This window comes from Paracoccus sp. (in: a-proteobacteria), from assembly GCF_032007265.1.
Lineage (GTDB): Bacteria > Pseudomonadota > Alphaproteobacteria > Rhodobacterales > Rhodobacteraceae > Paracoccus.
On the sequence record NZ_DALZMB010000001.1, the window covers coordinates 55781 to 111128 of the forward strand.

General features: G+C 60.6%; 55 protein-coding genes (1 of these 55 only partly in view). 30 read left to right on the forward strand and 25 right to left on the reverse strand.

Annotated features, from left to right (window positions below; genetic code table 11):
- Positions 1-20 precede the first annotated feature (20 nt).
- The 7 genes from RTS12_RS00290 to RTS12_RS00320 all read left to right on the forward strand — a co-directional run bounded on the left by RTS12_RS00290 (position 21) and on the right by RTS12_RS00320 (position 5428).
- Entirely contained in the window at positions 21-1238 is a 1218-nt protein-coding gene (locus tag RTS12_RS00290) for an NAD-dependent epimerase/dehydratase family protein (protein WP_312524608.1), read from the forward strand.
- Complete coding sequence (locus RTS12_RS00295; protein WP_409455647.1) at positions 1235-2083, forward strand: glycosyltransferase; 849 nt, start codon at positions 1235-1237, stop codon at positions 2081-2083. The genes RTS12_RS00290 and RTS12_RS00295 overlap by 4 nt, the downstream gene beginning before the upstream one ends.
- The gene (locus tag RTS12_RS00300) at positions 2080-2919 is read left to right on the forward strand and encodes an NAD(P)-dependent oxidoreductase (protein WP_312524609.1); all 840 of its coding nucleotides are present in this window, start codon (positions 2080-2082) and stop codon (positions 2917-2919) included. The genes RTS12_RS00295 and RTS12_RS00300 overlap by 4 nt, the downstream gene beginning before the upstream one ends.
- 114 nt (positions 2920-3033) lie before the next feature.
- A complete protein-coding gene (locus RTS12_RS00305) occupies positions 3034-3513 on the forward strand; it encodes an anthrone oxygenase family protein (RefSeq protein WP_312524610.1) in 480 nt (159 codons plus the stop codon).
- A gap of 32 nt (positions 3514-3545) precedes the next feature.
- Positions 3546-4001, forward strand: a complete 456-nt coding sequence (locus RTS12_RS00310; RefSeq protein ID WP_312524684.1) for a GAF domain-containing protein — start codon at positions 3546-3548, stop codon at positions 3999-4001.
- A 150-nt stretch (positions 4002-4151) separates the two neighbouring features.
- Positions 4152-4778 carry a LysE family translocator gene (locus tag RTS12_RS00315; RefSeq protein WP_312524611.1) on the forward strand — a complete coding sequence of 209 codons (627 nt, stop codon included), beginning with the start codon at positions 4152-4154 and terminating at the stop codon, positions 4776-4778.
- A complete protein-coding gene (locus RTS12_RS00320) occupies positions 4775-5428 on the forward strand; it encodes a pseudouridine synthase (protein ID WP_312524612.1) in 654 nt (217 codons plus the stop codon). Before RTS12_RS00315 ends, RTS12_RS00320 begins: the two co-directional genes overlap by 4 nt.
- An 18-nt stretch (positions 5429-5446) precedes the next feature.
- Here RTS12_RS00320 and truB read toward each other — a convergent pair whose 3' ends face one another.
- From truB to rbfA, 3 genes are read right to left on the reverse strand one after another with little or no spacing between them, the layout of a single operon-like run.
- Positions 5447-6340 carry a tRNA pseudouridine(55) synthase TruB gene (truB, locus tag RTS12_RS00325; protein ID WP_312524613.1) on the reverse strand — a complete coding sequence of 298 codons (894 nt, stop codon included), beginning with the start codon at positions 6338-6340 and terminating at the stop codon, positions 5447-5449.
- Positions 6340-7107 carry a phosphodiester glycosidase family protein gene (locus tag RTS12_RS00330; protein ID WP_409455648.1) on the reverse strand — a complete coding sequence of 256 codons (768 nt, stop codon included), beginning with the start codon at positions 7105-7107 and terminating at the stop codon, positions 6340-6342. The genes truB and RTS12_RS00330 overlap by 1 nt, the downstream gene beginning before the upstream one ends.
- Positions 7097-7570: a 30S ribosome-binding factor RbfA gene (gene rbfA, locus RTS12_RS00335; protein ID WP_312524614.1), complete on the reverse strand. Its 474-nt coding sequence runs from the start codon at positions 7568-7570 to the stop codon at positions 7097-7099. Before rbfA ends, RTS12_RS00330 begins: the two co-directional genes overlap by 11 nt.
- A gap of 69 nt (positions 7571-7639) precedes the next feature.
- Here rbfA and dapB point away from each other — a divergent pair, with 69 nt between their 5' ends.
- Positions 7640-8446 (forward strand): 4-hydroxy-tetrahydrodipicolinate reductase, encoded by an 807-nt coding sequence (dapB, locus tag RTS12_RS00340; RefSeq protein ID WP_312524615.1) that lies wholly within the window; start codon positions 7640-7642, stop codon positions 8444-8446.
- A gap of 105 nt (positions 8447-8551) precedes the next feature.
- Here dapB and RTS12_RS00345 read toward each other — a convergent pair whose 3' ends face one another.
- A complete protein-coding gene (locus tag RTS12_RS00345; protein ID WP_312524616.1) occupies positions 8552-9799 on the reverse strand; it encodes a urate hydroxylase PuuD in 1248 nt (415 codons plus the stop codon).
- 167 nt (positions 9800-9966) lie between these two features.
- Positions 9967-11268 carry an NCS2 family permease gene (locus tag RTS12_RS00350; protein WP_312524617.1) on the reverse strand — a complete coding sequence of 434 codons (1302 nt, stop codon included), beginning with the start codon at positions 11266-11268 and terminating at the stop codon, positions 9967-9969.
- A gap of 121 nt (positions 11269-11389) precedes the next feature.
- Here RTS12_RS00350 and tsaE point away from each other — a divergent pair, with 121 nt between their 5' ends.
- Genes tsaE through trxA (RTS12_RS00375) form a run of 5 tightly spaced genes read left to right on the forward strand, consistent with a single transcriptional unit; the run spans position 11390 to position 20232 of the window.
- Positions 11390-12841, forward strand: a complete 1452-nt coding sequence (tsaE, locus tag RTS12_RS00355; protein ID WP_312524618.1) for a tRNA (adenosine(37)-N6)-threonylcarbamoyltransferase complex ATPase subunit type 1 TsaE — start codon at positions 11390-11392, stop codon at positions 12839-12841.
- Positions 12817-13518, forward strand: a complete 702-nt coding sequence (locus tag RTS12_RS00360) for a nucleotidyltransferase family protein (protein ID WP_312524619.1) — start codon at positions 12817-12819, stop codon at positions 13516-13518. Before tsaE ends, RTS12_RS00360 begins: the two co-directional genes overlap by 25 nt.
- The gene (addB, locus tag RTS12_RS00365; RefSeq protein ID WP_312524620.1) at positions 13511-16450 is read left to right on the forward strand and encodes a double-strand break repair protein AddB; all 2940 of its coding nucleotides are present in this window, start codon (positions 13511-13513) and stop codon (positions 16448-16450) included. The genes RTS12_RS00360 and addB overlap by 8 nt, the downstream gene beginning before the upstream one ends.
- On the forward strand, positions 16437-19862 hold the full coding sequence (gene addA, locus RTS12_RS00370) for a double-strand break repair helicase AddA (protein ID WP_312524621.1): 3426 nt from the start codon (positions 16437-16439) through the stop codon (positions 19860-19862). Before addB ends, addA begins: the two co-directional genes overlap by 14 nt.
- A 49-nt stretch (positions 19863-19911) precedes the next feature.
- Entirely contained in the window at positions 19912-20232 is a 321-nt protein-coding gene (trxA, locus tag RTS12_RS00375) for a thioredoxin (protein WP_312524622.1), read from the forward strand.
- 36 nt (positions 20233-20268) lie between these two features.
- On the opposite strand, the gene RTS12_RS00380 is transcribed toward trxA (RTS12_RS00375), so the two are convergent.
- Complete coding sequence (locus RTS12_RS00380; RefSeq protein ID WP_312524623.1) at positions 20269-21171, reverse strand: hypothetical protein; 903 nt, start codon at positions 21169-21171, stop codon at positions 20269-20271.
- An 81-nt stretch (positions 21172-21252) separates the two neighbouring features.
- Between RTS12_RS00380 and hslV the strand changes: the two genes are divergently transcribed.
- The 5 genes from hslV (at position 21253) to RTS12_RS00405 (ending at position 25743) form a co-directional block, all read left to right on the forward strand.
- Positions 21253-21810: an ATP-dependent protease subunit HslV gene (hslV, locus tag RTS12_RS00385; RefSeq protein ID WP_312524624.1), complete on the forward strand. Its 558-nt coding sequence runs from the start codon at positions 21253-21255 to the stop codon at positions 21808-21810.
- A 45-nt stretch (positions 21811-21855) separates the two neighbouring features.
- Complete coding sequence (locus tag RTS12_RS00390; protein ID WP_312524625.1) at positions 21856-22941, forward strand: hypothetical protein; 1086 nt, start codon at positions 21856-21858, stop codon at positions 22939-22941.
- A complete protein-coding gene (hslU, locus tag RTS12_RS00395) occupies positions 22938-24245 on the forward strand; it encodes an ATP-dependent protease ATPase subunit HslU (RefSeq protein ID WP_312524626.1) in 1308 nt (435 codons plus the stop codon). The genes RTS12_RS00390 and hslU overlap by 4 nt, the downstream gene beginning before the upstream one ends.
- Before the next feature lie 114 nt (positions 24246-24359).
- Positions 24360-24545, forward strand: coding sequence for a PLDc N-terminal domain-containing protein (locus RTS12_RS00400; RefSeq protein WP_312524627.1), 186 nt, complete (start codon positions 24360-24362; stop codon positions 24543-24545).
- Between the two features lie 169 nt (positions 24546-24714).
- The gene (locus RTS12_RS00405; protein WP_312524628.1) at positions 24715-25743 is read left to right on the forward strand and encodes an alpha/beta fold hydrolase; all 1029 of its coding nucleotides are present in this window, start codon (positions 24715-24717) and stop codon (positions 25741-25743) included.
- On the opposite strand, the gene RTS12_RS00410 is transcribed toward RTS12_RS00405, so the two are convergent.
- Together RTS12_RS00410 and RTS12_RS00415 are read right to left on the reverse strand one after the other, a co-directional pair.
- Complete coding sequence (locus RTS12_RS00410; RefSeq protein ID WP_312524629.1) at positions 25728-26360, reverse strand: Smr/MutS family protein; 633 nt, start codon at positions 26358-26360, stop codon at positions 25728-25730. The genes RTS12_RS00405 and RTS12_RS00410 overlap by 16 nt on opposite strands.
- 4 nt (positions 26361-26364) lie before the next feature.
- Positions 26365-27018 (reverse strand): Tim44/TimA family putative adaptor protein, encoded by a 654-nt coding sequence (locus tag RTS12_RS00415; RefSeq protein ID WP_312524630.1) that lies wholly within the window; start codon positions 27016-27018, stop codon positions 26365-26367.
- 121 nt (positions 27019-27139) lie between these two features.
- Between RTS12_RS00415 and RTS12_RS00420 the strand changes: the two genes are divergently transcribed.
- From RTS12_RS00420 to RTS12_RS00430, 3 genes are all read left to right on the forward strand, one after another.
- Positions 27140-27658, forward strand: coding sequence for an FxsA family protein (locus tag RTS12_RS00420; RefSeq protein WP_312524631.1), 519 nt, complete (start codon positions 27140-27142; stop codon positions 27656-27658).
- A gap of 49 nt (positions 27659-27707) precedes the next feature.
- Entirely contained in the window at positions 27708-28229 is a 522-nt protein-coding gene (gene secB, locus RTS12_RS00425; RefSeq protein ID WP_312524632.1) for a protein-export chaperone SecB, read from the forward strand.
- Positions 28230-28347: 118 nt separating this feature from the next.
- Positions 28348-28950, forward strand: coding sequence for an HD family hydrolase (locus RTS12_RS00430; RefSeq protein ID WP_312524633.1), 603 nt, complete (start codon positions 28348-28350; stop codon positions 28948-28950).
- Between the two features lie 60 nt (positions 28951-29010).
- Here RTS12_RS00430 and RTS12_RS00435 read toward each other — a convergent pair whose 3' ends face one another.
- From RTS12_RS00435 to RTS12_RS00445, 3 genes are all read right to left on the reverse strand, one after another.
- A complete protein-coding gene (locus RTS12_RS00435; protein ID WP_312524634.1) occupies positions 29011-29319 on the reverse strand; it encodes an H-NS histone family protein in 309 nt (102 codons plus the stop codon).
- 71 nt (positions 29320-29390) lie between these two features.
- On the reverse strand, positions 29391-29936 hold the full coding sequence (locus RTS12_RS00440; RefSeq protein WP_312524635.1) for an ActR/PrrA/RegA family redox response regulator transcription factor: 546 nt from the start codon (positions 29934-29936) through the stop codon (positions 29391-29393).
- Between the two features lie 81 nt (positions 29937-30017).
- Positions 30018-30650 (reverse strand): SCO family protein, encoded by a 633-nt coding sequence (locus tag RTS12_RS00445; RefSeq protein WP_312524636.1) that lies wholly within the window; start codon positions 30648-30650, stop codon positions 30018-30020.
- 92 nt (positions 30651-30742) lie between these two features.
- Here RTS12_RS00445 and RTS12_RS00450 point away from each other — a divergent pair, with 92 nt between their 5' ends.
- Both RTS12_RS00450 and RTS12_RS00455 read left to right on the forward strand, forming a co-directional pair.
- On the forward strand, positions 30743-32083 hold the full coding sequence (locus tag RTS12_RS00450; RefSeq protein WP_312524637.1) for an ActS/PrrB/RegB family redox-sensitive histidine kinase: 1341 nt from the start codon (positions 30743-30745) through the stop codon (positions 32081-32083).
- Positions 32084-32167: 84 nt separating this feature from the next.
- Complete coding sequence (locus tag RTS12_RS00455; RefSeq protein WP_312524638.1) at positions 32168-33817, forward strand: PAS-domain containing protein; 1650 nt, start codon at positions 32168-32170, stop codon at positions 33815-33817.
- Positions 33818-33822: 5 nt separating this feature from the next.
- Here RTS12_RS00455 and RTS12_RS00460 read toward each other — a convergent pair whose 3' ends face one another.
- The 7 genes from RTS12_RS00460 to RTS12_RS00490 all read right to left on the reverse strand — a co-directional run bounded on the left by RTS12_RS00460 (position 33823) and on the right by RTS12_RS00490 (position 41926).
- Positions 33823-35478 carry a DUF4139 domain-containing protein gene (locus tag RTS12_RS00460; RefSeq protein WP_312524639.1) on the reverse strand — a complete coding sequence of 552 codons (1656 nt, stop codon included), beginning with the start codon at positions 35476-35478 and terminating at the stop codon, positions 33823-33825.
- 138 nt (positions 35479-35616) lie between these two features.
- On the reverse strand, positions 35617-36639 hold the full coding sequence (locus RTS12_RS00465; protein ID WP_312524686.1) for an aspartate-semialdehyde dehydrogenase: 1023 nt from the start codon (positions 36637-36639) through the stop codon (positions 35617-35619).
- A gap of 133 nt (positions 36640-36772) precedes the next feature.
- Positions 36773-37387, reverse strand: coding sequence for a glycosyltransferase family 29 protein (locus RTS12_RS00470; RefSeq protein ID WP_312524640.1), 615 nt, complete (start codon positions 37385-37387; stop codon positions 36773-36775).
- A complete protein-coding gene (locus RTS12_RS00475; protein WP_312524641.1) occupies positions 37384-38415 on the reverse strand; it encodes a glycosyltransferase family 4 protein in 1032 nt (343 codons plus the stop codon). The genes RTS12_RS00470 and RTS12_RS00475 overlap by 4 nt, the downstream gene beginning before the upstream one ends.
- Complete coding sequence (locus tag RTS12_RS00480) at positions 38408-39601, reverse strand: MFS transporter (RefSeq protein WP_312524642.1); 1194 nt, start codon at positions 39599-39601, stop codon at positions 38408-38410. Before RTS12_RS00480 ends, RTS12_RS00475 begins: the two co-directional genes overlap by 8 nt.
- 58 nt (positions 39602-39659) lie before the next feature.
- Positions 39660-40592 carry a glycosyltransferase family 2 protein gene (locus tag RTS12_RS00485; protein WP_312524643.1) on the reverse strand — a complete coding sequence of 311 codons (933 nt, stop codon included), beginning with the start codon at positions 40590-40592 and terminating at the stop codon, positions 39660-39662.
- A gap of 74 nt (positions 40593-40666) precedes the next feature.
- Positions 40667-41926 carry an MFS transporter gene (locus RTS12_RS00490; RefSeq protein ID WP_312524644.1) on the reverse strand — a complete coding sequence of 420 codons (1260 nt, stop codon included), beginning with the start codon at positions 41924-41926 and terminating at the stop codon, positions 40667-40669.
- Between the two features lie 170 nt (positions 41927-42096).
- Between RTS12_RS00490 and RTS12_RS00495 the strand changes: the two genes are divergently transcribed.
- A complete protein-coding gene (locus tag RTS12_RS00495; RefSeq protein ID WP_312524645.1) occupies positions 42097-42684 on the forward strand; it encodes a glutathione S-transferase family protein in 588 nt (195 codons plus the stop codon).
- Here RTS12_RS00495 and RTS12_RS00500 read toward each other — a convergent pair.
- The 5 genes from RTS12_RS00500 to RTS12_RS00520 all read right to left on the reverse strand — a co-directional run bounded on the left by RTS12_RS00500 (position 42663) and on the right by RTS12_RS00520 (position 48598).
- Positions 42663-43922 (reverse strand): TIGR03862 family flavoprotein, encoded by a 1260-nt coding sequence (locus tag RTS12_RS00500; protein ID WP_312524687.1) that lies wholly within the window; start codon positions 43920-43922, stop codon positions 42663-42665. The genes RTS12_RS00495 and RTS12_RS00500 overlap by 22 nt on opposite strands.
- Before the next feature lie 2 nt (positions 43923-43924).
- Complete coding sequence (holA, locus tag RTS12_RS00505; protein ID WP_312524646.1) at positions 43925-44953, reverse strand: DNA polymerase III subunit delta; 1029 nt, start codon at positions 44951-44953, stop codon at positions 43925-43927.
- On the reverse strand, positions 44950-45441 hold the full coding sequence (lptE, locus tag RTS12_RS00510; protein ID WP_312524647.1) for an LPS assembly lipoprotein LptE: 492 nt from the start codon (positions 45439-45441) through the stop codon (positions 44950-44952). The genes holA and lptE overlap by 4 nt, the downstream gene beginning before the upstream one ends.
- Positions 45428-47965, reverse strand: coding sequence for a leucine--tRNA ligase (gene leuS, locus RTS12_RS00515; protein ID WP_312524648.1), 2538 nt, complete (start codon positions 47963-47965; stop codon positions 45428-45430). Before leuS ends, lptE begins: the two co-directional genes overlap by 14 nt.
- A gap of 111 nt (positions 47966-48076) precedes the next feature.
- Entirely contained in the window at positions 48077-48598 is a 522-nt protein-coding gene (locus tag RTS12_RS00520) for a DUF3576 domain-containing protein (protein ID WP_312524688.1), read from the reverse strand.
- Positions 48599-48888: 290 nt separating this feature from the next.
- On the opposite strand from RTS12_RS00520, the gene RTS12_RS00525 reads away from it, so the two are divergent.
- Together RTS12_RS00525 and RTS12_RS00530 are read left to right on the forward strand one after the other, a co-directional pair.
- A complete protein-coding gene (locus tag RTS12_RS00525) occupies positions 48889-49905 on the forward strand; it encodes a porin (protein WP_312524649.1) in 1017 nt (338 codons plus the stop codon).
- A 67-nt stretch (positions 49906-49972) separates the two neighbouring features.
- The gene (locus RTS12_RS00530; protein WP_312524689.1) at positions 49973-50626 is read left to right on the forward strand and encodes a YggS family pyridoxal phosphate-dependent enzyme; all 654 of its coding nucleotides are present in this window, start codon (positions 49973-49975) and stop codon (positions 50624-50626) included.
- Here RTS12_RS00530 and RTS12_RS00535 read toward each other — a convergent pair.
- Both RTS12_RS00535 and ribA read right to left on the reverse strand, forming a co-directional pair.
- Positions 50617-51162, reverse strand: a complete 546-nt coding sequence (locus tag RTS12_RS00535) for a L,D-transpeptidase family protein (protein ID WP_312524650.1) — start codon at positions 51160-51162, stop codon at positions 50617-50619. The genes RTS12_RS00530 and RTS12_RS00535 overlap by 10 nt on opposite strands.
- Positions 51159-52220 carry a GTP cyclohydrolase II gene (gene ribA / locus RTS12_RS00540; RefSeq protein ID WP_312524651.1) on the reverse strand — a complete coding sequence of 354 codons (1062 nt, stop codon included), beginning with the start codon at positions 52218-52220 and terminating at the stop codon, positions 51159-51161. Before ribA ends, RTS12_RS00535 begins: the two co-directional genes overlap by 4 nt.
- A 133-nt stretch (positions 52221-52353) precedes the next feature.
- Between ribA and RTS12_RS00545 the strand changes: the two genes are divergently transcribed.
- From RTS12_RS00545 to RTS12_RS00560, 4 genes are all read left to right on the forward strand, one after another.
- Positions 52354-53040 (forward strand): response regulator transcription factor, encoded by a 687-nt coding sequence (locus tag RTS12_RS00545; protein ID WP_312524652.1) that lies wholly within the window; start codon positions 52354-52356, stop codon positions 53038-53040.
- A 291-nt stretch (positions 53041-53331) separates the two neighbouring features.
- Entirely contained in the window at positions 53332-54117 is a 786-nt protein-coding gene (locus tag RTS12_RS00550) for an exodeoxyribonuclease III (protein ID WP_312524653.1), read from the forward strand.
- Positions 54118-54274: 157 nt separating this feature from the next.
- Positions 54275-55183: a thioredoxin gene (gene trxA / locus RTS12_RS00555; protein WP_312524654.1), complete on the forward strand. Its 909-nt coding sequence runs from the start codon at positions 54275-54277 to the stop codon at positions 55181-55183.
- Positions 55183-55348, forward strand: the 5' end (the start) of a protein-coding gene (locus RTS12_RS00560; RefSeq protein WP_312524655.1) for an LON peptidase substrate-binding domain-containing protein. 473 nt of this gene lie beyond the right edge of the window; the window shows 166 of its 639 coding nt (coding positions 1-166); its start codon is at positions 55183-55185; its stop codon lies off the right edge, out of view. The genes trxA (RTS12_RS00555) and RTS12_RS00560 overlap by 1 nt, the downstream gene beginning before the upstream one ends.

A 55348-nucleotide genomic window follows, 5' to 3' on the forward strand; every position in this document is an offset into this window, starting at 1 on the left:
CGTGACAACAGGAGCAGGCGATGAAAATAGCGGTTCTGGGCGGAGATGGATTTGTTGGCTGGCCCACAGCCCTGCATTTGTCGGATCTTGGCCACGAGATCCACATTATCGACAATCTTTCACGGCGCTGGATCGACACCGAATTGGGCGTTCAATCACTGACGCCGATGGATTCCATCCAAGAGCGCTGCCGGATCTGGCATCAGGAAACCGGGCGGCGCATCCATTTTCATCTGCTTAATCTGGCGACGGAATATGAGCGCGTTAAGGCGTGGCTGGGCGAGCATCGCCCCGATGTCGTGATCCATTTCGCCGAACAGCGCGCCGCCCCCTATTCGATGAAAACCGACCGCCACAAGGTCTATACGGTCAGCAACAACGTCAACGCGACCCATAACCTGTTGGCAGCATTGGTAGAAACCGCGATTGATGCGCATTTGATCCACCTTGGCACGATGGGGGTCTATGGCTATTCCAGCGTGGGCGCCCCAATCCCCGAGGGCTATTTGGATGTCGAAATCGACACGCCCTTGGGCAAAAAGCCGCAACAGATCCTGTATCCGACGCGACCGGGATCGGTCTATCACATGACCAAATCACTGGATCAGATCCTGTTTCAATATTACGCGCAAAACGATGGGCTGCGGATCACGGATCTGCATCAGGGCATTGTCTGGGGCACCCATACCGACCAGACGCGTCGCCACGAGCAATTGATCAACCGCTTTGACTATGATGGCGATTACGGCACCGTCTTGAATCGCTTTCTGATCCAAGCGGCGATCGGTTATCCGTTGACTGTGCACGGCTCGGGCGGACAAACGCGCGCCTTCATTCACATTCAGGATTCCGTGCGCTGTTTGGCTTTGGCCATAACAGATCCTCCGCAAGCGGGGGAAAGGGTCAAGATCTTCAACCAGATGACCGAGACCCATCGCGTCCGGGATCTGGCTGAACTGGTCGCCAAGCAAACCGGGGCCGCGCTGGCCTTTTTGCCGAACCCGCGGAAAGAGGCGGATGAGAATGAGCTGATCGTCAAGAACGAGCAGTTCCTTGCGCTTGGGTTGCAGCCCATCACCCTTGCCGAGGGATTGATGAGCGAGGTGGTCGAAGTCGCCAGAAAATACGCCCATCGCATTGACCGCAGCCGCGTTCCCGCAGTCAGCGCATGGACCAAGGATCTGGCCAGCCGGGTTGAACACGACCCCGAGGGCAAGCGACTGCGATCGGTATCGTGAGCCAGGGGATTTTCCCCCAAGGGCCGGCGCAGTCGGATCGCGCTTACGTCACGCTGGCCACCAATGGTGAATATGCCATCGGGGCCGCGGCATTGCTGCGCTCGCTCCGGCGCAGTGGCACCTTGGCCGATCTGGTGGTAATGTATACCGACATTGCCCCATCGGCCTTGCAGGGCTTGCGTGATCTGGGGGCACGGCTGGTCAGGGTGGCGCTTTTGCCAACCTCTGACGCCTTCAACGCGGCGCATGCCCGTGACGCGCTTCACGCGCGCGCGGCCTTTACCAAAGGGGACAAGCCGCCCTTTCATACGCCGCTGGATAATTTTGCCAAATTGCGGCTTTGGCAGCTGGATTATGACCGCGTGGTCTTTATCGATGCCGATGCGATCGTGCTGCAAAACGTTGATCGGCTGTTTGAATATCCCGAATTCAGCGCCGCGCCCAATGTCTATGAAAGCCTTGCCGATTTTCACAGGCTGAACTCGGGTGTGTTCACGGCGCGCCCCTCGATGGCGACATTTCGCGATATGCTGGCGCAGCTTGATCGCCCCGGCGCCTTTTGGCGGCGCACCGATCAAACCTTTCTGGAGCATTATTTCCCGAACTGGCACGGCCTGCCGGTTTTTGACAATATGCTGCAATATGTCTGGCTGAACTTGCCGGAATTATGGCGCTGGCAGGATATTCGCATCCTGCATTTCCAATACGAAAAGCCGTGGCACGACCATGCCAAGTCAGCTGCGCTGCGGGTGCTGATTGATTTGTGGCGCGCACATGCTGGCGATGGTCCGGTCCCAAATCCGGCCAAGCTTGCGCCGCCAATGGCTGGAAAAGCACCGACATGAGGATTGCGATCACAGGCGGGCGTGGCCTTGTCGGGCGCTGGATCGTGGCTGCGGCGCAGGAGGCGGGCCACCAGATCATCCGCCTTGACCGGCCCGATTTTGAACTTGGACAGCGGCCCGATCTAAGGGGCTGTGATGCATTGATCCACGCCGCATTTCAGCATGAGGCGGGGCGCTATCGCGGTGGCGAAGGGGGCGATCCCGAAGGCTTCAGGCGCGCCAATCTGGATGGCTCTTTGGCGCTTTTCCGGGCGGCACGTGACAGCGGGGTTGGGCGGGTGCTGTTTCTGTCCAGCCGCGCGGTGCATGATGGTCATTCTTCTGCAAGTCTGCTTGCTGATGACCTGCCCCCGCGACCAACCACCCTTTATGGCGAGGTGAAAGCCCAGGCCGAGGCGGCTTTGTCTGACATGGCCAGCCAGGATTTTCGCACGGCCAGCCTGCGGCCCACCGGGGTCTTTGGCCCGGGACAGCCGCAAAAATGGGCGGGGCTGATCCGCGATTTTCTGGCCGGGCAGCCGGTCTTGCCGCGCGTCGCGACCGAGGTCCACGGCGCGGATCTGGCGCAGGCCGCCTTGCTGGTGCTGGGCGATCAGGCGATGGGGGGCAGTTATAATGTCAGCGATCTGGTGCTGGACCGCCACGAGCTGCTGGCGGGGGTTGCGGCCTTGATGGGCAGCCCGCATCGCCCCCCCATGCGCGCAGATGCTCGCGACCTTAGCATCGCCGATTGCGCGCGCTTGGCGGCCTTGGGCTGGCGCCCTCAAGGGCTGGTCCTGCTGCATCAGGATCTGGCGCAAATCATCGCAGAAAGTACCGATCCGGCCCGCAGCTGACGCGCGCCCCTTGCGCGGTTTCCGGCATGATCTTGCCGAAGCCGAGGTCATAGATTGTCCTGAGGCGCCCCACACGGCAAAGTTCCGGCACATCCGAAAGCGGGCAGATCATATATGCGGTTCTTTTTCCTTCTCAGCGCGCTTTGGTTTGCGCTTATGGCGGGGTTTTTCTTTGCCTTCAGTGCCGTCGTCATGCCGGGGCTGGCCATCATGCCCAAGGAAACGGGCATGTTGGCGATGCAGTCGATCAATGGCGCTGTCAGCAATGTCTATTTCGCACTGGGTTTTTGGGTCGCGGCGGCGTTTGCGGCTTTGGGGCTGGTCATCAGCCTGTTCATGCGGCCAGCCGGCTGGTTCTGGACGCTTTCTGCCTGCGCGATTTATTTGGTGGGCGCGTTTCTAACCACGGTTTGGGGCGCGGTCCCGGCAAACCGCGGCCTAAGCGATCTGTCGGCCAGCTCGCCCGCAGGCTTTGCGGCTTGGGCCAGTTATCAGCCCCATTGGGTGCTGTTGAATGATATCCGCACTGCAGCGGCGTTTCTGGCGGCTTTCGTGATGCTGCTGCCCGTGGTGTGGGGACGACAGCGCCGCTAGACGGCCCGCCTGTGGCAGCTTATGTCATTGCCATGAGCCTTGATTACACCGACCTTGCCGCCCGCATTCGCAGCCTGACGCATGACGAGACCGATGAGGTCGCGCTGATGGCCACATTGGCCTGCGAGATCCACCATGCCGATGATCGCTTCAACTGGACAGGATTTTACCGGGTTACTGGCCCGGAATTGCTGAAAATTGGCCCCTATCAAGGCGGCCATGGCTGTCTTGTCATTCCGTTTTCACGCGGGGTTTGTGGGGCGGCTGCACGCACGGGTCAGGTCCAGCTTGTGCCTGATGTCGATGCTTTTCCCGGCCATATCGCCTGCGCCTCTAGCACGCGATCCGAGCTGGTCTTGCCGGTTTTCGGCGCGAATGGCCGCCTGATTGGCGTCTTTGACATCGACAGCGACCTGCCGGACGCCTTCACCACCGAGGATGCCAAAGAGCTGGCGGCGATCCTGAACGCAACATTCGGCGCGCTTTAAGCAGCCTTGCCCCCTGCGCGCCGCAGGCGAGGGGCGCGTGGCGGGACGGTGCAGCCAATGTCACGGCTGGCGATCCTGCTCTGGTCTCGATCCAAGGATCGCGCTAATGGCGACAGATGGGACTAAGCGCAAAGCCATAAGGAACGCATGATGATCTGGGATACGATCGCCAATATCCCCCTGCTGGATATCCTCGGCTTCATGGCCGGAGCGCTGGTCCTTAATCTGGTACCGGGGCCGGATGTTCTTTTTGCCAGCGCCTGTGGCATTCAAAGTGGCCCAAAGGCGGGTGCCCTTGCCGGGATCGGGGTTGGCATCGGGGTGCTGTTCCATCTGTTCCTGGCCACGATCGGGCTGGGTGCAGTGGTTGCGGCCCATCCTAATGCATTGAATGCAATCAAATATATTGGCGCGGCCTATCTGCTGTATCTGGCTTGGAAAAGCTGGAACGAGGGTGAGATTTCGACCTCGGCCCGTGCCGCCTCGCGCCCGTGGAACATCGTTCGGCGCGGCATGCTCTCGAACCTGCTTAACCCCAAGCCCGTGTTGTTCTTGGTGGCGTTCTTGCCGCAATTCACCAATGTCAGCTATGGCCCGATCTGGCAGCAGATCCTTGGGCTGGGGCTGATGTTCGTCGTCAGCGGCACCCTTGTCACCATTGGCTATGGGGTTATCGCGGGCTGTTTTGGCGAGGTTATCGGCAAGCGGTCGAGCATCGTCAACAAGGTCGCGGCAGTGATGTTTGCCGGTCTGGCCGTCCGTCTGGTGGCAAAATGACCGCACCATATCTCTATGCCCCGCCGATGGATGCGCCCAAGATCATCCATGCCGATCACGAGATCCTGGTCGTTGACAAACAGGCCGGACTGCTTTCGGTGCCGGGCAAGGATGCGGATCGGCAGGATTGCCTGATCAACCGTCTGCGCGGCATCTATCCCGAGGTTTTATTGGTCCATCGGCTTGATCAGGACACTTCTGGTGTCATGATTTTCGCTTTGACCGCCCATGCGCAGCGCCATTTGGGCCTGCAATTCGAGAAGCGATATACCAAGAAAACCTATATCGCCCGTGTCTATGGGCGCTTGCAGCCCGCGACGGGCCGGGTGGATCTGCCGTTGATCGTGGACTGGCCAAACCGCCCCCGCCAGATGGTCGATCACGAAAACGGCCGCCCGGCACAGACCGATTGGCGGGTGATCAAGGCCGGGGATGATGAAACGCGGGTGCGCCTGTCGCCAATCACCGGGCGCAGCCACCAGCTGCGTGTTCACATGCTGTCGCTTGGCCATCCGATCCTTGGCGACCCGCTCTATGCCGAAGGGGCCGCGCAGGACTTTCCCCGGCTGATGCTGCATGCCGAAAGCTTGCGCATTCGGCACCCAGATGGCGGCGTGTCCCAAAGCTTTAACGCGCCAGTGCCGTTTTAAGCGGCGGCGGGCGCGCGCCTAGAGGTTAAAGACGCGCGTGGGTTGGACTTCGCCGCCCATATAATTGCCGATGCAAAGCGGGCGCCCCTCGCGGCTGACCCACACTTCGCTGCCATATTCGGCATGGCCCAGAACCTGTCCGGGATTGCCGTTCAGAATGCGAACCTGACCGATTTCGGTGGCTTGCAGCTGCGGCAGGTCCACAAGTGCCGCGGAAAGCGGCAAAAGCATGGCCTCGATCTCGGCTTGATTGGCGCGGTCGATGCGGTCAAAGGCAATGCCCTCGGCGGCGTCAAACGGGCCAGACCAGATGCGGCGAAGGCACAAAACATGGCCCAGACAGCCCAAAGCGCGGCCAAGATCACGCGCAATGGCGCGCACATAGCCGCCCTTGCCACAGGTCATGCGCAGATCGGCCTGCCCCTCGCGGACGTCAAGCAGCTCCAGCTCTTCGACCCAAAGCGGGCGGGCGGCCAGATCGACCTCTTCTCCTTCGCGGGCCAGATCATAGGCGCGCGCGCCATCGACCTTGACCGCCGAAACCCGCGGCGGGACCTGCATGATATCGCCGATAAAGGCAGGCAAAGCCGCACTGATCTGATCGCGGCTCGGGCGGTTCTCCGAGGTTTTCACGATGTCACCCGAGGCGTCATCAGAGGTGGTCTCGGCCCCCCAGATCACGGTGAATTCGTAGCATTTCAAGGCCTCGGTCAGGTAAGGCACGGTCTTGGTGGCCTCGCCCAAAGCCACGGCCAGAACGCCGGTCGCATCGGGATCCAATGTTCCGGCATGGCCTGCTTTTTTGGCATCCAGCGCCCAACGCACCTTGCTGACCACATCGGTCGACCCGACGCCGGCGGGCTTGTCGATGATCAACCAGCCCGAAATATCGCGACCCTTTTTGCGTGCCATTAGTCTTTTTGTCCTGTCAGACCGATGATCGGTCCCATTCTGCGTCCGAAATCGGCCCGGTTCAGCGATGGGGCATAAAGCCTGCTGATCGAGCCATCAAAATAAAGCGCGTCGCGCGCGCCCAGCTCATCACGAAAAAGCCGTCCGAATTCGTGAAATGTCACAGCGCGATCCGAAATCGCAAACCATGCCGTTTGCCCGTCCGGAGACACGCCCACCCCGTTGCGGATATAGCGGCTGTCGCTATCGGCCAGAAAGCGCGGGTGCAAGGCACCGTCAATGACCAGCATCGGTCCCGATTGCGTTGCCAGACGGCATTGCGGGCGGGCTTTGGCAAAGGCGCGGCTTTCGATTACCTGAAAGGGGCGATCGCCCCCCGAGCAAAAGACACCATTGGGCAGCATGCCGAAATTGCCACGGCTGGCAGCCGTCACCAGCGGCGCGGCCTCGGCTCCTTCGGCGACGAAAAGGCCGACGGGGGTATAATCGGGGTGATACATCCCCGCATTCATCGCAAAGGCCAGGGCCTTGCCCGCAGGCAGGGTTTTGCGCACGGCGTTGAAATCGCCCAAAAGCGTGCCGTCGGGCCCGTTCAGCCACAGGTTCAGGGCGGGCTCTTGCTGTGCGTCCAGCGTGCAGATGACATAGCCTTGGCCGTCAAACTGGCGCTTTTCGCACATCTCGGCCGCCCCTGAGATCGTGGGCAGGGTCATTGCGATCAGCGCGCCCAGGGCCAGGCCAAGGCGACGCTTCAGCTCAAGCCTCATGATCTTCCGCATCGCCGTCCAGCGTATCGTCGCCCCGATCCTCATCAAGATCATCGTCCTGATTTTCGGGGGCTTCGATGTCGCGGCGTACACGTTCATCCGCAAACAGGCGGCGTGTGTCATCCATGCGGTCGAAGGTCTCGTCCAGAATAAAGCGCAGTTCGGGCGCGTATTTCAGGGTCATCGCCTTGGCAATGTGATGACGCAATTCGCGCTGATTGCGGCGCAAGGCCTTGAGCGCATCCTCGGCGTTATGGCCGCCAAGCGGCATCACATAGACTGTCGCGACCTTGAGATCTGTCGAGGCAGAGACCTCACCCACCGTAATGGAATGGCGGTTGAGATCGGGATCGTGGACCTCGGCGCGCAAAAGCACGTCCGAGAGAGTGCGGCGGATCAATTCGCCCACGCGCAGCTGTCGCTGCGTGGGACCGGATCCTGAATGAGAGCGGTTCTGTGCCATGGCTCACATCTAGGGGGTCGCGAGCCGCGCCGCAACGGGATAGAGAGGGTGCAAACGCAAGGGGACGCCATGGAAAAGCCGGGAATTGTCGTCACGGGTGCATCGGGCCGCATGGGACGGATGCTGATCAGCCAGATTCTGGCCTCGGATAAGATGAAGCTGGTTGGCGCGCTCGAGCGTCAGGGCAGCGAATGGGTCGGTCGCGATATCGGCGAAATGCTGGGCCGGCCATCAATCGGCCTGGCCGTCAGCGATGATGCGGTTGCCACGATTGCCAAGGCGCAGGCGGTGATCGATTTCACCTCACCCGAGGCAACCGTCGCCTTTGCCGAGCTGGCCGCCCAGGCGCGCGCAGTCCATGTCATTGGAACGACCGGACTTGCGCCGGAACATCTGGCCAAGATCAAGGCCGCTGCCCGTCATGCCCCGATTGTCCGCGCAGGCAATATGAGCCTGGGCGTCAATCTGCTGACCGCTTTGGCGCGCAAGGTTGCCTCTGCCTTGGACGAGGATTGGGACATTGAGGTGGTCGAGGCTCATCACCGCTATAAGGTCGATGCGCCCTCGGGCACGGCATTGATGCTGGGTGAAGCCGCAGCACAGGGGCGGGGCGCGACGCTGGAAGAGCTGCGCACACCGGCCCGCGAAGGCATTACTGGCGCGCGGACCCGCGGCACCATCGGCTTTTCCGCCATCCGCGGTGGCGACGTTGTGGGCGAGCATGATCTGATTTTTGCCGCAGATGGTGAAAGGATCGTGCTGCGCCATTTGGCCACTGACCGCACGATCTTTGCGCGCGGTGCGCTGAAGGCTGCGCTATGGGGGCAGGACAAAGGCCCGGGCGAATATGACATGATGGATGTGCTGGGGCTGTAGCTGCCAGCAAAGCCACCTGGCCCAAGGCAAGCTCTGAAATGAAAAGCGCCCCCTTTCTGCTGAAGGGGGCGCTTTTCATCTCGGGGCAGTCACGTCGGTTCAGTCTTAGTTGAAAGCAAAGCTTTTGGGCGTGGCATTATACCAATCCACGATTGCTTTGCGCTCGGCCGGTTCCATGAACGAGACGTTGGCGGGCGGCATCGCATTGGTCACGCCTGCTTGAATATAGATCTCGCGCGCGGCGCGGGTGATGTCGTCAGGGGTCTCCAGCAAGACGCCTTTGGGGGCGGTGTGGATCCCGTCATAGGAAGGCTCGCGCGCGTGGCACATCGAGCAACGGCCCATGACCGCGGCCGAGGCATCGTCCCAGCCGGGGGTGTCAATCATTGCCTGCTGGGTGGTCGTCAGAGGGCGTGCCTCTGACTGTTCCACGGTTTCACGCAGCATCGGCGCGGTCGAAAGCCACATCACGATCACAAACAGGATCGCCGTGACACCCCAGCACCACCACAGATTCCCCTTGCCCGCATGCATCGAGTTGAAGAAGTGGCGGATGGTCACACCCATCAGGAAGACCAGCGAGGCGATCAGCCAGTTGAACTCCGAGGCGAAGGCCAGCGGATAGTGGTTCGACAGCATCAAGAAGATGACCGGCAGCGTCAGATAGTTGTTATGGGTCGAGCGCAGCTTGGCGATCTTGCCATATTTCGGATCCGCAGGACGGCCCGCCTTGAGATCAGCCACCACGATGCGCTGGTTCGGCATAATGATGAAGAACACGTTGGCCGTCATGATCGTTGCGGTGAAAGCACCCAGATGCAGCATGACTGCGCGGCCGGTAAAGACTTGGTTATAGGCCCAGCCCATCGCGACCAGCAGGCCAAAGAGCAAGATCATCAGCAGGGTCGGACGCTCTCCCAAAGGCGATTTGCATAGGTTGGTATAGACCAGCCAGCCAATCGACAGCGAACCGCCGGAAATCAGGATTGCCTGCCAGGGTGCCAGATCCAGCTTGGCGGGGTCGATCAGGAACAGCTCGGAACCCACCCAATAGGTGACCATCAGAAGCGCAGCCCCCGAGATCCAGGTCATGTAGCTTTCCCATTTGAACCAGATCAGGTGATCCGGCATCCGCTCGGGTGCGACAAGGTATTTCTGAATATGGTAAAAACCGCCGCCATGGACCTGCCATTCCTCGCCATGAGCGCCAACAGGCAGGCCCGGAACTTTGCGCAAACCAAGGTCAAGCGCGACAAAATAAAAGGACGAGCCAATCCAGCAGATGGCGGTGACGACATGGGTCCAGCGGATGGCAAAGGCCAGCCAGTCCCAGATAATGGCAAAATCGCTCATGTGAGATCTCTCCGAATTTGGGAAGATCCTAAAGCAAGGCAGGATTCGTTAATATATACCCGGGCGCCAGTTCTATCTTAAACTCTCATTGAAAATCCGCGCGAGTTTCCCCGCGCGGATTGAAAGTCCGGGTCCGGACGAAAGCCTTGGCCTATCGGCGCCCCGGCTTAGCCTTCGGGGAAGAAGACAAAGCGGAAAACGAACAGCGCAGCAATCAGCCAGGTTGCGGGGTGAACCTCGCGGGCGCGGCCGGTGCAAAGCTTGATCACCGCAAAGCTGATAAAGCCAAAGGCAAGACCGTTCGCGATCGAATAGGTAAAGGGCATCATGATCGCCGTCAGCACGGCCGGGGCGGATTCGGTGATGTCATCCCATTGCACATCCGAAAACTCGCGCATCATCAGGCCAGCCACGAACAACAGCGCGGGCGCGGTTGCATGGGCGGGAACCGAACCGGCCAGCGGGGCAAAGAACATCGCAAGCAAGAACAGCACCGCAACCGTCAGTGCTGTCAGACCGGTGCGCCCACCCGCTGCAACGCCCGAGGCGCTTTCCACATAGGCCGTCGTCGACGAGGTGCCGATCAGCGAGCCCGCGACGATTGCGGTCGAATCCGCCATCAACGCACGGCCCAGTTCGGGGTTGTCATGGGCCGGGCCGTCCTTCAACAGGCCCGCGCGTTTGGCCACACCCACCAGCGTACCGGTGGCATCAAAGACCTCGACCAGCACCATCACCAGGATGACGTGGAAGATGCCCGCCGCTAGGGCGCCGCCAATATCAAGCTGGAAGAAGGTCGGCATGATCGAGGGCGGCATCGAGAAGATCCCGCCAAAGCTGCTGATGCCAAACAGGATCGAAACCACGGTGATCACAAGAATCCCGATCAGGATCGCGCCCCGTACCTTCATCGCCTCAAGCGCGACGATCAGGAAAAGGCCCAGAATGGTCAGGACTGCGGGCGCTGCGGTCATATTGCCCAGACCGACCAAAGTGGCCGGGTTGTCGACGACGATCCCCGAGGTTTTCAGGGCGATCAGACCTAGGAACATGCCGATACCGGCTGCGACGGCGCTGCGCATCGAATGCGGAATGCCCTCGACCAGCCAGCGGCGGATGCCGGTGACGGACAAGATCAGAAAGATCACGCCCGAAATGAAAACCGCACCCAATGCCTGCTGCCAGGTAAAGCCCATGGCACCGACGACGGTGAAGGCAAAGAATGCGTTCAGCCCCATGCCGGGCGCCATGCCGATGGGCCAGTTGGCCCAAAGAGCCATAACCGCCGAGCCGATTGCCGCAGCGAGACAGGTCGCCACAAAAACCGCGCTTTTATCCATCCCCGTCGATGCCAGAATGTCTGGGTTGACGAAGATGATGTAGGCCATAGTCAGAAAGGTGGTGATCCCCGCGATCACTTCTGTCCTGACATTGGTCCCCTTTTCTGTAAGTTTGAAGAGGCGTTCCATCCCTGCTCCTGCTGGCTCATTGTGATCACGTCACAAGTTTGTCATGTAGACGGATATGCTACTACCTAAGTTCCAGGCAGATTTTCATATTTGTCTAAAAACACTTTAGTCTGAGGCAAGTATGACTCTTCTTGTGACGATTTTTGACGCAGATTCCCGCCTGACCGCCGGTCTGGCGCGCGTTTTCGCCTCAGCGTTGCATCCGGGCGACACATTGGCGCTGCGTGGACCCGTCGGCGCAGGAAAAACCCATTTTGCCCGCGCCTTTATTCGCGCACGCCAGGGCGAATATGCTGAAGACGTGCCCAGCCCGACTTTTACCTTGGTCCAGACCTACGACGATCCGATGGGTTCCGAGATCTGGCACGCCGATCTGTATCGGCTGGGCGATATCGGCGAATTGGTCGAGCTAGGCTTGGATGATGCCATGGCCGAGGCGATCACGCTGATCGAATGGCCCGAAAAGGGCGGCGATCTGCCCGGTGCTTTGACGATTTCGATCGAACCCGACCCCGCCGATCCGGATTTGCGCCAGATTACATTGACGGGTGATCCCGTGCGCTGGGGCCATGTCGAGCGTCTGGCACAAATCGCACGCCTGCTGCGGCGCGCCAATTGGGACGAGGCCCGGATCACGCCCTTGGCGGGCGATGCCTCAAGCCGTCGTTACCTGCGATTGGTTCATGAGGCGGACCACCAGCCCGGCTCAGCGGTCTTGATGGATGCCTCGCCGGGGTCCTGCGGGCCCTATGTGGCCATGACCCAATGGCTGCGCGCGCGCGATTTTCACGCCCCCGAAATCTATGCCACGGATGAGCGTGACGGCCTGTTGCTGCTAGAGGATCTGGGCGATGCGCTGGTTGCGCGCGTATTAAGTGATCAGCCGTCGCTTGCGCCGCAGATCTATCGCCAGATGACCCAGCTTTTGGCCGCGCTGCACGATCATAGCCCGCCCGATTATCTGCTGCGCCTTGATGGGGCCGAGCTGTCCTCGCAGGTGGGGCTCTTTGCCGAATGGTATCCGGCAGCCGTCGGGGCCGATGGCCTTGGCCAGGACATTGCCAAGATTATCCGCATGCTTCACGTGAAACTATGCGAGGATGTGCAACCTGTGCTTGGGTTGCGAGACTTCCACGCGGAGAATCTGGTCTGGCAAAAGGGGGCGCCATTGGGGCTGTTGGACTTTCAGGATGCTGTGATCACCCATCCGGCCTATGATCTTGTCTCGGGGCTGCAAGATGCGCGCCGCGATATTTCCCCCCAGATCGAAGAGGCCGAACTGGCCTTTTACATCGCCACGACAGGCCGCGATCCGGAACGCTTTCGCGCCGCCTATGCGCTTTTGGGCGCGCAGCGCAGCTTGCGGATCATGGGTATTTTCACGCGGCTGTGCATACGCGATGCCAAGCCGCGCTATCTTGAGTTCATGCCTCGGGTCTGGTGCATGATTACCCGCAATCTGGCCCATCCCGCGCTTGCCCCGCTTGCCGAGGCCCTAGAGGGTATCCCCGCACCATCGGCCCAGATTATCGAAAGGATTCGCAGCCAATGTCCGAAGCCCCACGCACATTGATGCTTTTCGCGGCCGGTAAGGGAACCCGCATGGCCCCCCTGACCGAACATACCCCAAAGCCGCTGATCAAGGTCGGGCGGCGGACGCTGCTGGACCGCGCGCTTGATCTGGCATGGGATGGCGGGGCAACGCGCATCGTCGTGAACACACATCACCTTGGCTCCAAAATCGTTCAACATCTTGCCGGCGAGCGCCATCAGGGGCGCGATATTGCCGTTTCAGACGAGGCAGAGGCCCTGTTGGAAACCGGCGGCGGGCTGAAAAAGGCCCTGCCTTTGCTGGGGGATGGCCCTGTGATCACGCTCAATCCCGATGTGGTCTGGACCGGGGCAAATCCCATCGCGGCTTTGCGTGCGGCATGGGATCCCTCCCGGATGGATGCCCTTTTGGCGCTGGTGCCGATGCGTGTGGCGCTGGGTCGGCTGGGTGGTGGCGATTTTGCGCTTGATGCCAGCTCGGGTGTGATCACACGCAAGGGGCCCTTTGTTTACGGGGGGGCCCAGATCATCAAGACCAGTCGACTGGCCGAGATTGCCGATCAGGCTTTTTCGCTGAATCGGCTGTGGGATCTGATGTTGTCTCAAAACCGCGCCTTTGGCTTGGTCCATCAGGGCTCGTGGTGTGACGTGGGTCGCCCCGATTGCATCTCGAAAGCCGAGGAACTGCTGTATGGATGATTGGCAGTCAGGGCTCTTCGCCCTGCCTTGCGGCGTAGATTTTGCCGCCGCACTGGCCGATGGGCTGATCACGCGGCTGCAGCCCCATGCCCCCGAGGCAATGGCCCAGATCACCGTCTATGTGAACTCTGGCCGGACCATGACCGCCCTGCGCGAGGCGTTTCAAGAGCGTGGCCCGGGCTTTCTGCCCCAGATGCGGCTGATCAGCGACATCGGCGGCGGCACGCTGACCGCTCGGTTGGCGCGCAGGCTAGAGCTGGGCCGATTGATTGACGCGATGCTGAAGGCGCAACCCGATCTGGCGCGCGGGCAATCCGTGCCCGAATTGGCAACATCGCTGGCCGATCTGATGGCCGAAATGCAGCTTGAAGGGCTAAGCGGCGCCGATCTGGACCGGATCGATGCCTCGGATCATGCCCAGCACTGGGCGCGCTCGCTGGCATTTCTCAAGATCGCCACCGATTATTATATGGCCGAGCCCGCACAGGACCGCGAGGCGCGCTTGCGTCAGGCCGCCCATCGCATGGCCGAAGACTGGGCCAATGGCCGCAATTTGCCCAAAGGACCGGTTGTGGTGGCTGGCTCGACCGGGTCACATGGCGCGACACGTGATTTCATGATGGCGGTTGCGCGGCTGGACAATGGCGCGGTCGTTTTGCCGGGCTATGACCCGTGGCAATCCTCATCGGTCTGGAGCAAGCTGGACAGCCGCGCCGAGGACCACCCTCAGGCCCGCCATGCCCCCTTTATCGCGGAATTCGGCGAGCCCAAGCCCTGGACCCTGGCCTTTCCGGCCCCGGATGCCGCACGTAACAGGTTGATCTCGCTTGCTCTACGCCCTGCCCCGGTGACCGATCAATGGGTCGCCGAAGGGCCAGAATTGGGGGATCTGATCGCGCCCACCAGCGGGCTGACCCTGATCGAGGCCGAACAGCCCGGACAAGAGGCCGAGGCGATTGCGCTGATCATGCGCGAGGCTGCCGAGGACGGCCGAGAGCTGACCCTGCTTTCGCCCGATCGCGGGCTTTTGCGGCGCGTCACCTCGGCTTTGGATCGTTGGAGCATCATCCCCGATGACAGCGCCGGGCGGCCTTTGTCGCTGACCTCGCCGGGGCTTTATCTGCGCCATGTCGCCTCGCTTTTCGGGCAGCCTTTGACGGTGGATGCCCTTTTGGTGCTTCTCAAGCACCCGCTGACCCATTCCGGCGCGGGCAAGGACACGCGGCGCGAGCATCAACGCCTGACCCGCGATCTGGAACTGCACCTGCGCCGCCATGGCCCTGCCTTTCCTGACAGCGACTTCATGCGCCAATGGGGCAGCAAGCACGATGCGTTGCAGCGCGACTGGGCCGAATGGCTGGCGCGCACCATGGAACGGCTTGCCCCCTTGGCCGAGGATCGCGCGCCCCGCCCCTTGGCGCAAAGGCTGGTGGAACTGGTTTTGCTGGCGGGTGAGCTGGCTGCAGGCCCGGGTGGGACGGCCGAAGCCTCTGAGCTGTGGAAAGAGCGCCCCGGCCGCGAGGCATTTGCCTTGCTCGAGCATCTTTCGGCCCATGCCCATCTGGGACATGACATGAGTCCGGGCGAATTCGCCGATTTTCTGACCCGCGAGATGAATAACCAAAACGTCCGCGAAGATGCCATTCCCAATCCGCTGATCCATTTCCGTGGACCGCGCGAAGCCCGGACCGAAAAATCGCCGCTGCTTATTCTGGCGGGTTTGAACGAGGGCGGCTGGCCGCAGGCGCTGACCCCCGATCCGTGGTTGTCGCGTCCCATGCGCCTTGCCGCAGGTCTGACCCTGCCCGAGCGGCGCATCGGGCTGGCCGCGCATGACTTTCAGCAAGCTGTTGCCGCGCCACAGGTCATTTTGACCCGCGCGCGCCGGGATGCCGAGGCCGAGACCATTCCCTCGCGCTGGCTGAACCGTCTGGTCAACCTGCTGGGCGGATTGCCCGCTCAGAATGGTAAAGAGGCGCTGGCCCAAATGCGCGGCAGGGGGCAACGCTGGTTGAATCTGGCGGCGCTTCAGGGCCCCCCGCGCAACAAACTTGCCCCGGCCGAGCGCCCCTCGCCCATCCCTCCGGCGCCGGCGCTGAATACGATGTCCGTGACCGAGGTGCGCACCCTGATCCGCGACCCCTATGCGGTTTACGCCCGGCGGGTGTTGGGACTGAACGCGCTGCCACCCCTGCGCGCCGAGCCCGATCCGGCCGAGCGTGGCACGGTTTTGCACAAGATCGTTCAGGGTTTCTTGCAGGCACGTGGAAGCGATACCTCTGCCGCCGCGCTCAAGGCGATTTTGATGCGCCAAGCCGATGAGGTCTTGGAGCGCGAGGTTCCCTGGCCATCGGCGCGGCTGTTCTGGCGGGCGCGGATTGCGGGAATTGCCGATCGTCTGGCCAAGGACGAATCCGATCGCCTGCGCGCGGGCAGCACGCCGATTGTCATTGAAAACCGGGGCAAGGCTGCCTTGCCGGATCTGGACTTCACTTTGACCGCTCAGCCTGACCGTATTGATCTTTTGCCGGATGGTCGGGCGCAGATTTATGACTATAAATCCGGCAAACCACCGACCGATAAGCAGATCGCGCATTTCGACAAGCAGCTTCCCCTTGAGGCCGCGATGACCGAGCGTGGCGCCTTTGACAAGCTGGGTCCGACCGAGGTTGCGGGGATCAGCTATATTCAGCTGGGCGGCGAGGGGCGCACCGAAAGCCGCGATTTTCCTCCGGGCTTTGCCGATCAGACCTGGGATGGCTTCACCGATCTGATCACGAAATATCTGCGCGGCGAGCGCGGCTTTACCGCGCGTCTGGCCATGGAACAATCCGGCCATGCCAGCGATTACGACCACCTTTCGCGCATGGGCGAATGGGCCCCGACCGAGGCCGCGACACCACAAAAGATTGGCGATCATGACGATGGATGAGGCAACGCTTGCGCAGGTCCGTGCGGCTGATCCGGGCCGCTCGACCTGGCTGACAGCCAATGCAGGCTCGGGCAAGACGCGGGTGCTGACCGATCGCGTCGCTCGGCTTTTGCTGGCCGGAACCGCGCCCGAGCGCATCTTGTGCCTGACCTATACCAAGGCCGCCGCGACCGAGATGCAAAACCGCCTGCTGAAGCGTCTGGGCGAATGGGCCATGCTGCCCGAGGCCGAATTGCGCGATGCGTTGACCGCATTGGGCGAGGATGGAAACCCAGACCTTCTGGCCGCGCGCCGCCTTTTTGCCCGCGCGATCGAGACGCCGGGCGGGCTGAAGGTGCAAACCATTCACAGCTTCTGTGCCGGGGTTTTGCGTCGCTTTCCCTTGGAAGCAGGCGTGCCCCATGGTTTTTCGGAACTCGACAGCCGGACCGCCTCTCTGATCCGTGCCGAGATCATCGAGGATATGGCCCGCGCCGAGGCGCCCGAGCTGCAAGACCTGCTTGCACTGCAATCAGGTGATCGCCTGGACGAGTTTTTGGCCGGGCTGAAGGGGTTCCACGCCCCCGCCGATGCCGCTGAAATCTGGCGCTTTGCCGGGCTTGAGCCGGGCTATGGCTGGAATGATCTGCGCAACGACGTGTTCATCGGTGGAAATGCCGATGTGATCACAAAAATAATGCCCCTTTTGGCGGCCAGCGGCGCCAATGACAGCAAGGCCGCTGCCAAGCTCAGCATGGGCGATTGGGCGGCGCCGGGGGTGGCGGAACTGGTGATCCTTGAGGGGGTCTTGCTGACGGGATCTTCGGCCAAAGAGCCCTTTAGCGCGAAAATCGGCAGCTTTCCGACCAAGGGGCTGCAAAATGGCGCCTGTGCGCCCTATCTGGATGATCTCAACAATCTGATGGGGCGGGTCGAGGGGGCGCGCGCGCGTCGTTTGGCCCTGTCTCATGCCGAGCGTACCTTGGCCTTGCAACGTTTCGGCCATGCCTTTCATCAGCGTTTCGAGGCAGCCAAGCGCGCCCAGGGCTGGCTGGATTTTGACGATCTGATCGCCAAGACCGCCGCGCTTTTGTCGGAAAGCTCGATGGCACAATGGGTCTTGTTCCGGCTGGACGGCGGCATCGATCATATCCTTGTCGATGAGGCGCAAGATACCTCGCCAGAGCAATGGCAGGTGATTCAGCGCCTGACCGATGAGTTCACCTCGGGACAGGGGGCGCGGCCCGATGATGTGCGCACGCTGTTCGTGGTCGGCGATCCCAAACAGTCGATCTATTCCTTTCAGGGCGCCGATATTGCCGTTTTCGAAGAGCGCCGCCACGGTTTCGCCCAGGCATTCGATGCGGTTGACCGTCCGATGCAGGTGCTGGAGCTGCGCCATTCGTTCCGTTCGTCCACCGCGATCCTTTCGGTGGTTGATGCCGTTTTCATGGGCAATGCCGCGCGGGGCCTGGGCGAGCCGCCGCGCCACATCGCCTTTCGCACAGCCCTGCCCGGCCGTGTCGATCTGTGGCCGCCCATCCCTAAGCCTGAGGTCCCCGAGCCCAACGACTGGACCGATCCTATCGACCAAGGCGTTGAAAATTCGGAAACGTCCGAGCTGGCCCGCGCGATTGCCATCGGCATTTCCCAGATGTTGGGCCAGCCGATATTTGATACCAAGACCAATCAGACCCGGCGACTGCGCGCGGGCGATGTCCTGATCTTGGTCCAGCGCCGCTCGGATCTTTTTGCCGAGATCATCGGTGCGCTCAAGGCCGCTCGCCTGCCCGTGGCCGGGGCAGACCGGCTGAAGCTGGCGGCGGAACTGGCTGTCATGGATATTCAATCGACCCTTTCGGTCATCGCCACCCCCGAAGATGATCTGGCACTGGCCGAGGCCCTGCGCTCTCCGCTTTTTGGCCTGTCCGAGGATGATCTTTATCGCTTGGCCGCGGGGCGTCAGGGCAAGGCCTATCTTTGGCAGCGTCTGCGCGAATCCGATCAGCATCGCGGCGCCTTTGACGTTTTGTTCGATCTGATGGGTCAGACCGGCTTTATGCGGCCCTATGATCTGATTTCGCGCCTGCTGATCCGGCATAATGGCCGCGAAAAGCTGATCGCGCGTCTTGGCCCCGAGGCCGAGGACGGCATCGACGAGCTGCTGTCGCAGGCCCTGCTTTACGAAGGCTCGGAAGTGCCGTCCCTGACCGGCTTTCTGGTCTGGCTTGAGGGGGATGAGGTCGAGGTCAAGCGCCAGGCGGGTTCCTCGACCGAGGATGGCGAGGGGCTGATCCGGGTGATGACGGTTCACGGCTCGAAAGGGTTGGAAAGCCCGGTCGTCATCATGCCCGATAGTGCCAAAAGGCGTGCGCCTCGCGAGGGAGCCGTGATGAAAACCCCCGATACCGCCCCGATTTGGCGCGGGCGCAAGGATGAGCGGCCCGAGCATATCGCCGCATTGGCCGATGAGCAGACCGAGCGACAGATCCTCGAGCGCAAACGCCTGCTTTATGTCGGGCTGACTCGCGCAGAAAGCTGGCTGATCGTGGCTGCCGCCGGCGAAACTGGTTTGGCCGAGGACAGCTGGCACGCCCAAGTCGCCGATGGCCTGTCGCGTTTGGGTGAGGGCTTGGTCGAAACCCAGCACCCCGCAAGTTGGGGCGGCATGATCCGGCGCTTTAGCCATGGCGAATGGCCGACTGAGGCCCCCGAAGCCACCGCCCCGGTCGAGGTTGTGATCACAGAGCCGGATTGGCTGCGTCTGCCCGCTGAATTGCGCCAACGCCCACCGCGTCCGGTTGCCGCAACCGCCCTTGGCGGTGCCAAGATCATCGGCGGTCCGACGGATATCGCGACCACCTTATCTGGCGACCCCGAGGGCGATGCACAGGCTGCGATGCTGGCGGGGACACGCCTGCATTTGCTGCTTGAACACCTGCCCGATCATGATCCCGACGAATGGGAGGCGCTGGGTCGAGATATTCTGGCGGATGCCGAGGGCGGATTGCCTGATGATGATCTTCTGGCGGAATTGCTAACCGAGGTGGCCGATGTCATCTCGGCCCCCGAACTGGGCGAGATCTTTGATCTGCCCGCGGATGCACAGGTTTTGCGCGAGGTCGCCTTGGTTGGTGATCTGCCCGGATATGGCGTGATCACAGGGGCGATCGATCGGTTGATTGTTCAGCCACAGCGCGTGCTGGCGGTGGATTTCAAATCCAACCGCGAAGTTCCGGCCAATCGCGCGGGCACCCCGCTTGGGATCTTGCGTCAGCTGGCCGCCTATCGCGTCGCCTTGGGCCAAATCTATCCAGAGCGGCAGATAGAGGTCGCCGTGCTGTGGACCAAGGCGCGGCGGATGGATGTGATTGACGATGAACTGCTTGAACATTCTCTGCTCGGCCTTGACCAGAGGCTGTTCGGCTCCTAGCTGTTGAGCGAAAGCCTTTGCCCGATTTGGGCCCAATCAGGAGATTTCCATGGCGACGCAAGCCGTTTCCGACGCCGATTTCGACACCGAAGTCCGTCAAGCCTCCACCCCGGTCGTGGTTGATTTCTGGGCTGAATGGTGCGGCCCTTGCCGTCAGATCGGCCCTTCGCTCGAAGAGCTGTCGGCCGAATATGGCGATCGCGTGAAAATCGTCAAAGTGAACGTTGATGAGAACCCGGAAACCCCGGCAGCTTTGGGCGTTCGCGGTATTCCTGCGCTGTTCCTATTCAAGGACGGCGAGGTCGTATCCAATAAAATCGGCGCGGCCCCGAAAGCGGCGCTGAAAGCATGGATTGACGATTCGATCTGATTAAAATCGACGATCAAGCAGATTGAAGGGCGGCGGTCAGGGCGACCAGCCGCCCTTTTTCATGGCACGGCGGATCTGATCCTTGGCGTCGGGCGCGGTGGCATTCACCACTTTCATGCGCAGAAACCAAAACAGATAGCGCGCGAAATCAGGGCGGTGGTGCGGTGCTTGGGCCAGCGCCTCTGATGCGCCAAGCTCGGATACATTCAGCGCGATATGATGAAAATCCGACTGGCCGAACAGAACGGCGGGTTTGTTCAGCAAGAAGCCCTCGAAGGCGACAGCGCTGTTTTGGGTCGCGACAAAGGCGCATTCACGCAAAAGCTGCATCGTATTGCCGCCGATGGTCAGATTGGCATGGCGCGCCGCCACCGCCTCAAGGGCCTCACGGTCCTGCGGGCTGTAATATTCCTTGGGATGATAGGTCGCGATGGTTGGGCGGCCCGTCGCGGCCACGGTTTCCACCATCTCGACCGGGCTCATGGTCTGAAAGGAACGGCAGGCCCGGATGCGGCCCTGTAGCGGCACCAAGGCATAATCCCCTTGCGAGGGCTCAGGGCCGGGCAGGACACGGTCGCGCAATCTTGGCGTGAAATAGGCGGCTTTGGCGGGATCGACATGGTCGGGATAGAAATCCGATTGTGCGACGTCAAAGCGCCAGCGCTGCGCCACCGGCTCGATTTGCCAGAAGGGATAGAAATAGGCGCGGCGAAAGGTCAGGGCGCGGTCATGGGTCGGGGCTTCCATGTGAAAAAGCGCGTGGCCGGCGCGATAGGGGGCGGCGGCGCGTGCTTGATCGCTGACCTCGTGCCATTCGACGTGCCAGCCGACTTCTTCAACCGCATCTTGCAGTTGCTTGAGGAAATTGAAGCTGCCAGCCCGTGCCGTCGCCAGCATGGCTGCCTCGAGATAGACATCTAAACGCCTGGATTCGCTCATATGTTGAAGACTAGTCGTTGGTCGCGGCTTGCGAAAGCCCCGAGGCGGCCATATTTCAGCCGCAACGAAGGAGTGAATGACATGGCCGAAGACAGTTTTCCCGGTTGGCACGGAACGACCATTCTGGCGGTGCGTCGCAATGGACGCGTGGTCGTTGCGGGGGATGGGCAGGTCAGTGTCGGCCCGACCGTCATGAAAGGCACGGCCCGCAAGGTGCGCCGCCTGTCGCCGGGCGGACGCGATGTGGTGGTGGGCTTTGCCGGCTCGACGGCCGATGCCTTCACGCTGCTGGAGCGGCTGGAAAAGAAATTGGAGGCCCTGCCCGGGCAGATGGCGCGCGCCTGTGTCGAGCTGGCCAAGGATTGGCGCACCGATAAATATCTGCGCAACCTTGAGGCCATGCTGATCGTCACCGATGGTGTCGATATTTTTGTCGTGACCGGCGCAGGCGATGTCCTTGAGCCCGAACATGATGTTGCGGCAATCGGATCGGGCGGTAATTTTGCCTTGGCGGCTGCGCGCGGGCTGATGGATGGCGAAGGCGATGCCGAGACGATTGCCCGTAAGGCGATGAAGATTGCCGCCGATATCTGCGTCTATACCAATGGTAATCTGACCGTTGAGGTTTTGGGTGGCTAAGGGGGCTCTGCCCCCGTCCTGCGGACTCCCCCGGGGTAATTGGACATGACAGAGAACAAGCCCGCATTGGGCGAAGGCGATTTGCGGGCAGCGGTTGCGGCAGGGATCTTGAGCGAGGCACAGGCGGCCTCGGTCATGGCGCTGGCCGCGCAGCGGTTTGCGGGACGGCCTGAGGCTGATGATGAGGCCTTTGAGCTGTTTCGGGGCTTTGCCGAGATCTTTGTCAGTCTGGGCTTGCTGATCTTGATGGCCGGGTTGCTGGTTTTGGCAACGGCGGCGGACAGTCTGACCGGTTTCAGCATGATCGGGGTGATCGTCAGCATCGCGCTTGCGCATTACTTTACCCTGAAGCGGCGCATGGTTTTGCCATCGATCCTGTTGGTTTGTGCCTATGCCATTTCGGGCTTTGGCGTGATCTTGGGCCTGATGCTGGATCGCTGGGGAATATCGCTAGAGCCGCAATCGGCGATGGTTGTCATCTCGGGGACCATGATGGCGGCATTGGCCGCGTGGTATTGGCGCTTTAAGCTGCCATTCACCATGCTGCTGATCGCGCTTTGGGGCTTTGTCTTTTCCGTTGCGCTGATTGCCCCCAATGATCTGAGCCGGCTGTTTGACGCGGACGACCTAATCGAGGGTTTGCGCCTCACGGGGGCCTCGCGCTTTGGTCTGGCGACGCTTCTGGCGGGGCTGGCGGCATCGGCAGGCGGGCTGTGGTTCGACCTGAGGGATCGTTTCCGTCTGGGCCGCGCGGCGGCCTCGGGGTTTTGGCTGCATTTGGTCGGGGCGCCGCTGATCGTCAATACGCTGGCGCAGACCGCGCTGACGATGGGCGACAGCCACGGGCATTTGCCGCTGGCCCTGGTTTTGGCGGTGATGACGCTTTTTGCGCTGATCATTGATCGGCGCAGTTTTCTGACTGCGGGGCTTGGCTATCTGATCTGGCTGATCTGGGCGCTGGCTTACCGCGATGGTGCGGGACTTGATTGGCCCGCGATTTTGATTTTGATCGGCGGTGCGGTCACTGCCTTGGGGGCGTGGTGGGTGCCGCTAAGAGCGGCGCTGATGCGCGCCCTGCCTGAGTTTCCGGGCAAGGACCGCCTGCCTCCCTACCTAAAAGGTGCAAGATGACCGACCTGACCCCGCGCGAGATCGTAAGCGAGCTTGACCGCTTTATCATTGGCCAGAAGGATGCCAAGCGGGCCGTGGCTGTTGCTTTGCGCAACCGCTGGCGTCGCAAGCAATTGGGCGACGATCTGCGTGATGAAGTCTATCCCAAGAATATCCTGATGATCGGGCCGACCGGCGTTGGTAAAACCGAAATCAGCCGTCGGCTGGCCAAACTGGCACGCGCACCCTTTCTGAAGGTCGAGGCCACCAAATTCACCGAGGTTGGCTATGTCGGCCGCGATGTCGAGCAGATCATTCGTGATCTGACCGATGCCGCCATCGTCGAGACCCGTGCGCGGATGCGTGAAGAGGTCAAGGCCAAGGCCTATCAGGCGGCTGAAGATCGCGTGGTTGCCGCTTTGGCCGGTGAAAACGCCCGCGAACAGACCCGCGAAATGTTTCGCGACAAGCTGAAGCGCGGTGAGCTGGACAAGACCGAGATCGAGCTTGAAGTGACCGATAACTCTAGCCCGCTTGGCGGCATGGAGATCCCCGGTCAGCCGCCGGGCGCGATGGGCGGCATGATGGATCTGTCGGGCTTGATGAAGGCGTTTGGCGGGCGTCGTGTGCGCCGCAAAGTCACCGTCGCGGACAGCTATGACCTGCTGATCTCGGAAGAGGCTGACAAGCTGCTGGATGATGAGATCGTCAAGGCGGCGGCGCTGGAATCGGTGCAAGAAAATGGCATCGTCTTTATCGATGAGATCGACAAGGTGGCAGCGCGTTCCGATGTTCGGGGCGGCGATGTCTCGCGCGAGGGTGTTCAGCGCGACCTTCTGCCTTTGATCGAGGGCACGACGGTTTCGACCAAATATGGCCCGGTCAAAACCGACCATATTCTGTTCATCGCAAGTGGTGCTTTCCACATCTCGAAACCCTCGGATCTGCTGCCCGAGCTTCAGGGTCGTCTGCCGATCCGTGTCGAGTTGCGCGCTTTGACCGAAGAGGATTTCGTGCGCATCCTGACGGAAACCGACAATGCCCTGACGCGCCAATATACGGCGTTGATGGCCACGGAAGGGGTCGCCGTGACCTTTACGCCTGATGGGATCGCGTCTTTGGCGCGCATCGCGGCAGATGTGAATGGTTCGGTCGAGAACATCGGGGCGCGGCGCCTGTACACCGTGATCGAGCGCGTCTTTGAAGAGCTGTCCTTTACCGCACCAGACCGCTCGGGCGAGGCGGTTCAGGTCGATGCGGCCTTTGTTGAAAAGCATCTGGGCGATTTGTCACGTTCGACCGATCTGTCGCGCTACGTTCTTTAACCGTCGCTGAACCTGGCCTTGGGGCGGGGCTTGACGCCTGCCCCAAGGCTGTTTCCTGTCGCGGAACCTTGCCGCCTCTGTGCCGTTATTTGGTTAACGAAATGGGGGCGGATGATGCGTTATCTTCTTGGGATTATCATTTTTGCGCTGGATGTCTGGGCGATCGCCTCGGTCATCAACACCAATGAATCGGGTCAGAAGAAGCTGATCTGGGTTTTGGTCATCGGCTTTTTGCCCGTTGTCGGCCTGATTGCCTGGTGGTTTGCCGGACCAAAGGCGAATTACCGCGGCGGGGTCTGACCATCGGCTTTGCGAGCGTTCACTAAAGTGACGTGGTGAAATCTGTTTTCTTTCTGACAATCGTTTGGCATGCTCCCCGCGAGCCGCGAGTGAGGGTGCCATGCTTCGCAATTACCTGATCTTTTTGACGATTGCAGTGACTGCATGCGCCCCGCGAGGCGAAATTGTGATGGCGCCTGAGGCGGCGGCAATCGGCAATGTTCAGGAAATTTTGGTCGGTACGACGCGCGGCCCGGACAATAAGCGCAGTGAAACTGTGCATTTTGGCCGTGTCGATGTCTCGGTTCCCCCGGAACGCGAGCCCGGAACGATCAAATATCCGCCCAAGAACGGCACGCCGGATCTGCGGCGGGAATTTGTGGTTACTCAGCGGCTTGAATATGCCGATGCGCGCGCCTTTCGGCAGGCCCTGTCGAAAGAGCTGTCCCGTCAGCCCGCCAGCCACCGCGATGCGGTCCTTTTCGTTCATGGCTATAACAACACCTTTGCCGAAGGGTTGTACCGCTTTGCCCAATTCGCCCATGACCTGAATATGCCGGGGGTCGAACTGCATTTCGCCTGGCCATCCCGAGGCCAGCCTTTGGCCTATGCGGCGGATCGCGATTCGGTTTTGTTCTCGCGCGACGGGCTAGAGCAGATGATCACCGAAACCGAGGCGGCAGGCGCGAGGCAGGTCATCCTTGTCGGCCATTCAATGGGCGCATCGCTTGTGATGGAGACGCTGCGCCAGATGGCGATCGGCGGCAAACGCAAAGAGCTTAGCAAGATCGGCGGCGTGATCCTGATGTCGCCCGATATTGATGTCGATGTCTTTCGCATGCAGGCCAAGGCGATCGGCGAGCTGCCGCAGCCGTTTTTGATTTTCACCTCGACGCAGGATAGCGCGCTGAAACTGTCGGCGCGCCTCTCGGCAGAGCCCGAGCGGCTGGGCACATTGGCCGATCCCCATCGCGTCTCGGATCTGTCGGTGACGCTGGTGGATGTCGGGGCGTTCAATACGGGCGACGGGCATTTCAACGCGGCGACTTCGCCTGCGCTGATCAGCATTCTAAGCCGCGTCAGCGATCTTGGCTCGGCATTTGCGGGCGATGTCGGTGGCAGGGTCGGATTGTTCGCCGGCGCCGCTCTGACGGTCGAGCGCGCTGCGCAAGTCGTCTTGCTGCCGGATCAATATGCGGCCGATTACTTCCGCAGATAGACGTAATAGGCGCCCTCGCCGCCATGGCTGCGATGGGCGGGTGTGACCTGCAATATCACCGAGGCCAGAGGTGCCATGTGCAGCCAATGGGGCACGTTGTGGCGCAATGCGCCGGGCCGCACCGGCAGGGGCGCATCAGGCCCACCCGCTTTGCCCTTGCCTGTGATCACAAGAACCAGCCGGTAGCCGCGGGAATGCGCGCCCAGAACAAAGCTGATCAAGGCAGGTTGGGCGATTGCCAGCGTCATACCATGCAAATCGATCCGCGCCTCGGGGCGCAGTTTGCCGCGTGTCATCTGGCGGTGGGCCTTGGCATCCATGCGCAATGGCTGTTCGGCCAGACGCTCGGCCGGAGCAGGCGCCAGATCGCGGCTGACACGCCCGCCCGTGCCAGGCTTTCCATGCCCAGAAGCAGAAAGCGAAAAGCCACCGATGCGAAAGGCCGGTGGCAAGCTGGGGGGTGGTGGCACAGGCACAGTCGCAGCCCTGGCAAGCACCGGTTTGGCCGGAGGCTCGGGCTTGGGGTCTTTGCGCAAGGGCTGAAGCGGCTGAACCGTTGCCGCAACGCGGGACCATAACGACTTGTCTTCGGCCGTCAGGCCCCGTTTGCGGCTCATAGGATCAGGCCGTGGCGACAAGCTGCCAGTTGGGGTCGTCTTGGCCCATGTGGCGGGCAAAGGTCCAATTATCGCGCTGTTTGCGCGTGGCTTTGCCCTCGCCATCGACCAGATTGCCATCACGATCGCGCGTCGTGATCTGCAATTCACCGACCAGACGCACCGTGATTTCGCCAAGACCGCTGGCCGGGTCGAACTCGGCCCCGGCAAGGGCGGTTTCGCGGGTGCCCAGATAAACGGCCTCGGTCACCAGCCCCTTGGCTTTGCGATCAGCAATCACGCTGTCAAAGGCTTCGGCGACCTGAGGGGCCAGAAAACCGCGCACCTCAGAGATATCGCCGCGCTCAAATGCCAGCAGGATCATCTCATAGGCGCCTTTGGCACCGTTCAGGAAGGGGCCGACCTCAAAGCTGGGCTCGACGCGCTTCATGGCGCGCAAGGCGGCGGCGGCGGGGCTGCCCGGCTCGGCATGATCCAGAATATCGCTTTCGTCAGCGTTGACGGTGCCTTCGACCACGTCGAAATCACGGCGCTGAACCGGCTCGGGTTGGGCCGAGGGCTCAAAGCCGTCACGGGTGCCCAGAACATTGCGCAGACGCAAGATCAGGAACACGGCAATTGCGGCCAGAACGATAAGTTGCAGAAAGGCATTGGACATCTGTGAACCTTGGCAGCAGTTGGTTTCGGCGGGATCACTCTCTATGTAGGGTTCAGGTCGTGACAAGTCTAGTTTCGGCGAAGAATTCGGCTGCACCAAACCGCGGTCAAGGAGAGTGAACATGAGGCTGTTCTGGGCATTCCTGCTTTTGCCGATCATCGAGATCGCGCTTTTTGTGGTCATTGGCGGCGAAATCGGCGTCTGGGCGACGCTTGGCTGGATCATATTGGCAGGGGTCTTGGGGATGGCGCTGATCCGTCAGCAAGGGGCGCAGGCCGCACTGGATTTCCAGCAATCGCTGCAACAATTGCGCGATCCAAGCGAAAGCATGGGCCAGCGCTCGCTGAAGATGCTGGCGGGTGTGCTGCTGATCGTGCCGGGCTTTTTCACTGATTTCCTGGCGCTGCTGCTTTTGGTGCCGGGCGTTCGTCGGCTGATCCTAAGCCAGATTGCGGCAAAGGCGCGCACCGCCCATGTCAGCTTTGGATTTCCCGGTCAGGAAGCCCGCAATCGCGATGCGGGTGTGATTGATGGCGAATATGTGATCCAGGATGATCCCTATGTGCCGCAATCGGGCAAGACCCTGCCCGGCCCCGATCATGACGATGACCTTGGAAATTCTGGCTGGACGCGGCATTGAGCGCCTCGTCGCGCAATGCTAGAACCTTGGCAATTCCAAGGAGGATAGTATGAGCGACGAGACCACCAACGGCGCAGGCGCTGCAGCCCCACAGCAGGCCGAGCCCGCAGCCGTTCGCATGCAGGTTCTGACGCAATATGTGCGCGACCTGTCGTTCGAGAATGCAGTTGCGCAAAAAGGCCTGCCTGGCGGCGATGTGCAGCCCGAGATCAATGTTCAGGTCAGCCTGGATGCACGCAAGCGCCAGACCGAGAACCAGTTCGAAGTCATCACCAAATTCCGCGTCACCTCGGTCAACTCGTCCGACAAGACGCCGCTGTTTTTGTGCGAGCTGGATTACGGCGGGATTTTCCACATTGAGGGCGTGCCCGAGGATCAGCTGCATCCGTTCCTGCTGATCGAATGCCCGCGCATGCTGTTTCCCTTCGTGCGCCGCATCATTTCGGACATGACGCGCGATGGCGGCTTCCCGGCGTTCAACATGGACCCGGTCGATTTCGTCGCACTTTACCGCCAGGAAATCCTGCGTCGCGCCCAAAGCGAAAAGCCCGCAGACCTGCCGCTGTCCTGATCAGCGACATTATCACGACGCCAAATGGGGCCGCGCTGGACAACAGCCGCGGCCCCTGTGATTTTCAAAGATTGCGCAGCCGGGTCATCGGCTGACTTTGGTGGACATTGGGGGCGGCATGGCAAAGCGGGCTAAGCGAGCATGGCAGCGGATGTTATCGGGGCGCAGGCTGGATCTGCTGGACCCGACGCCGATGGATATCGAAGTCGAGGACATCGCCCATGGCTTGGCCTTTGTGGCGCGCTGGAATGGGCAGACACGTGGCGATTGGGCCTATTCCGTGGCCGAGCATTCCGTGCTGGTCGAGGCGATCTATAGCAAGCTGCAGCCCTTGGCCGAGCCGCAGTGGCGGCTGGCGGCGCTTTTGCATGATGCCCCCGAATATGTCATCGGGGATATGATCTCGCCTGTCAAAGCGGCCCTAGGTGCCGAATATGGCGAGATGGACAGCCGGATTGCCGCAGCGGTGCATCGCCGCTTTGGCCTGCCCGCGCAAATCCCTGCGGCTGTCAAACGCGACATCAAACGCGCCGATCGCATTTCGGCCTGGGCCGAAGCGGTTCAGATCGCGGGCTTTTCACGCAGCGAGGCGGATCGGTTGTTTCCAATTGCCGATGGGGAGATGCCCCAAGACCTTTCAATAAGATTACGCCCACCGGCGGAAAGCCGGGCGGCGTTTCTTGAAAGGTATTCAGACATCATGAAATTGATGGATCAATAATCTTTCGATTCATCAGCTGTCTAAAAAGAAACAATCCCGCCGAATGGGCGGGATTGTAATTCAGATTTCCAATTCGCCAAGATCTTGGCCGGCATCCAGGTATTCCTGAATCCAACGCGGCTTGCGGCCACGCCCGCTCCAAGTTTGGGTGCTGTCTGCGGGATTGGCGTATTTGGCTGCGACCTTGGTCTTGGCCAGTTTAACACCGGTGAGTTCCGACAGGTTGAAACCGTGCTCGCGTGCAGCGGATTCAATGGCAGCAATCGCCTCTTTGCGGCGGCGATCTTCATAGGACGAAATGGCGCGTTCGACTTTGTTGCGCAGATCGCGCAGTTCGCTCAATGAGAGAGCATCGAGATTAATAGACATTCCAAATCCCGGAATTATTGGTTGTGAGGATCAGATAATACAGGAACCCCAGCAATTACAATAGCGCCGCGTTATTTAGGACTTCGTTTGGCTAAAATCCGCTGCAATGTCCGGCGATGCATATGAAGACGCCGCGCCGTTTCACTGACATTGCGGTCGCATTGTTCAAAAACGCGCTGAATATGTTCCCAACGGACGCGATCCGCAGACATCGGCGCCTCGGGCGGAGGGGGCAATGTTTCGCCGCGCGCCAATAAGGCACGAGTGACATCATCAGCATCCGCGGGTTTTGAAAGATAATCGGTCGCGCCCATTTTGACGGCGGCAACTGCGGTGGCAATCGCGCCATATCCGGTCAGGACCACAATGCGGGCATCGCTGCGCGCATCGCGAATGACATCGACCACATCCAGGCCATTGCCATCTTCCAAGCGCAGATCGACCACCGCATAGGCGGGCGCGCGCTGCGCAATTGCGTCGCGGGCGGCGGCGACCGAATTGACCGGCACAACATCAAAGCCGCGTTTTTCCATGGCGCGGGCAAGCCGCGTCAAAAAGACTTCATCATCATCAACCAAGAGAAGGCTGGGATCGGGACCGATATCGATTGTGTTCACGGATCAAAAGCTTTCACGGTTTGGCGAATGCGGCAAAGAGTATGAAGCTTTGCCGCATCAGTCAAAGTTAGCGCTGCGCAACTAGCTAGCAGCTTTAACAAAGCAGCCAACGCGATCCGCCATTTCCTCTGGAGTGACGTCACGTCCAAAAAACTCGACAGTGCCCTGGCCAGGCATGATCAGGAAGGTATTGGTCATGTGATCGACCAGATAGTTTTCACTATCATCCTGATTATTCAGTTTATAATAGGTGCGCCATCCTTTGGCGACAGCATCGATTTCCTCGGCCGAGCCGGTAAGGCCGGTCATATCGGGATATATGGCCTGAATGAAATCGTTGATTACGTCGGGTGTATCTCGTGTCGGATCGACCGAGATAAAGACCGGATTGACGTCAAAGCCACGCTCTTTGAGCAGGGCGGCTGCCTCGCCATTGCGGGCGGTATCCAATGGGCAGACATCGGGGCAGTAGGTATAGCCGAAATAAAGCAGCGAGGGTTTTGAAAAGACCTCTTTATCCGTGACGCGCTCATTGGATTGATTGGTCAAGGTAAAGGGCACGCCAAAGCTGTCCATGCCGCCGGCAACCACCGACTTCTGGCACTGGCCAAACTCATTTCCCGCTTGCTCGCGCGACAGCCAAAGCCCGCCTGTGATCAGAACCAGTGCGGTTGCGACTGCGCCCAAGGCAAGGATGCGTTTATCGGCGGCCATAGCTTTACTCCCTCTCGAATGCGGGCGCATTGATTGCCTATCCCGGCGCCAGTATCAATGCCCCGTCACGGGATCATATGCGGAGCGCAGCCTTGCCATTAGAGTTTGTTACCCGCCGGATTGCCATGCTTCCCGGTCAACCCGAGCCGGAGCCGATCCGTTTGCGCACGCTTTTAATGCTGCGCTGGGTTGCTGTTTGCGGCCAGCTTGGTGCGGTCGCGGCCGCCCTTTTCATTGGCGTTCACGTGCCTTTGGTGCCGGTTCTGGCGACTATCGCATTGACAATAATGCTGAATATCTGGCTGTCGCTGCGCCCGGCGCATCGTGTCTCTGATCGCGAGGCTGCTTTGCAGCTGGGGTTCGACCTTTGGCAGATCTCGACCTTGCTGGCACTGACGGGGGGCATGACCAACCCTTTTGCGCTTTTGGTGCTGGCTCCGGTCACGATTGCGGCAACCTCGCTTCCGGCGCGACATATGATCGCGCTTGGGCTGGCGACGCTGGTCATGGTCACGATTGCAGGGCTGGTCGCCGAGCCGCTTGGGTTTGAAACCGGCGGGGTTCTGGCGCTGGATGAGCCCTATCAATTCGGCCATTGGGTGGCCATCGTGATCGGCGTGGTCTTTCTGTCCTCTTATGCGCATCGGGTCTCCAGCGATCTGGTGACGACTTCGAATGCGCTTTTCGCGGCGCGCATGGCGCTGGAACGTGAGCAAAAGTTGCAGCATCTGGGAGGGGTGGTTGCGGCGGCCGCCCATGAAATGGGCACCCCCTTGGCCACCATCAAACTGGTCAGTGCCGAATTGGTCGATGAGCTGTCCGACATTCTGCCCTCTCGCCCCGATATTGCCGAGGATCTGGCGATCCTGCGTCAATCGGCAGATCGTTGCAGCGCTATCCTGAAATCGATGGGACGAGCGGGCAAAGATGATCTGCTGATTCGTACCGCCCCGATCGAGGATGTCCTGACCGAGGCGGCGCGCCCTCATATGGATCGCGGCATTGAAATCGTGATCTCGGCCTCGGACCCTACGCTTTCGGTCTATCGCGATGCCGCAATCATTCATGGCGTCCGCAACCTGATTCAGAATGGCGTGGATTTCGCGACACATCGCGTCGAAGTGCGGGCCGATTGGACCCCAAACGAGCTTTGCTTACAGATTTCCGATGATGGTCCCGGCTATCCACCCGCGATTTTCACGCGATTGGGCAGCCCGTTTTTAACCACCCGTCACCGTGCCGAGGATGGCCGGGGCTATAATGGCATGGGGCTGGGTCTGTTCATCGCCAAGACCCTGCTCGAACGCACGGGGGCCGAGCTGAGCTTTGCGAATTCTGGCCATGGGGCGGTGGCCTCGGTGGTTTGGCCGCGCCAAAGGATCGAAGCGGGGGCGCGCGGCCCCTTGGGTGAAAATCCCGAGATCCAGCTTTGAGGCCCCGATTTGGGCAGCGATCATTAACCTTTGTTTAAACTCAGCAAGGTATTTTCGCTTTAAACATCAGGAGCAACTGGCAAAATGGCAATTTCGCTTATTCTGGCGGTCTCGGCGGCGGTGGCCGCGGTTTTGTTGGCTTTTGCCCTGATCCAAGCGCTGGAGCCGCGCAAAAGTCAGCGAAAAGGCAGCGCGGGCACCCTGGAACGCGGGGTCGAGCCAATGGCGATGCTCTTTCGCAATTACCAACTGATCGACAGCACGCCGCCGGCCCGCGCTTTGTTGGATATCCTTCCCGGCGATGGAGAGTGGCAGCGCCTGATGGCTTGGGTGGCCATGCGCCTGCCCGAAGCAGGCGATGCTATATCGCGACTGGATGAAACCGGGCGTATCAATATTGGCGGCGACATCTATCGCGGCCAACGCCGTTTGCATGTGCTGATCGAGGCGATGGATGGCGAACATATCCGCGTGACGCTGCATGACCCCACCTGCGAGGCTGCGGGAACGGTTGTTGATGCTTTGACCCTGGCCGCGATGGAAGAAGAGCTAGAGATGCTGCGCTCGACCATGGACCGCTCGCCCATGTTGGCCTGGCGCGAAGATGGCGAGGGCATGGTGACCTGGGCCAACTCGGCCTATATCCAGATCGCCGAGCGGCAAAGCGAAGGGCAGACGGTCTGGCCGCTGCCTCGGCTGATCGAGCTTCCCAATCGCGCAGCCCATCCCGATGCCCCGCGCCGCGCGCAGGTTGTGGATGGTGCGCAGACGCTGTGGTTTGAATATCATGGCCGCGTGGTGGGCGATCATGTCATTGGGGTGGCGCTGCCCGCTGATGCCGCCGTCCGGGCAGAGCGCAGCTTGCGCGAATTCGTGCATACGCTGACGAAAACCTTTGCCGATCTTCCCATTGGTATGGCGATTTTCGACCGCGATCGCAGCTTGCAACTGTTCAACCCAGCCTTGATCGATCTGACGACACTCTCGGCCAGCTTCCTGACCGCGCGGCCGACTCTCTACGCCTTTCTTGACCGTTTGCGCGAAGCAAGGATGGTGCCCGAGCCAAAGGACTATCGCAGTTGGCGCAACCGCATGAGCTCGCTTGAGACGGCGGCGGCATCGGGGCATCACGTTGAGACATGGTCGCTTCCGGGTGGGCAGACCTATCGCGTTACCGGCCGCCCCCATCCCGATGGTGCGGTCGCATTTCTGTTCGAGGATATTACCTCTGAGATCTCGCTGACGCGCAAGTTCCGCTTGGATCTGTCTTTGGGCAAAGAGGTGCTGGATTCCCTACCCGACGCCGTGGCGGTTTTTGACGGCAACGGCCAGCTGGCCATGTCAAACCGTGCCTATGGCGATCTGTGGGGCGATGAGATCAAGGATGCGCTGAACGATCATCTGGGCGTATGGCAGGCGCGTGCCGGCGATGGGCCAGGCATGAGCGCGCTGCGCGCGGCCATGAGTGCGGCCGTCTTTGGGCAAGGCGGCAAAGAAATCGCAAGGGGCGCAATGGCTGGCCCATCGGGGCAGTTGCTGTCATGGACGCTGCGATTCCTAAGCGGAGGACGCGCTTTGGTGCGGTTTGAAGCGCCCTCGCCCGCGTTGACGCCAAATCACGAACAGGGCCAACAGCCGCTTCAGAAAGTCGAGAATTTACAGAATATGGCAAGCGCCACCGCAGGCAGCGCTTTGCCGGAACCCGATCAGGACCGTCCGGCCGCAAGGGCATGAACGGGTTAGTAATTGCCCGAAAGTGACAAACCGTCGGGCCAGCGCATATCGACATCCAGCTTGATGTCTTGATCGGTACCCGGCGCGATCGTTGAATCCCATTCCAATATGCCACGCTCGCCATCGCGGTCTTGCGTGGTGGGCTGGGGTTCGGCGCTCCAGCCGATTTTCAGATCCTCTTGTTTGGAAACAGGCACCTGGCCAATCACCCGAAGCGGCCAGCTTTCCCCGGTCAGGTTCTTGACCCGCAAGATGGCCGAGCGCGACTGTACATTCGACTTTGACAAGATGCCGCGATCCCCTTCGGCTTGTTTGGGGACCTGGTATTCAGCGATCAGCCCATCGATCGGACCAAAGCCCAGCTTAAGGCGATCACCAGGCGCGATCAGACCCAGATCGCCACGCCCGGCAAGCGTGCCAGCCAGGTAAAGCGTGACGGGGCCAGGCAAAAGGATCTCGTCTTGTGTATTCGTCGTTTCGGCAACCAGAAATGCGGTGGCGTCGCGCGTGGGTACGGCTTCGGCGCGGATGTCGGGGGCAAATGTGCGGCTGTCCAGTTCAAGGCGCAGCGCGTCAACGCCGTTTCGGATCGTGACCGGGGTCGGGTAATCATAGACCAGCGTGCCTCCGACCAGACGCGGAATGGCCGAGGTGGGCGCGGCCATCATTTCAGCCATCACCGGTGCGGCGGGCGCGATATCCATCGTGCGCTCAAGCTCGTCGCTATAGTCGATGCTGCTTTTGGCCGCGCTCTTTCTGGAATAGTCCGCGGCATGTTCGAAAATCGGGGCCAACACGCTGGGCGCAGTCTGATCCGAGGGGCGCGCCGTTGACAGCGATAGGCGAATATCACGCCAATCCTCGCCGGTGTTTTGCGCAACCATCATGCCGCGGTCCAATTTCAGCGAGGCGGCGGGCCGGTCAAGCCAGGCATCGTAAATGGGCTGCCAGTTGGCGTTTTGCGACAGGCTGGTAATCTCGACCTTTATTGGTTGGGCCGTGCTTTCAATCGCAATCACAAGGGTCTTGTGGTCCTCTTCGGGCGCGCGCAGGGCCTCGAGGCGGGCGCGGGCTGCGTCCAGCGCGGCTTGCTGATCGTCGCGTCCCTGCTCGGCGGTGCGGGCCTCGGTCTCGGCGGCAATGGAGACCTGGCGTGCCTGCAAAATCTGCGCGCCAACCGTTTGCGACAACTCGACGACATTGCCCTGAGTGGCATTATCCGATCCCGCCAGGGTTAGCAGGAATGTCACCGTATCGTCGGCAGCCTGTGCGCGCGCGCGAATTTCCGCGACGCGGGCATCGCGTGCGTTCAGGGCGGTTTCCAGGCGGTTCACCTCGGCCTCGGCAGCGATGACTTCGGGCGTTTTGCTGGGCGTGGCCGGAAGGGCGCGCCCCTCTTGCAAGGAGATCGGACCGATTGCAGCACCAGATCCGCTCACGCGCAACGTGGCCGGATCCGTATCAAGTGGCAGGCCCGCGATCACCAATTCATGTGCGCCCGCAGGTGGGGTCAAAGACAGCTCGCGGGTGATGCTGGCACCCCAGGGAAACATCGTGACCTGACGCACCGGGGCCGTTGCCTCGATTTGATCGGCCAAAGCAAAGGTGCAAAACGGAGCAAAGCTAAGGATGACTGCGGTCGAAATCAGGATATGACGCATCGAAAACCTTTGGACTAGGAACCAAGGAAACGCTGGGTCAAAGGCCGCAAAATAGCAAGAGGGCGCCCATCGGACGCCCTCATAGGTCGATCACGCTTTGGTCAGAGCCCATTGGGCGCGCCAAAAGCCTGCCCGAACTTAGCCTTTTTTCAGAACGCGATTGCCCAGAAGCTCGGCAATCTGAACCGCATTCAGCGCTGCACCTTTGCGCAGGTTATCCGAAACGCACCACAGGTTCAGACCGTTTTCAACCGTCACATCCTGACGGATGCGGCTGATGAACGTGGCGAAATCACCAACGCATTCGACCGGGGTCATGTAGCCGCCCGGCTCGCGCTTATCGATGACCAGAATGCCGGGTGCTTCGCGCAGGATGTCGCGGGCTTCGTCTTCGTCAAGGAAGTCCTCGAACTCGATGTTGATCGATTCCGAATGGCCGACGAAAACCGGGACGCGCACACAGGTTGCCGTCACCTTGATCGCGGGATCCATGATCTTTTTGGTTTCCGCAACCATTTTCCATTCTTCCTTGGTGTCACCACTGTCAAGGAAAACGTCGATTTGCGGGATCACGTTAAAGGCGATCTGGCGCTGGAATTTCTTGGCCTCGACCTCTTGGCCGGGGACATACAGACCCTTGGTCTGGTTCCACAGCTCGTCGATGCCCTCTTTGCCCGCACCCGAGACCGATTGATAGGTCGAGACGACGACACGCTTGATACGCGCGCGGTCGTGCAGCGGCTTGAGCGCCACCACCATCTGCGCGGTCGAGCAGTTGGGGTTGGCGATGATCATCTTGTTGCGATATTCGTCGATCGCCTCGGGGTTCACCTCTGGAACGATCAGCGGGATCTGCGGATCATAGCGGTAAAGCGACGAGTTATCGATGACGACGCAGCCCTGGCTTGCCGCGATCGGCGCATATTTCGCCGTCGCCTCTGAGCCGATGGCAAAAAGCGCCATATCATAGCCGGTGAAGTCAAAACCCTCGATGTCCTTAGTCTTCAGGGTTTTGTCGCCATAGCTGACCTCTGTGCCAAGGCTCCGGCGCGAAGCCAGAGCAATAACCTCATCAGCAGGAAACTGGCGTTCAGCCAGAATGTTCAGCATTTCACGACCCACGTTACCCGTGGCGCCGGCGACAACAACCTTGTAGCCCATCGAGGATCTCCCTTCCAAATAGGACGCTGCGATATAGGGCGTATTGGCGGAAAGGAAAAGCGAGATTTCGTCAATATGACTGGCAGAGCGGCAAAATGCTGTCATTCTGCCATGATTTTCGGCATAACGTCAGTTAGTGCCGGGCAATCCGGGGATCTTGGTCGATGAGGTTCTGAACCCATGACCCTTCGGCACTGAAATCATGGGGCACCTGTGCCGCCGTGCGACTGCCCGAAAGCGATTGCGAGGCGAAGAAATCAAAGCCGAAAAGATCCAGCCGCGTCAGGTCAGAGGCGGCCAAAAGCGCGATCATCATCGCCCCGGTGGTGGGTGGTGCGCCCAGCCTTTGGGCCAGCGCCGCATAGTCCGTTAACGGATGAAGGTAAAATCCAGGGCTGGTCGCGCTGCGAAAGTCCAGACGCTTGCGCTTGGGCGACATCCACAAGATCCGCGAAGGCGCGATCCGCCTGCGATCGCTGTCCGGCAGGCGCGTGGCCAATGCCAGCCAATCCGTGCGGGTGCCGTGGCTGCTCGGCTGCGGCATTGGTGCGCGGTTGATGCGGATCACCAGATCAGCCGCGTCGATCTGCGCGCCGTGCTGGGTTTCAGCCAAAGCGCGGGCATTGCCGATCAACGCGACGCTTTTTCCGGCCAGCTGCGCAAAAAGTTCGCTTTGCGGCACCGAAAGGCGTTGAAGGGCCGCCTCGTCGCGCAAAGTCCGCGCCAGATAAATCCCCAGGCGGGTCATTGCAAAAGGCCGCGATAGACGCCGACGATCGCCCGGGCCTCTTCTTCGATTGCATGGTTGGACACGACATGGGCGCGGGCGGCAATGCCTGCGGCCGCGCGGCCTGCGTCGTCATCAAGCCAGCGCGCCAGCGCCGCGCTTAGGGCATCGCCGTCATCTTTTGGGACCAAAGAGCCGGTAACATCTTCGCGGATCAGCGCCTCATAGGCACCGACGCGGCTGGCGACGGTGGGGATGGCGCAGGCCATTGCCTCTAGCGGGGTCAGGCCAAACCCCTCCCAGCGGGCGGGGGCCGCGAACAGATCCAATGCCTGATAATGGCGCACAACGTCCTGCCACGGAATTTCGCCCAGAAAACGCACGCGATCCTCAAGGCCAGCCGCGCGTAGCTTGGCCAGCAGATCATCGGCAAAGGCGCGGTTGTCAGCTGTGATGCGACCTGTGAAGATCATCTGGGCCTTGGGGCGGGTCGGAAACAGGCGCAATGCCGCCTCGACCAGCAAGTCCACGCCCTTTTGAGCGCGCACGCGTCCAAAGCAGCCGATCAGAACGGCGTCCGGGTCCAATCCAAGCTCGGTCCGCAACTGGCGCTTGTCCGTGGTCGGGTGGAAAATCTCGGTATCGACGCCGTGCAAGATGACGGTCGCTGGACGTTCAAGATAGCTTGCCGCTTGCGGCGAGGTTGCGATCAGCGCGTCTTGTTGACGGATCAGCCAGCGCGTGAAGCCGGTATGGTGGCGCTGCGCGGCCGAGGTGAAAAGCAGTCGGTACTTGCGCCCAAGAAGCCGCCGAAAGATCAGGCCAAGCGCCATTTCCGTATTGCGCCGGGAATGCCACACGCGCCAGCGATCGCGCGGCAGCGTGGCGGCCTTGCCAAGCGAGATATGTGGCAATTCGGGCGGCAGGCCCGGTCCGGTGGTGACGATATCGATCATCTTGCGCTGAACAGGGATCAGCCGCACGACGGTTGCGGTAACGCCCGACAGGCGCTTTTTCAGATTGGGCGCGACGACCTCTATTTCAGACATGGCGGTCCTCGGGGCTGAAGAGGTAAAAGATCAGGCCGATGATCAGCGGGATCAAGAAAAACATAAAGATATAGCTATAGGCCGCCGCCGGAGGGTGGCTTGCGGAAGCGTTCAGATAGACCGGGCGCGATAAGAACTGCATCACGCCCACGCCAGCGATAGACACCATGTTGAGAAAGGTGATGCCTCTGCCAACAAGATGTTGTGGTATGAAGGTCCGGCCATGTGCCATCAGCAATGAATAGCTGCTGTCAGAAATGCACACCATCACCAATAAAATCGCTGAAACTGTCAGGCTGGTTCCCGGCATCAACCACAGCGCGGTCAGGACACAGATCAGCAAGACCGTATTCGCAATCGAGGTGCGCTTATCCGATCCAAAGATGCGAACGACTCGTCCGACCGAGAGGTTGGCCGTGACCATCGCAATCCCCATCCCCAGCGTGACCCAGCCGATCAAGCGATCGGAGGCGCCATAGACCTCGGCCAGATAGGGGCCAGCCCAAAGACCACGGATGCAGGCCGATGCCGCATAGGTTACACCCAATAGCGGCAGGATAAAGCGCAGCTCGCGCACCTGGAAAAGCCCGCGCAACGACGCCTTGGGCAGGTTTTTGTCGACTTTGGGCGGGTTGGTGACAAAAATGGCGATCGTGGAGGCCACAAACAACGTGATGGCGGCCAGTGCCCAAAGCGTCGGTCGCCAGCTGATTTCCCCGATGACCCAGACCAGGGGCGCCGCGCCCAACATATTGCCAAGCGAGCCGATCCCGACCACGGCGCCGCCCGCCGTGCTTAGCGCTGCCGAGGGCAGCGTGCGTGCAAAAATATAAAAACTGCCCATCATCACGGGTGCGCAGCCAATACCCAGAAGTGCCATTGCGATATGCAGATGCCAGGGCGCGGTTGCCATGGCAAAGACCGCGGCGCCACCTGCCCCGCCAAAAGCCAGCAAGGCCGAGACGGTCTCACGGGGCCCAAAGCGGTCAAGCGCCCATCCGACCGGCAGTTGCACCGCCGCGAATGAGATATACCAAAGCCCCGATGACAGCGCCAAATCCGCCGGTCCTGCGCCCAGTTCGGCATGCAGGGTCGGTGTCAGGACGGCCAGAAATGCCCGATAAAACTGGCTCATCGTATAGCCAAGGATCAGGCTCATGATCCCCGGTGACATAATCCAGCGCATTTTCCCTCCGGGTGTGATTGCCGCGAAGCTGGCTTAGCCATGCGGAAAGTGCAAGCACTCACACCCAGCCAAAGGCCGCTCCTAGCCATAATGCGGCCTGCGCCATCCGGCTTTGGCGACGAAAGCCGCCTTGACGCAACGCCGCCAGCCTAAGCAAGGCGCGCGGCGCATGAAGCCCGGCAAATTGCGACAGCACCAGCCGATTGTCAGGCGTCAGCCGATGCGCGGATGCCAGAAGTGCGGCAAGGTTCATCTGGTTCCAGCTCCGCTGCTCGCCCGAGACCATCCGGCGCAGCGCCGCCACGGCTTTGCGCGGCCCCCGCGAGGCCCCGACCTGATTGCCGCCATGCTGACGGTAAAGCGTCGAAGGATGATCCTCCCACAAGACCCGCCCGCCTGCGCCGGTGACAAGTTGATAGATCCACCAATCATGCATTGCGATCGGCCCGGCTTCGCTTTCGGCCTCGCGCACCAGATCGCAAGCCGCCCGGTTCAGCATCAAGGTGTGACCAATGACGATGTTCTGGATCAGCGCATTGCGAAACCCCGGCGCATGGCGCAGTCCTGGGGTCAGCGCGATGGGCGTCAAATCCGCAGCACAGATGGTGACGCGGCTGCACCAGATCGCTGGCCCCTCGCCCGCATGGGCCAGTGCCTGCCCTGCCCTTGCCAGTTTGTCGGGCAACCAGACATCATCTTGATCGCAAAACGCCGCATATTCTGCGCGGTCGGGGATCTGATTGATCAGATGGCGGAAATTGGCGGCTGGCCCCTCGCCCGGCCCTTGGTGGATCTGGACCTGTCCGGGGGCGCAAGCTGACGCGAAGTCCCGCACGATCTGCGGGCTGGCATCGGTCGAGCCGTCATCACCAATAAGCAGCACCCAATCCTTGCGGGATTGGGCGGCAAGGCTGTCCAGCTGCGGCCGCAGATGACGCTCTCCATTATAGAGCGCCATCAGAATGGCAATGCTGCCCTGATGCCCGGCCATGTTCCGCCTGCTTATTAAACAATATCAGCAGACTAGAGTATTCGCCGGGCTTGGGTCCAGTCCTGAAGCAGCGCTTAGGCGGTCGCGGCCGAGATATTCAGCGGTCTTTCGCGAATGGGCAGGTGAATCAGCGCCGAAAACGCCCCGATTCCCACGCCAACCCACCATACGATCGTATAATCTCCATACAGATCATAGAGTTTGCCACCCAGCCAGACCCCCAGGAACGAGCCAAGCTGGTGAGACAGAAAGACAAAACCGTAAAGCGTGCCCATGTAGCGCAGCCCATAGATATAGGCGACAAGCCCCGAGGTCAGTGGCACCGTCGCCAGCCACAATGCCCCCATCACCAGCGAGAAAACCATGACGGTGGTCGGTGTGATCGGCGTCAGGATAAAGATCGCCGAGGCAATGGTGCGCAGCGTATAGACCCCGGCCAGCAGATATTTCTTGGAATAACGCTTGCCCAGCCAGCCCGCCATGATCGAGCCACCGATATTGGCCAGACCGATAACCGAAATGGCAACCGCGCCAAGCGCCGAGGTCGTGGTGATCCCGATCGAGGCCAGCATTCCTCCGGGAAGGATCGGCCCGCACATTTCAGCGATCATGGCCGGGAAATGGGCGGTGATAAAGGCCAGCTGATAGCCGCAGGAAAAGAAGCCCGCAAAGATCATCAGATATGAAGGATCGCTAAAGGCGCGCCGCAAGACCGTGCCAAAGCTTGCGTCCAATTCCTTGGGCTGCGCCAATGCAGGCGCCTTTTTTCCCAAAAGCGGCAAGAACAGCAAAATGGTTAACGCAAGCGCGGCAAAGACCATAAAGACCGACTGCCAGCTCAGGAATGCCAGCAAGATCTCGGCCAGAGGGGCGCCGACGACTTGGCCTGCCGAGCCTGCCGCTGTGGCGATCCCCAAGGCCAGACTGCGGTTTTCGTCGCTTGATGCCCGTCCGACCACCGCCAGAATGACGCCAAAGCCCGTGCCCGCGATGCCAAAACCGACCGCGACCTCCCACATCTGCATGGCAGCTGGGGTGGTGGCATAGGCGCTGAAAAACAACCCCGTCGCATAAAGAGCAACCCCAAGCACCACCGCCAGCCTATCGCCCCATTTCTCGGCCAATGCGCCGAAAATCGGCTGGCCTAGGCCCCAGGCAAGGTTTTGTATCGCGATCGCCAGCGAGAAATCGGTGCGGGGCCAATTGAACTCTGATGCGATGGGGATCTGAAAGACGCCGAAACTTGCGCGCAGGGCGAAGTTGATCAGCAAAATGATCGATCCGCCGACCAGAATTGGGGTGAACAGCGGGGCGCGGGCACTGGACGTGGTCAAAGGATGCTCCGGGATGTGATGTGATGCGAAACTGCGCCCTTGGCGCGACGGCGTCAACTCGTGCTCTATGCGGTATCACCGCCTGCAATCCGCCCGACTGGTCTGCGCCCCCCTCGGGCGTTGCTGCGCTTTGGCCAAAGGAGTATCCTGCCCCCACACGGAGGAGCATCATGTACCAGGTGATCGGAACCGGAAAAAGCCGGGCCATGCGTGTCTTGTGGATTCTGGAAGAGCTGGGCCAACCCTACGAACATATCGCCGAGAATCCGCGCTCGCCCGGGGTTGTTGCCCTTAATCCGGCAGGCAAGATCCCGATCCTGATCGTGGATGGCACGCCGATCACGGATTCCACCGCTATTTTGACCTATCTCGCCGATCACCACGGCGATCTGACCCATCCTGCCGGGACTTTGGCGCGGGCGCGCCAGGACAGCCTGACCCAGTTTTTGCTGGATGAGTTTGACGCGGCCCTATGGCTGGCCGCGCGCCATAGCTTCGTGCTTCCCCAAGAGATGCGCCTTTCGGGGATCAAGAATACCCTGCGCTGGGAGTTCGAGCGCAGCCAGAAAACCTTGCTGTGCCGCATGGGTGAGGGCGAATTTCTGATGGGCGCGCAAATGACCGTGCCCGATTTGATCCTCACCGATTGTCTGACCTGGGCACTGCGCGCGAAATTTCCGATAATCGAGCACCGCTTGTCGGACTATCTCGAACGCATGCGCGCACGTCCGGCGTATCAGTCGGCACTGGCCAAATAGCCCAACGCCCCCAAACCTGCGCGACGCCCCGATGCCAGACAGGCCGTCAGCAGATAGCCCCCGGTCGGCGCCTCCCAATCCAGCATTTCGCCTGCGGCAAAAATGCCGGGCAGCGCTTGCAGTTCAAGATTTTCGCTCATGGCGCCCGCGGTGATGCCGCCCGCCGACGAAATGGCCCGCTCAAGCGGCATGGCCCCGAGGTGACGCAGCGGCAAAGATTTGGCAAGCCGCGCCAGCGCCAAAGCATCGCCGGGCAAAGTGCCGCCCCATTCCATCAACAGCGCCGCGCGAACCGGATCACCCAAGGCGCGCCGTAACCGATTGCCGCGCGATAATTTGGCGGGCGCTCGCGCAAAACGTGCCGCCAGCGCGCCCTCATCCAGATCCGGTGCCAGATCGATCCAAGCCTGCGCCCCATCGCGGATCAGATGCGACAGCTCGTAAATGCCGCCCCCCTCGATTCCGGCTTTGGAAATCACCCATTCCCCGCGCCCGATCACATCACCCGCACAAATGGACACGCCCTTGACCGCAGCGCCAAAATAGCGGGACATCTGCTCGGACCAATCGATGTAAAATCCCATATTTGCGGGGCGGAAGTCGACCATCTCGACATTTTCACGCTGCAAAATCGAGACCCAACCCGCATCCGATCCAAGCCGGGGCCAACTGGCCCCGCCAAGTGCCAGGACCGTGACTTTGGGCCTTACCACTTGCGCCCCGGCCTCGGTCTCAAAGCAAAATCCCCTGCTGCCCGCACCCGGTTCCAGCCCATCGTCCAACCCATGCCAACGCCAGCGTTTACGCAACTCAACACCCAGACCTTCCAGTCGCGCCAGCCAGGCCCGCAGCAAGGGCGAGCCTTTCATTTCGCGTGGAAAAACACGTTTGGTCGAACCGGTAAAAACCTCGCTGCCAAGCCCCTCTGCCCATGCGATCACATCAGCCGGGCCAAATTCTTCCATGCCCAAATATCCATGGGACAGCCCCTCTGGGCCTGGCGCAGCAGGTTGGGCAGAATTGCGGGCAGAACTTCGGGCACAACTGCCTGAAAAATGGCGTAAAAAATCACCAAGATCTTCATTTTTGGTGAGGTTCAGGCCCGACTTTCCGGCCATCAGAAACTTGCGCGCGGGGGTGGGCATGGCCTCGGCAATCACGACCGAGGCCCCGCCCCGCGCAAGGGTCTCGGCCGCCATCAGCCCTGCGGGGCCTGCGCCAATCACCAAAGCGTCCAAGCTCACCGCCGTCCTCTGGGCATCATCGTCAGCCGGATCAGCGCGCGCTCCATCACGGCCATCGTCGGCGCCTTGCTGGATGAGCGCAGCGTCAGATCCGTATCGATCAGGTGGTGAATGGCCTCTTCCAGGGCACGCATGCCCCAGGCCTGAACTTGGCGCGCCATGCGGTCGCGGCGCGGCCCAAAGACCGGCGGCTTCAGGCGTGACAGCCCCTGCACCGGCCCCTCTGGGTCGGATGAGGCCTGATGCAATGCGCGAAAGTGGCGCAAGGCGGCGATGCACAGCGCCACCGGCGCCGTGCCCTGCCCCTCGATGCGCCGCATCAGCCCGGCGAAATCCTTGCTGCGGCCATCGGCCACGGCGGCGATCAGCTCGTCTAGCTCGGCATCGATGGTTGCAGGCGCAAGCGCCGCGATTTCTTCCGGGGTCAGCGGTGTCGGATCGTTGAATTTATAAAGGCCGATCTTCTCGACCGTCTGGCGAAAATCGCCGGGATCAATCGCGCGCGACAGTGTGACCAGATCCTTCATGGCCTCGCGGGGGACGTCGCGCAAACCCGCCGCATTTAGCCAGCGGGTGATTTCCTCTTCGCCCGGAGGATCGTCATAGACGGGCGCTGCGACTGCCGATGGATGGGGCTCGAACAGCTTTCTAAGTGCTGAACTTTTGTTCAAAGCGCCCGCAGCCACCACGATGACCGCATCCCCGCTGCGCCATTGCGCAATGGCTGCGGCGATCGCCGGGGCGACATTGTCGGGGGTATCATCCAGCAAGACGACGCGTTGGCCGGGGAAAAAGCCCACGGCCTTGACCGCATCCAAAAGCTGGGCCGGATCTTTGCGCAGTTCGGCCCCGGCCATGCGGGTCAGGCGCATTTCCTCGTCGGCATTGGGTCCGGTCAGCGCCGCCACCGCCTCGGCACGTTTCAGGGCGACGCGCATGGCGTCTTGGCCGTAGATCAAAAGCGCGGGTTTGTTCGGATCGGGTCGCGCCAGATAGCGGGCGATCTCGGCCCCTTTCAGATTCACGGCTTCACGACCCCGTAAAGGCGGGTAATGACCTGATCCGCCAGCATAAAGGCCAGACGGTCATGCGCATCTTGTTCGGCGGACATGGTGGCGATGGTCGTGCCGGTCGTCGAATAAGAGGTAAAGTTATTGACCTGACCCTTAGCAGCGATCTGACCGTTTGATCGGTCGCGCAGCACAAATTCGGCCGAGCCATTCAGCGAATAGCGCGTGGTGATTTCGTCTGGTGTAATTGCCTGAGGCACCACCGCAATCAGCAGCTGATACTCTAGATCATAGCTGGGGTCTTGTGGCGGCCCCAGCCGTTCGGTGACCCGCCGAACAAAGGCGAAATCATCGACCGTTTTGGGATCGGCCGCGCGGACCTTGCCAAAAAGCTTCGTACCCGGCCCCCCCGGCCCATAGACCGGGGTAAAGCCGCAGGCGGCAAGGCCGCCGACACCGGCCAAAAGGCCGGCGCGAAGGATATTTCGTCTAGACCACAACATTGACGATACGCCCCGGAACCACGATCAGCTTCTTAGGAGCCGATCCTTCCAGGAAACGCTGCACGGTTTCATCCTGCAGGACAAGGGCTTCGATCTGTTCCTTGGGCATATCCTTGGGGACCGAGACCTCGGCGCGGCGCTTGCCGTTGATCTGAATCGGCAGGACGACATTGTCATCGACCAGCATTGCCGGATCGACGACCGGCCAGGGCGCATCCACTGCCAGCCCCTGCCCGCCTGCTTTCGACCAGATTTCCTCGGCCAGATGCGGCACCATTGGCGCCATCAGCTGCGCCAACACGCGCAAGGCAGCGCGCCGCGATTCGCCACCGCCCGAGGATTTGCCAAAGACGTTGGCCAGCTCATAGATTTTGGCCACGGCCTTGTTAAAGGCAAAGCTGTCGATCGAGCGGGTGATTTCATCGATCGCGCGATGGGTTGCGCGGGTCAGATCCAGATCCTCGTCCCCTTCGGGGATCGCATCGGCCAGACGCCACAGCCGCGACAAGAAGCGGTTCGAGGCCTCTGCCCCCGATGCCGTCCATTCGACATCACGCTCGGGCGGGCTGTCGGACAGCATGAACCAACGCGCGGTATCTGCCCCGAAAGAAGAGACGATATTGACCGGATCAACCACGTTTTTCTTGGATTTCGACATTTTGGCCGAGGGAATGATCTCGACCTCCGTGCCATCGGCCAATTTACCGTCGGTCACGTCTTCGGGCAGGTGATAGACCGGGCGACCGCGCTCGTCGCGGGTCAGGTAGATCTCATGCGTAACCATGCCTTGCGTGAACAAAGCATTGAACGGCTCTTTGGACTTTTCGGGCAGATGGTTGGTTTTGACCATCGCACGGGCAAAGAAGCGCGAATAGAGCAGGTGCAGAATCGCATGCTCGATGCCGCCGATATATTGATCGACGTTCATCCAGTAATCGGCATCCTCGCGCACGGTCGGCGTTGCCGCATGGGGCGCGGTGAAGCGCGCATAATACCAAGACGAATCGACAAAGGTGTCCATCGTATCGGTTTCGCGACGCGCAGCCTTGCCGCAATTGGGGCAGGTGGTGTTGCGCCAGGTCGGATGGCGATCCAGCGGATTGCCCGGGATGTCAAAGGTGACATCTTGCGGCAAAAGAATCGGCAAATTCTCTTTTTTCTCGGGAACGGTGCCGCAGGTGTCGCAATGAACGACCGGAATCGGGCAGCCCCAATAGCGCTGACGCGAAATGCCCCAGTCACGCAGGCGATATTTCGTAACGCCTTCGCCATAGCCTGCGGCCTCGGCATGGGTGATCGCCGCAGCAACCGCAGCCTCGCCCGTCTGGTCCTTGTCGCCGGCAAAGCCGCGCACATAGGTCACGGTTTCGGATTTCGTGGGCACATAGGGCGCTTTTGCCACCAGCGCATCGGCTGCGGCTTCGTCCATGCCCGACTCGCCAAAGGTGGCGCGAATCGGCAGGCCGTATTTCGTGGCGAATTCGTGGTCGCGCTCATCATGGGCGGGCGAGCCAAAGATGGCGCCGGTGCCGTAATCCATCAGCACGAAATTCGCGATCCAGACCGGCAGCTCCCAGTCGGGGTCCAGCGGATGGCGGACGCGAATCCCGGTGTCAAAGCCGATTTTCGGAGCTTTTTCCAGCTCTTCCTCGGTGGTGCCGATCTTGCGGGCCTCGGCGGCAAAGGCCGCTGCTTCGGGATTGGTGGCCTCGAGTTGCTTGGCCAGCGGATGGTCCGCCGAGATTGCAACAAAGCTTGCGCCGCGCAGCGTGTCGGGGCGGGTGGTGTAAACCTCGATCTTGGCGAATCCCTCGGGGGCGTTCACGGTATCGAACTGGAATTGCAGCCCGCGCGAGCGGCCAATCCAGTTTTGCTGCATCAGGCGGACCTTTTCGGGCCAGCCATTCAGATCATCCAACGCGCTCAGCAGCTCGTCCGAATAATCCGAGATGCGGAAAAACCATTGCGTCAGCTCGCGCCGCTCGACCGGCGCATTCGAGCGCCAACCCTTGCCGTCGATGACCTGTTCATTGGCCAGAACCGTCATATCGACCGGGTCCCAGTTCACCACCGCATTTTTGCGATAGATCAGACCAGCCTCAAGGAAATCAAGGAACATCGACTGCTGTTGACCGACATAATCGTCGTCACAGGTCGCGAATTCACGGCTCCAGTCGATCGACAGCCCCAGCGGTTTAAGCTGGCCGCGCATCGTGGCGATATTGTTATAGGTCCAGGTGCGGGGATGGCCGCCCTGTTCCATCGCGGCGTTTTCTGCGGGCATGCCAAAAGCGTCCCATCCCATCGGATGCAGCACGCTAAAGCCTTGGGCGCGTTTGTAGCGCGCGACCACATCGCCCATCGTATAGTTGCGGACATGGCCCATGTGGATGCGACCCGACGGATAGGGGAACATCTCTAGGACGTAATATTTCGGGCGGTCATCGCGGGTGGCGCGGAAGGAATCGGCGGCTTCCCATGCAGCCTGCCAGCGCGCTTCGCTTTTTGCGGGATCATAGGACATGAAAGCCTCCGGGCGTCAGATGTGCCCGCAGGGTTTATACGCGGCATTCGAATTGGTCCAGCGCCCCCGAAGGGGCGCGGGCCGAGAAGGCACGAAAGACTGTATTTTTCGTTAAAGCTTGCCGTCTTGAACGCGCAATTGGCGGGCGCGGGTCAAAATGGCGTCCTCGACTGCGCGCACGGTATCGGGCGCAACGGCCCGTCCACCAGCGCCCTCAAGCGAAACTTTCAGCGCGCGCGCATCCAGCGAGGGGTCGCTGACTTTGATCGTCGCGCGATAGGAATTGCCGCCACCCGGAGGCGTGCCATAGCCCGTCACGATGATTCCTGTGAAGGGATCGACCGATTGGATCGGCAGGAAGTTCAGCACTTCAAGGCTGGCATTCCACAGATAGCGGTTCACGGCGACCGTATTGTTGGGGTTTTGTCTGTTCGAAAACAGATCCCAGAAGGTCGATTCGCGGCGCGGAGCTGCGGCTGCGGGCTGATTATTGCCCCCGCCACCCGAGCCAAGGCCTGAACTGGCCGGCCCAGAGCCCATACCCGATCCACCCGAACCAGAGCCACCACCGCAGGCAGCGAGCCCCGCGACCAGGATCAGGGTTGCAGACAGCCTTACCGTGCGTGTGATCATGTGAAAGTCCCCCGGAACGTTCTTGAATTTGCCATAGCGCAATTTGTGCCATTGCGACAAGGCATCACCCGCCCCCTGCCAAGAAACATGGGATTTATTGCCGATATGGTGGCGTGGCCATGTCATGGGGCTGATGCAACGGACTGTGGCTCATGTGCATCACAAAAATCTCTAAACATTTTTACAGCCGCCGTTTCCGTTGCAAACAAGGGGAGGACAAGCGACATACAGTCCATACCCCAAGCCGGGATAACTGGATGGGGCACATGAGAGAGATAAGAGGGAAAACCATGAAAAAGGTTCTTTTCGCTACCAGCGCCCTGGTTCTGTCGGCTGGCTTCGCTTCGGCTGAAGTCGCTGTCTCGGGTGACGGCCGCATGGGTATGATCTACGACGGCAACGACGTTCAGTTCTCGAGCCGCGCTCGCGTTCTGTTCACCCTGACCGGTGAGTCGGATGCAGGTCTGTCGTTCGGCGGTAAATTCCGCGTCGACCAAGAAAACTACTCGTCGAACGCATACCGTTCGGCAGCTCGCGGCACCGCAGGCCAAGTCTGGATTTCGGGCACCTACGGCAAGCTGGCCATGGGCGACGTTGTTTCGGCTTCGGAAGCTGCAATCGGCGACCTCTATGAAATCGGCTACACCGACGGCGCTTTCGCTGGCGATCAGGAAGAAATCAAGTACCTGACCGCAGACGGTGAAAACCTGAACCAGGGCCCGAGCATCCTGTACTCGTACGGCGTGAACGGCTTCACCTTCTACGCATCGGCTTCGGACGGTTCGACCAACGTTTGCGCTGGCGCAATCACCGGTTCGGGCACCATTATTGGCTACGACGCCGACGGTCGCGCGATCGTTGACGGTTGTGTAGACAACGAAGACACCGACATCGCTTACTCGCTGGCAGCAGCTTACGAAGCTGGCAACTACAACGTTGGCCTCGGCTACGCTAAGCACGGCGACGCAGACGAAATCGTTCTCGGCGGTGAAGCCAAGTTCGACCAGTTCTCGGTCAAAGGTGTGTACGCAAAGTGGAGCGATCGCTTCACCGGTGGTGCAGACTCGGAGAAACTGGACTCGAGCATCGGCCTCTCGGCTGCTTACCAAGCTGACGCGGTCCTCGTGAAAGGCTTCTACATCCGCGACAAGTTCAAATACGCGGTTGCTGACAGCGAATCGTTCGACTCGTTCGGTATCGGCGCTGACTACGACCTGGGTGGCGGTGCTACCTTGGCTGGTGCGATCATCGACACCGACTACCTGAACGACACCGTTGCTGACCTCGGTGTGAAATTCAAATTCTGATCTGATCAGAATTAGGATTATAAGAGCGGGCCTTGTGCCCGCTCTTTTCATTTGGGACAGTGCCGATATGGGACTGAAAGACATCAAAGACCGCATTTCTGCGGCAGAATTGGCAAACGGCCGTGCGCCGGGAAGTGTGACCCTGATCGCGGTCAGCAAGGTTCAACCTTTGGACCGGGTCGAGGCCGTTTTGGCACAGAGTCAGCGCATTTTCGGCGAGAATTACGTGCAAGAGACGGCGGGAAAATGGCCGGCATGGCGGGAAAAGTTTCCCGATGCACAGGTGCATATGATTGGCCCGCTACAGACCAACAAGCTGAAGCAAGCGCTTGATCTGTTCGATGCGATCCACACGGTTGATCGGATGTCACTGGTCGAGAAATTGGCCCGTCAGGTGCAGGCACGCGGACAATGCCCGCAGCTGTTCATACAGGTCAATACCGGTGCCGAGCCGCAAAAGGCAGGGGTTCTTCCCGTGGAGGCGGATGGCTTTATAGCGGCATGCCGCGGGCTGGACCTGGCGCTAGAGGGGGTAATGTGCATCCCCCCAGACGACGTAGACCCTGCGCCCCATTTCATTCAACTTGCTGAAATTGCAAAAAGAAATGGGCTAAAGGGACTGTCGATGGGGATGAGTGCGGACTTTGAGATTGCCATTGCCCATGGCGCTACACATATCCGCGTCGGCTCGGCGATTTTCGGATCACGCAGCTATACCTGATGGGCCACCGCGCTTTGACGCGGGCGATATCTGACCATGTCCGGCGGTACGATCAGCGTGGCGCCGGGCGTGACATTCTCTGCCAGCCAGCGCAGATCGCCCCGCGACATGGCGATACATCCTGCGGTCGGATAGCCGGGGCGCCGCCATTGGTGCAGAAAAATGGCCGAGCCCATCCCGGGCACAGCATTGGGCCAGTTCCAATCCGTTAAAAGCACCAGATCATAAAGCGGATCGGACCGGCGCAATGCCTCGTGGCTGGGGGCATAGGGCGCGCGCACATGTTGGTTATAGGCCGCGTCCTCCGAGGCATCGCTCCAAAGGTCGCCGGGCAGAATCGCTTGCGCCCATGGGGCAGGGCGGGTGACACGGTCGGGGCGGTATAGCAGGCCCGTGATACGGTGCAGCCCAACCGGGGTGGCCCCGTCGCCCTCGCGTTTATCGCGACGAACGCCGCCCCGTCCGGCGGTGCAAGGCAGAACGCGACCCATAAAATGCAACCCGCGCGGCGTCAGCAGCAGATCTCCGACCTTCATAGCAAATGCCCTGATTTCTCGGCTTTGACTGCCAGGTAATGCTGATTGAAGCGGTTGCTGGGCGTGATCAGCGGAACTCGCTCGGGGACGGCGATACCATGACCTTCCAGCATCGCGACTTTGCGTGGGTTGTTGGTCATCAGCCTGACCGCGTCAAATCCCATGCGCCGCAGGATTGCCGCACCAATGCGAAAGTCGCGTTCATCATCTTCAAAGCCAAGGCGATGATTGGCATCTACCGTGTCAAAGCCTTGATTTTGCAACGAATAAGCCCGCATTTTATTGGCAAGGCCAATTCCGCGACCCTCTTGGTTAAGGTAAAGCAGCACGCCCGAGCCATTTTGACCCATCGCAGCCAGCGCGGCATGCAGCTGTGGGCCGCAGTCGCATTTGAGGCTGCCCAGAACGTCACCGGTAAAGCAGGCCGAATGCAGACGCGCCAGCACCGGCTGATCGCGGGGCGGATCCCCGATTTCGACCGCGTAATGTTCGGCGGCTCCGTCATCGGGGCGAAAGATATGCAGTCGCGAATTTTCCGCCGACGCCAAAGGCAGGCGCGCCGCAGCCACCGGCAGCATCGCGGCCTCGCTTGAAAGCTGGTGCAAGGCGGCCTCGGGGGGCAGGGCGGTCAGCGCAGGGGGGGGCGTATCGACGGCAACCATCAGCACGGCCGGCAAAAGCTGCGCGGATTTTGCCAGTGCAATGGCGGTGCGATGTGCCGCGACCTCGCCCCCGCGCTCGGATTGCAGCGGGCCTTTTAGCGGTGTCATCAGATCGCCCGATGGGTCTGCAACCGCCCGCAACCATGCCAGATCGGCATCTTTCGGCACGATGATCCGCGCCAGATCCTTGTCATAGACCCGCGCCTTGAGGGTGGCGGCGCGCCAATCCGTGATGGCAAGTGCCGCTGGCCCCAGGGCACGCATTTGGGCCAGTCGGGTGGGCGACAGGGTCTCGACCGCGGCGGCCAGATAGCCGCCAACGTAAACCGGCAGACCCATGCGCAGGTCAGAGCGGGCACGGGAAACGGTCTCGGCAAGGGTTGGAATCAGGCTCATGATGCTCGCGAAAGTGAAACAATTTGAAACATACCGGCGTTATCCGACAACTCCATGTGAGAAATCGCGCAAGTAGCTGGACCTTTTACGGCACTCTTCGCAGGTTTCACCCAACAAGCCAAAGGAGGCAAGTATGGCTGGACTTAAAAAGATCCTTCTGGTCGATGATGAAGATGACCTGCGCGAGGCCCTGGCCGAGCAGCTTGTCGCAACCGAGGACTTCGATGTGTTCGAGGCAGCCACCGGCGCCGAGGCCGTCGAGCGCACGAAAGCCGCTATTTTTGATCTGGTGGTGCTGGATGTCGGGCTTCCCGATACCGATGGCCGCGAGCTGTGCAAACGGTTGCGCAAGCAGGGCGTGAAATGCCCAATCGTGATGCTGACCGGCCATGACACGGACGCCGATACGATTTTGGGTCTGGATTCAGGTGCCAATGACTATATCACCAAGCCGTTCAAGTTCCCGGTCCTTCTGGCACGTTTGCGCGCCCAGTTGCGCACGCATGAACAGTCCGAGGATGCGATTTTCCAGCTTGGACCATATACGTTCAAGCCTTCGATGAAGATGTTGATCGATCAGAAGGACCGCAAGATCCGCCTGACCGAAAAAGAAACCAATATCCTCAAATTCCTGTATCGCGCTGCCGATGGCGTCGTCCCGCGCGAGATTTTGCTGCATGAGGTCTGGGGCTACAACGCTGGCGTCACGACCCATACGCTTGAGACCCACATCTATCGCTTGCGTCAGAAAATCGAGCCCGATCCCTCGAATGCACGTCTGCTGGTCACTGAAAGCGGTGGCTATCGCCTGGTTGCATAAAGTCATCGCAAAACTGTGACGATGTCTTGGGAACCGGGAATGATTTAGGGGGTTGGTGCTACGAGGAATGTGTGACGAGTTCGATGTTTACCAAGTGATTACCAAGTGATTACCAAGTAGTGCCCCAGTGGCCGGGGTGTAGGCCACAGATTTTCTGTCCCTCTCTCTCCTCCCTGTTGGACTGCCCCGGCCATTGTGCCGGGGCTTTTTCTTGTTCTGGGGGTCGGCAGCGCCGTCTCGACTTGCGGTGTTTCAGCCGCTAGGCTCTGCCCGAAAAAAAGGAGCGCGCCCATGTTCACCCTCGCCACCTGGAACATCAACTCTGTCCGCTTGCGCGAGGCGCTGGTTGCCCGCTTTCTGACCGAAGAGGCCCCGGATGTCCTGTGCCTTCAGGAATGCAAAAGCCCGGTCGAGAAGATCCCGCTCGAGACCTTTCACGCGCTGGGATACACCCACATGGTTGCCCGCGGCCAAAAGGGCTATAACGGCGTGGCCATCCTGTCGCGCCTGCCGCTAGAGGATGCGGGCGATCGCGATTATGCCGGGCTGGGCCACGCCCGCCATGTTGCGGCGCGGCTGGAAAATGGCGTGACCATCCATAACTTTTATGTGCCTGCGGGCGGCGATGTTCCTGATCGCGAGCAGAATGTGAAATTCGGCCAAAAGCTTGATTTTCTGGCGGAAATGCGTGACGTTTTTCATGCAGACAACCCGCAGAAGTCGATCATGGTTGGGGATTTGAACATCGCCCCGCGCGAGGATGACGTGTGGAACCATAAGGCGCTGCTGAAAATCGTCAGCCACACACCCATCGAAGTCGAGCATCTGGCGCAGGCGCAGGATGCGGGCAAGTGGGTAGATGTCACCCGCAAGGACATTCCCGAAGGCAAGCTTTACTCTTGGTGGAGCTATCGCTCGCCTGATTGGGATGCGGCTGACAAGGGGCGGCGTCTGGATCACGTCTGGGCCACGCCCGACATCGCCAATTCCGCCCATGGCAGCCGTATTTTGCGCCCGGTGCGCGGCTGGGAGCAGCCAAGCGATCACGTGCCCGTCTTTGCCAAGTTCGATCTATAAGCTTGGGCATGGACTTCAGCACGGGCAGGGGCGCTGCGGCCTTTGGTTAGGCTAAGTTGCGACTTGTCACACTGCGACCGAAACGGCCCTTTCGCTTATCGGCTGCAAGCACCATATTGGCGGGAACAAAGTATTCCCAAGCCGTTTGAGGATAAGCATGGTTAATCTGTTCGAAGGCGGCGCGCCTGCAGCAAGTGACATGATCAAGGATGTCTCCGAAGAGACCTTCATGGAGGATGTCGTCCAGCGCTCGATGGAGGTTCCCGTCATCGTCGATTTCTGGGCGCCCTGGTGTGGCCCTTGCAAGACGCTTGGCCCGCAGCTTGAGGCCGAGGTCACCAAGGCCAAGGGCCGGGTGGCCATGGTCAAGGTCAATGTCGATGAAAATCAGATGATCGCCAGCCAGCTGCGCGTGCAGTCGATCCCCACGGTTTTTGCCTTCTATCAAGGCCAGCCGGTCGACGCATTTCAGGGTGCGATCCCGCCCAGCCAGATTAAGCAGTTTGTCGAAAAGCTCTTGGCCCTTGGCGGCGATGATGGCGGCCTAGGCGCCGCGCTGGAAGCGGCCGAGGCGATGCTGGACGAGGGTGCCGCAGAGGACGCCGCCGAAACCTTTGGCGCCATTCTGGGCGAAGAGCCGGAAAACCCGCAGGCTTGGGGCGGCTTGATCCGCGCGCATCTCGCCGCAGGCAAACTGGCCGAGGCCGAACAATCGCTAAGCCAGGTTCCGGCGGCGATCACCTCGGCTGGTCCGGTCGAAGCGGCCCGCGCACAGCTGCAATTGGCGCAGCAGGCCGCACAGGCAGGCCCGCTGGACGAGCTGCGTGCCAAGGTCGAGGCCGATCCCAAGGATCATCAGGCGCGTCTGGATTATGCCACCGCGCTGCATGCCGATGGCAATGTCGAAGAGGCGATTAACCAGCTGCTGGAATCGTTCCGCATTGATCGCGAATGGAATGAGGGCGCAGCAAAGGCTCAGCTCATCACCATTTTTGATGCGCTCAAACCCACCGATCCGCTGGCACAAAAAGGCCGCCGCCGGATGTCTTCGCTGATCTTCTCCTGATGCTTCGGCGTTTCGATCTGCCCGATACCCTAGCGCTGTTCCCTCTGGAGGGGGCGGTGCTGATGCCGCGCGGGCGCTTGCCGCTGCAAATCTTCGAGCCACGCTACCTGCAACTGATCGAGGATGTGCTCAAGACCTCGCAGCGGTTGATCGGCATGGTTCAGC

What these genes read in the sequence shown, in the direction of transcription:
- RTS12_RS00290 (WP_312524608.1), top strand. Translation starts at nt 21, where the DNA reads ATGAAAATAGCGGTTCTGGGCGGAGATGGATTTGTTGGCTGGCCCACA.
- RTS12_RS00300 (WP_312524609.1), top strand. Translation starts at nt 2,080, where the DNA reads ATGAGGATTGCGATCACAGGCGGGCGTGGCCTTGTCGGGCGCTGGATC.
- RTS12_RS00305 (WP_312524610.1), top strand. Translation starts at nt 3,034, where the DNA reads ATGCGGTTCTTTTTCCTTCTCAGCGCGCTTTGGTTTGCGCTTATGGCG.
- RTS12_RS00310 (WP_312524684.1), top strand. Translation starts at nt 3,546, where the DNA reads ATGAGCCTTGATTACACCGACCTTGCCGCCCGCATTCGCAGCCTGACG.
- RTS12_RS00315 (WP_312524611.1), top strand. Translation starts at nt 4,152, where the DNA reads ATGATCTGGGATACGATCGCCAATATCCCCCTGCTGGATATCCTCGGC.
- RTS12_RS00320 (WP_312524612.1), top strand. Translation starts at nt 4,775, where the DNA reads ATGACCGCACCATATCTCTATGCCCCGCCGATGGATGCGCCCAAGATC.
- truB (WP_312524613.1), bottom strand. Translation starts at nt 6,340, where the DNA reads ATGGCACGCAAAAAGGGTCGCGATATTTCGGGCTGGTTGATCATCGAC.
- RTS12_RS00330 (WP_409455648.1), bottom strand. Translation starts at nt 7,107, where the DNA reads ATGAGGCTTGAGCTGAAGCGTCGCCTTGGCCTGGCCCTGGGCGCGCTG.
- rbfA (WP_312524614.1), bottom strand. Translation starts at nt 7,570, where the DNA reads ATGGCACAGAACCGCTCTCATTCAGGATCCGGTCCCACGCAGCGACAG.
- dapB (WP_312524615.1), top strand. Translation starts at nt 7,640, where the DNA reads ATGGAAAAGCCGGGAATTGTCGTCACGGGTGCATCGGGCCGCATGGGA.
- RTS12_RS00345 (WP_312524616.1), bottom strand. Translation starts at nt 9,799, where the DNA reads ATGAGCGATTTTGCCATTATCTGGGACTGGCTGGCCTTTGCCATCCGC.
- RTS12_RS00350 (WP_312524617.1), bottom strand. Translation starts at nt 11,268, where the DNA reads ATGGAACGCCTCTTCAAACTTACAGAAAAGGGGACCAATGTCAGGACA.
- tsaE (WP_312524618.1), top strand. Translation starts at nt 11,390, where the DNA reads ATGACTCTTCTTGTGACGATTTTTGACGCAGATTCCCGCCTGACCGCC.
- RTS12_RS00360 (WP_312524619.1), top strand. Translation starts at nt 12,817, where the DNA reads ATGTCCGAAGCCCCACGCACATTGATGCTTTTCGCGGCCGGTAAGGGA.
- addB (WP_312524620.1), top strand. Translation starts at nt 13,511, where the DNA reads ATGGATGATTGGCAGTCAGGGCTCTTCGCCCTGCCTTGCGGCGTAGAT.
- addA (WP_312524621.1), top strand. Translation starts at nt 16,437, where the DNA reads ATGACGATGGATGAGGCAACGCTTGCGCAGGTCCGTGCGGCTGATCCG.
- trxA (WP_312524622.1), top strand. Translation starts at nt 19,912, where the DNA reads ATGGCGACGCAAGCCGTTTCCGACGCCGATTTCGACACCGAAGTCCGT.
- RTS12_RS00380 (WP_312524623.1), bottom strand. Translation starts at nt 21,171, where the DNA reads ATGAGCGAATCCAGGCGTTTAGATGTCTATCTCGAGGCAGCCATGCTG.
- hslV (WP_312524624.1), top strand. Translation starts at nt 21,253, where the DNA reads ATGGCCGAAGACAGTTTTCCCGGTTGGCACGGAACGACCATTCTGGCG.
- RTS12_RS00390 (WP_312524625.1), top strand. Translation starts at nt 21,856, where the DNA reads ATGACAGAGAACAAGCCCGCATTGGGCGAAGGCGATTTGCGGGCAGCG.
- hslU (WP_312524626.1), top strand. Translation starts at nt 22,938, where the DNA reads ATGACCGACCTGACCCCGCGCGAGATCGTAAGCGAGCTTGACCGCTTT.
- RTS12_RS00400 (WP_312524627.1), top strand. Translation starts at nt 24,360, where the DNA reads ATGCGTTATCTTCTTGGGATTATCATTTTTGCGCTGGATGTCTGGGCG.
- RTS12_RS00405 (WP_312524628.1), top strand. Translation starts at nt 24,715, where the DNA reads ATGGCGCCTGAGGCGGCGGCAATCGGCAATGTTCAGGAAATTTTGGTC.
- RTS12_RS00410 (WP_312524629.1), bottom strand. Translation starts at nt 26,360, where the DNA reads ATGAGCCGCAAACGGGGCCTGACGGCCGAAGACAAGTCGTTATGGTCC.
- RTS12_RS00415 (WP_312524630.1), bottom strand. Translation starts at nt 27,018, where the DNA reads ATGTCCAATGCCTTTCTGCAACTTATCGTTCTGGCCGCAATTGCCGTG.
- RTS12_RS00420 (WP_312524631.1), top strand. Translation starts at nt 27,140, where the DNA reads ATGAGGCTGTTCTGGGCATTCCTGCTTTTGCCGATCATCGAGATCGCG.
- secB (WP_312524632.1), top strand. Translation starts at nt 27,708, where the DNA reads ATGAGCGACGAGACCACCAACGGCGCAGGCGCTGCAGCCCCACAGCAG.
- RTS12_RS00430 (WP_312524633.1), top strand. Translation starts at nt 28,348, where the DNA reads ATGGCAAAGCGGGCTAAGCGAGCATGGCAGCGGATGTTATCGGGGCGC.
- RTS12_RS00435 (WP_312524634.1), bottom strand. Translation starts at nt 29,319, where the DNA reads ATGTCTATTAATCTCGATGCTCTCTCATTGAGCGAACTGCGCGATCTG.
- RTS12_RS00445 (WP_312524636.1), bottom strand. Translation starts at nt 30,650, where the DNA reads ATGGCCGCCGATAAACGCATCCTTGCCTTGGGCGCAGTCGCAACCGCA.
- RTS12_RS00455 (WP_312524638.1), top strand. Translation starts at nt 32,168, where the DNA reads ATGGCAATTTCGCTTATTCTGGCGGTCTCGGCGGCGGTGGCCGCGGTT.
- RTS12_RS00460 (WP_312524639.1), bottom strand. Translation starts at nt 35,478, where the DNA reads ATGCGTCATATCCTGATTTCGACCGCAGTCATCCTTAGCTTTGCTCCG.
- RTS12_RS00465 (WP_312524686.1), bottom strand. Translation starts at nt 36,639, where the DNA reads ATGGGCTACAAGGTTGTTGTCGCCGGCGCCACGGGTAACGTGGGTCGT.
- RTS12_RS00470 (WP_312524640.1), bottom strand. Translation starts at nt 37,387, where the DNA reads ATGACCCGCCTGGGGATTTATCTGGCGCGGACTTTGCGCGACGAGGCG.
- RTS12_RS00475 (WP_312524641.1), bottom strand. Translation starts at nt 38,415, where the DNA reads ATGTCTGAAATAGAGGTCGTCGCGCCCAATCTGAAAAAGCGCCTGTCG.
- RTS12_RS00480 (WP_312524642.1), bottom strand. Translation starts at nt 39,601, where the DNA reads ATGCGCTGGATTATGTCACCGGGGATCATGAGCCTGATCCTTGGCTAT.
- RTS12_RS00485 (WP_312524643.1), bottom strand. Translation starts at nt 40,592, where the DNA reads ATGGCCGGGCATCAGGGCAGCATTGCCATTCTGATGGCGCTCTATAAT.
- RTS12_RS00495 (WP_312524645.1), top strand. Translation starts at nt 42,097, where the DNA reads ATGTACCAGGTGATCGGAACCGGAAAAAGCCGGGCCATGCGTGTCTTG.
- lptE (WP_312524647.1), bottom strand. Translation starts at nt 45,441, where the DNA reads ATGTTGTGGTCTAGACGAAATATCCTTCGCGCCGGCCTTTTGGCCGGT.
- leuS (WP_312524648.1), bottom strand. Translation starts at nt 47,965, where the DNA reads ATGTCCTATGATCCCGCAAAAAGCGAAGCGCGCTGGCAGGCTGCATGG.
- RTS12_RS00520 (WP_312524688.1), bottom strand. Translation starts at nt 48,598, where the DNA reads ATGATCACACGCACGGTAAGGCTGTCTGCAACCCTGATCCTGGTCGCG.
- RTS12_RS00525 (WP_312524649.1), top strand. Translation starts at nt 48,889, where the DNA reads ATGAAAAAGGTTCTTTTCGCTACCAGCGCCCTGGTTCTGTCGGCTGGC.
- RTS12_RS00530 (WP_312524689.1), top strand. Translation starts at nt 49,973, where the DNA reads ATGGGACTGAAAGACATCAAAGACCGCATTTCTGCGGCAGAATTGGCA.
- RTS12_RS00535 (WP_312524650.1), bottom strand. Translation starts at nt 51,162, where the DNA reads ATGAAGGTCGGAGATCTGCTGCTGACGCCGCGCGGGTTGCATTTTATG.
- ribA (WP_312524651.1), bottom strand. Translation starts at nt 52,220, where the DNA reads ATGAGCCTGATTCCAACCCTTGCCGAGACCGTTTCCCGTGCCCGCTCT.
- RTS12_RS00545 (WP_312524652.1), top strand. Translation starts at nt 52,354, where the DNA reads ATGGCTGGACTTAAAAAGATCCTTCTGGTCGATGATGAAGATGACCTG.
- RTS12_RS00550 (WP_312524653.1), top strand. Translation starts at nt 53,332, where the DNA reads ATGTTCACCCTCGCCACCTGGAACATCAACTCTGTCCGCTTGCGCGAG.
- trxA (WP_312524654.1), top strand. Translation starts at nt 54,275, where the DNA reads ATGGTTAATCTGTTCGAAGGCGGCGCGCCTGCAGCAAGTGACATGATC.